The 57671-nt window shown below is 37.0% G+C and carries 45 protein-coding genes; 32 read left to right on the top strand and 13 right to left on the bottom strand.

The genetic code is table 11. The features are described from left to right. Positions 1-734 precede the first annotated feature (734 nt). From ACTBZY_RS18630 to ACTBZY_RS18545, 18 genes are all read left to right on the top strand, one after another. A complete protein-coding gene (locus ACTBZY_RS18630) occupies positions 735-1184 on the top strand; it encodes a GbsR/MarR family transcriptional regulator (RefSeq protein ID WP_463047871.1) in 450 nt (149 codons plus the stop codon). A 74-nt stretch (positions 1185-1258) separates the two neighbouring features. After that, positions 1259-2626, top strand: a complete 1368-nt coding sequence (locus tag ACTBZY_RS18625) for a TolC family protein (RefSeq protein ID WP_463047870.1) — start codon at positions 1259-1261, stop codon at positions 2624-2626. A 23-nt stretch (positions 2627-2649) separates the two neighbouring features. Further along, complete coding sequence (locus ACTBZY_RS18620; protein ID WP_463047869.1) at positions 2650-3723, top strand: efflux RND transporter periplasmic adaptor subunit; 1074 nt, start codon at positions 2650-2652, stop codon at positions 3721-3723. Positions 3724-3755: 32 nt separating this feature from the next. Continuing rightward, positions 3756-6869, top strand: coding sequence for an efflux RND transporter permease subunit (locus tag ACTBZY_RS18615; RefSeq protein WP_463047868.1), 3114 nt, complete (start codon positions 3756-3758; stop codon positions 6867-6869). A 136-nt stretch (positions 6870-7005) separates the two neighbouring features. Beyond that, positions 7006-7266, top strand: coding sequence for an acyl carrier protein (locus ACTBZY_RS18610; protein WP_463047867.1), 261 nt, complete (start codon positions 7006-7008; stop codon positions 7264-7266). Positions 7267-7403: 137 nt separating this feature from the next. Beyond that, on the top strand, positions 7404-8114 hold the full coding sequence (locus ACTBZY_RS18605; protein ID WP_463047866.1) for a hypothetical protein: 711 nt from the start codon (positions 7404-7406) through the stop codon (positions 8112-8114). Between the two features lie 210 nt (positions 8115-8324). Further along, positions 8325-8831: a cupin-like domain-containing protein gene (locus tag ACTBZY_RS18600; RefSeq protein WP_463047865.1), complete on the top strand. Its 507-nt coding sequence runs from the start codon at positions 8325-8327 to the stop codon at positions 8829-8831. Between the two features lie 35 nt (positions 8832-8866). Beyond that, entirely contained in the window at positions 8867-9169 is a 303-nt protein-coding gene (locus ACTBZY_RS18595; RefSeq protein WP_463047864.1) for a cupin-like domain-containing protein, read from the top strand. 28 nt (positions 9170-9197) lie between these two features. Beyond that, the gene (locus ACTBZY_RS18590) at positions 9198-11135 is read left to right on the top strand and encodes a patatin-like phospholipase family protein (RefSeq protein WP_463047863.1); all 1938 of its coding nucleotides are present in this window, start codon (positions 9198-9200) and stop codon (positions 11133-11135) included. Next, positions 11099-11497 carry a hypothetical protein gene (locus ACTBZY_RS18585; RefSeq protein ID WP_463047883.1) on the top strand — a complete coding sequence of 133 codons (399 nt, stop codon included), beginning with the start codon at positions 11099-11101 and terminating at the stop codon, positions 11495-11497. The genes ACTBZY_RS18590 and ACTBZY_RS18585 overlap by 37 nt, the downstream gene beginning before the upstream one ends. Positions 11498-11568: 71 nt before the next feature. Beyond that, on the top strand, positions 11569-12675 hold the full coding sequence (locus ACTBZY_RS18580; RefSeq protein ID WP_463047862.1) for a mechanosensitive ion channel family protein: 1107 nt from the start codon (positions 11569-11571) through the stop codon (positions 12673-12675). A 130-nt stretch (positions 12676-12805) separates the two neighbouring features. Beyond that, the gene (locus tag ACTBZY_RS18575; RefSeq protein WP_463047861.1) at positions 12806-13378 is read left to right on the top strand and encodes a TetR/AcrR family transcriptional regulator; all 573 of its coding nucleotides are present in this window, start codon (positions 12806-12808) and stop codon (positions 13376-13378) included. Next, complete coding sequence (locus tag ACTBZY_RS18570) at positions 13375-14508, top strand: porin (protein ID WP_463047860.1); 1134 nt, start codon at positions 13375-13377, stop codon at positions 14506-14508. The genes ACTBZY_RS18575 and ACTBZY_RS18570 overlap by 4 nt, the downstream gene beginning before the upstream one ends. An 11-nt stretch (positions 14509-14519) precedes the next feature. Continuing rightward, a complete protein-coding gene (locus tag ACTBZY_RS18565) occupies positions 14520-15233 on the top strand; it encodes an ABC transporter ATP-binding protein (RefSeq protein WP_463047859.1) in 714 nt (237 codons plus the stop codon). Further along, entirely contained in the window at positions 15230-16387 is a 1158-nt protein-coding gene (locus ACTBZY_RS18560) for an ABC transporter permease (protein ID WP_463047858.1), read from the top strand. The genes ACTBZY_RS18565 and ACTBZY_RS18560 overlap by 4 nt, the downstream gene beginning before the upstream one ends. A 49-nt stretch (positions 16388-16436) precedes the next feature. Then, positions 16437-17594, top strand: a complete 1158-nt coding sequence (locus tag ACTBZY_RS18555; protein WP_463047857.1) for an ABC transporter permease — start codon at positions 16437-16439, stop codon at positions 17592-17594. Continuing rightward, positions 17591-18865, top strand: a complete 1275-nt coding sequence (locus ACTBZY_RS18550) for an ABC transporter permease (protein ID WP_463047856.1) — start codon at positions 17591-17593, stop codon at positions 18863-18865. The genes ACTBZY_RS18555 and ACTBZY_RS18550 overlap by 4 nt, the downstream gene beginning before the upstream one ends. 4 nt (positions 18866-18869) lie before the next feature. Beyond that, positions 18870-19601, top strand: coding sequence for an outer membrane lipoprotein-sorting protein (locus ACTBZY_RS18545; RefSeq protein ID WP_463047855.1), 732 nt, complete (start codon positions 18870-18872; stop codon positions 19599-19601). 256 nt (positions 19602-19857) lie between these two features. On the opposite strand, the gene ACTBZY_RS18540 is transcribed toward ACTBZY_RS18545, so the two are convergent. Beyond that, on the bottom strand, positions 19858-21060 hold the full coding sequence (locus ACTBZY_RS18540; RefSeq protein ID WP_463047854.1) for a site-specific integrase: 1203 nt from the start codon (positions 21058-21060) through the stop codon (positions 19858-19860). A gap of 380 nt (positions 21061-21440) precedes the next feature. Next, on the bottom strand, positions 21441-22382 hold the full coding sequence (locus ACTBZY_RS18535; protein WP_463047853.1) for a nucleoside hydrolase: 942 nt from the start codon (positions 22380-22382) through the stop codon (positions 21441-21443). A 779-nt stretch (positions 22383-23161) separates the two neighbouring features. On the opposite strand from ACTBZY_RS18535, the gene ACTBZY_RS18530 reads away from it, so the two are divergent. From ACTBZY_RS18530 to ACTBZY_RS18475, 12 genes are all read left to right on the top strand, one after another. Further along, positions 23162-23629 carry a c-type cytochrome gene (locus tag ACTBZY_RS18530; protein ID WP_463047852.1) on the top strand — a complete coding sequence of 156 codons (468 nt, stop codon included), beginning with the start codon at positions 23162-23164 and terminating at the stop codon, positions 23627-23629. A gap of 11 nt (positions 23630-23640) precedes the next feature. Then, positions 23641-24201, top strand: a complete 561-nt coding sequence (locus ACTBZY_RS18525; RefSeq protein WP_463047851.1) for a fasciclin domain-containing protein — start codon at positions 23641-23643, stop codon at positions 24199-24201. Positions 24202-24236: 35 nt separating this feature from the next. Beyond that, positions 24237-26195 (top strand): Sec-dependent nitrous-oxide reductase, encoded by a 1959-nt coding sequence (gene nosZ / locus ACTBZY_RS18520; protein WP_463047850.1) that lies wholly within the window; start codon positions 24237-24239, stop codon positions 26193-26195. Between the two features lie 70 nt (positions 26196-26265). Continuing rightward, on the top strand, positions 26266-26847 hold the full coding sequence (locus tag ACTBZY_RS18515) for a hypothetical protein (protein WP_463047849.1): 582 nt from the start codon (positions 26266-26268) through the stop codon (positions 26845-26847). Beyond that, positions 26844-27266, top strand: a complete 423-nt coding sequence (locus tag ACTBZY_RS18510) for a nitrous oxide reductase accessory protein NosL (protein ID WP_463047848.1) — start codon at positions 26844-26846, stop codon at positions 27264-27266. Before ACTBZY_RS18515 ends, ACTBZY_RS18510 begins: the two co-directional genes overlap by 4 nt. A 10-nt stretch (positions 27267-27276) precedes the next feature. Further along, complete coding sequence (locus ACTBZY_RS18505; protein WP_463047847.1) at positions 27277-28641, top strand: nitrous oxide reductase accessory protein NosL; 1365 nt, start codon at positions 27277-27279, stop codon at positions 28639-28641. 3 nt (positions 28642-28644) lie between these two features. Then, positions 28645-29880: a nitrous oxide reductase family maturation protein NosD gene (locus ACTBZY_RS18500; protein ID WP_463047846.1), complete on the top strand. Its 1236-nt coding sequence runs from the start codon at positions 28645-28647 to the stop codon at positions 29878-29880. Then, positions 29877-30584 (top strand): ABC transporter ATP-binding protein, encoded by a 708-nt coding sequence (locus ACTBZY_RS18495; protein WP_463047845.1) that lies wholly within the window; start codon positions 29877-29879, stop codon positions 30582-30584. The genes ACTBZY_RS18500 and ACTBZY_RS18495 overlap by 4 nt, the downstream gene beginning before the upstream one ends. After that, positions 30577-31359: an ABC transporter permease gene (locus ACTBZY_RS18490; protein ID WP_463047844.1), complete on the top strand. Its 783-nt coding sequence runs from the start codon at positions 30577-30579 to the stop codon at positions 31357-31359. The genes ACTBZY_RS18495 and ACTBZY_RS18490 overlap by 8 nt, the downstream gene beginning before the upstream one ends. Positions 31360-31458: 99 nt before the next feature. Continuing rightward, positions 31459-32295 (top strand): LytR/AlgR family response regulator transcription factor, encoded by an 837-nt coding sequence (locus ACTBZY_RS18485; protein WP_463047843.1) that lies wholly within the window; start codon positions 31459-31461, stop codon positions 32293-32295. Between the two features lie 101 nt (positions 32296-32396). After that, on the top strand, positions 32397-33605 hold the full coding sequence (locus ACTBZY_RS18480; protein ID WP_463047842.1) for a cytochrome-c peroxidase: 1209 nt from the start codon (positions 32397-32399) through the stop codon (positions 33603-33605). Positions 33606-33621: 16 nt separating this feature from the next. After that, positions 33622-35148, top strand: coding sequence for a parallel beta-helix domain-containing protein (locus tag ACTBZY_RS18475; RefSeq protein ID WP_463047841.1), 1527 nt, complete (start codon positions 33622-33624; stop codon positions 35146-35148). Between the two features lie 185 nt (positions 35149-35333). Here ACTBZY_RS18475 and ACTBZY_RS18470 read toward each other — a convergent pair whose 3' ends face one another. From ACTBZY_RS18470 to ACTBZY_RS18425, 10 genes are all read right to left on the bottom strand, one after another. Further along, positions 35334-36317: a DUF4382 domain-containing protein gene (locus ACTBZY_RS18470; RefSeq protein ID WP_463047840.1), complete on the bottom strand. Its 984-nt coding sequence runs from the start codon at positions 36315-36317 to the stop codon at positions 35334-35336. A gap of 165 nt (positions 36318-36482) precedes the next feature. Next, positions 36483-38690, bottom strand: a complete 2208-nt coding sequence (locus ACTBZY_RS18465) for a TonB-dependent receptor (protein ID WP_463047839.1) — start codon at positions 38688-38690, stop codon at positions 36483-36485. Between the two features lie 11 nt (positions 38691-38701). Then, positions 38702-39979 (bottom strand): hypothetical protein, encoded by a 1278-nt coding sequence (locus ACTBZY_RS18460; protein WP_463047838.1) that lies wholly within the window; start codon positions 39977-39979, stop codon positions 38702-38704. A gap of 63 nt (positions 39980-40042) precedes the next feature. Beyond that, the gene (locus ACTBZY_RS18455) at positions 40043-40606 is read right to left on the bottom strand and encodes a DUF4331 family protein (RefSeq protein WP_463047837.1); all 564 of its coding nucleotides are present in this window, start codon (positions 40604-40606) and stop codon (positions 40043-40045) included. 29 nt (positions 40607-40635) lie between these two features. Beyond that, positions 40636-41283, bottom strand: coding sequence for a DUF4331 family protein (locus ACTBZY_RS18450; protein WP_463047836.1), 648 nt, complete (start codon positions 41281-41283; stop codon positions 40636-40638). A 686-nt stretch (positions 41284-41969) separates the two neighbouring features. Further along, entirely contained in the window at positions 41970-42755 is a 786-nt protein-coding gene (locus ACTBZY_RS18445; RefSeq protein ID WP_463047835.1) for an anti-sigma factor, read from the bottom strand. After that, positions 42752-43294: an RNA polymerase sigma factor gene (locus ACTBZY_RS18440; protein ID WP_463047834.1), complete on the bottom strand. Its 543-nt coding sequence runs from the start codon at positions 43292-43294 to the stop codon at positions 42752-42754. The genes ACTBZY_RS18445 and ACTBZY_RS18440 overlap by 4 nt, the downstream gene beginning before the upstream one ends. Positions 43295-43383: 89 nt before the next feature. Then, on the bottom strand, positions 43384-43938 hold the full coding sequence (locus ACTBZY_RS18435; protein WP_463047833.1) for a fasciclin domain-containing protein: 555 nt from the start codon (positions 43936-43938) through the stop codon (positions 43384-43386). A 655-nt stretch (positions 43939-44593) separates the two neighbouring features. Beyond that, a complete protein-coding gene (locus ACTBZY_RS18430) occupies positions 44594-45526 on the bottom strand; it encodes an alpha-E domain-containing protein (RefSeq protein WP_463047832.1) in 933 nt (310 codons plus the stop codon). Positions 45527-45532: 6 nt separating this feature from the next. Further along, positions 45533-46978 (bottom strand): circularly permuted type 2 ATP-grasp protein, encoded by a 1446-nt coding sequence (locus ACTBZY_RS18425; protein WP_463047831.1) that lies wholly within the window; start codon positions 46976-46978, stop codon positions 45533-45535. A gap of 393 nt (positions 46979-47371) precedes the next feature. Between ACTBZY_RS18425 and ACTBZY_RS18420 the strand changes: the two genes are divergently transcribed. Beyond that, on the top strand, positions 47372-50686 hold the full coding sequence (locus ACTBZY_RS18420; protein ID WP_463047830.1) for a transglutaminase family protein: 3315 nt from the start codon (positions 47372-47374) through the stop codon (positions 50684-50686). 804 nt (positions 50687-51490) lie between these two features. On the opposite strand, the gene ACTBZY_RS18415 is transcribed toward ACTBZY_RS18420, so the two are convergent. Continuing rightward, positions 51491-55888 (bottom strand): 3-coathanger stack domain-containing protein, encoded by a 4398-nt coding sequence (locus ACTBZY_RS18415; protein ID WP_463047829.1) that lies wholly within the window; start codon positions 55886-55888, stop codon positions 51491-51493. Between the two features lie 369 nt (positions 55889-56257). On the opposite strand from ACTBZY_RS18415, the gene ACTBZY_RS18410 reads away from it, so the two are divergent. Next, the coding region (locus tag ACTBZY_RS18410; protein WP_463047828.1) for a sensor histidine kinase at positions 56258-57671 on the top strand (1414 nt) is incomplete at its 3' end.

Below are 57671 nucleotides of genomic sequence, written 5' to 3'. Positions count from 1 at the left end.
AGGTCAAAACTAAATACTTCTGGCGTAAGCGTCTGCCATTTAAATTAGATACTGAAAAGCAATAATCTTAAAGCCCGATAAGTTTTCAGTATTCCTAAGTTAGGTTTCCAATAAATAAAGGACTTAGAACTGGTTCGAAGTAAAGCGTCCTTGAACTAGGTTTGCACTTGAAATCCTGATAAAAAAAGTTTTCTAAATCTTGTAGTCAAAGCATTCCAATCTAACTACAAACGTGGTCATCAAATGATAAATACCTGTTGCCTACTGTAGCCTTCCCTTACGTCCTAAGCTAGGGTTCTCTACTGTTTCTTTGTCTTGCTTTTGGGAAAGGGTTACGTTTTATTTAAAATTTAGATGGTTTTGTCTGATGGATGGTATTTATCTGTCCATCAAAATGTCGTACGTTTTTGATTTACACTATATATAACTTTTGTATAACCTAAAATCTCCGAATCATTAGTTTTTTATGATAAGGGTAAAGCTGGATTTTTAATTAATGTTTAGGGCATAAAGTTGGGATTGACTGTTCAAATAAATACTTAAAAACAATCTTATGATATTCATTACATATATAAGCCGAAATTAAGACAGGTTAACCTTAGTTAAGGTGAAGGTTACATTTGTTCATTTTTTTAAATTGGTGTATTTGGATAAGAAACTATAAATATTTTTAGTTCTTTACTTGCAGAACCAAAGAAACTGTCTTACATTTGTATCGTCAAACAGAAATAGATATGGTAGACAAGAAGAGAAAAGTAGAGGATTTAGGGGTTAGCTTTGAAGAATTTGGGAGAACACCAATGGAGAGCAGAGTTTTTGCTTATTTACTATTGGCGGAGCCTGAATATAAGACATTTGATGAAATTAGAGAGTTTTTGGGAGCAAGTAAAAGTGCAATTAGTAATGCTCTAAATAGACTTCAAACTGAGGGGAATGTTAATTATTTAACTTTTAGCGGTGACAGGAAAAGATATTTTAAGATAAATACAAGAAACTGGCTTACTACGGCTATGAATTCCGCAAATACTGTAAATAAAATTAATGATATCCTTACAGATGTACTTGAACATAGAAAAGAAAGCGGTACTAAAGAATTTAACGATGGTTTAAAAGACATCCTGTCCTTTCAAACATTTTTAGGTGGAAAGATAGAACAGGCTTTGGAAGAGTGGAAGGCTCGTTAGTGTTTTTTTACCCAATTGGTTCTTTTAATCAAGAACAAGCAAAACAAACAGAACAAACAAAACAAACTATATTAATGAAATTCAAAGTAATACTAATTTTCACACTCAGCATGATGTTCCTTGAAGGCACTGCTCAGAGCGATGATGTGAAGATTTCAATGAGTGACACGCTTAAATTAACAGTTAGAAAAGCAATAAGCATAGCTTCTAAGAGAAACCCGGAACTAGCAAAAGTTAGACTAAACGAAGACATCCTTAACCAACAAGTACTTACAGCTAAAGCTTCTGCCTTACCTCAGTTATCTGGAAAAGCAGGATATACCGACAATTTTGCCTTACCAACTCAATTACTTCCTGGAGAGGTTTTCGGCCAAGAAGGCTCTATACCAGTAAAGTTTGGTGTAAGATATGGTCTAAATGCGGGAATAGAGGCTAATCAAATTCTATACAACAAAGAGTTTTTTGAGAATATTAAAAAACTAGATGCAACTAAGTCTACCTATCAATTACAAACCCTTTCTTCTACAGAAGATTTGGTTTATAACGTGGTTCAGGCCTATCTACAATATCAAATTATTGATATTCAAAATGACTTATTACAAGATAACTTAGAAAGAACAAATCAATTGGTCAAAATGGCTCAGGCACAGCTTGACAATGGAATTATAAAGAAAATTGAGGTTGACCAATTACGGGTAAACAGAACTAATCTAGAATCGGAGTTATCTAATGTGGAGCTTAACATGGACCAGCAGCTAAATGTAATTCGGTTTTATTTAGGTTTAGACATGGGGCAACCAATACTATTAGTAGAAGAACTGGCAGAAGATAATCGTTATCCGCTGTCGCAGCAATTACTGTTAGACGAAAACATCAATTTCCAACTTATTCAGAAGCAAAGAGAACTAGCTCTTCTAGACAACAATGTAATTAAAGCTTCTTATTTGCCTACTTTAACTGCATTTGCCCAATATAACTACACAGGGCAAGCCAATAAATTCAATTTCAAGAAAGACAACTATTCTGGATTTGGTGCCGGACTGTGGGGGCTAAACGTATCGGTGCTAATTTTTGACGGTGGACAAAAGGCAAAAAAACTTCAAGAGAATAAAATCAAATTAATGCAAATAGAATGGGACGAGAAAATTGTAAGAGCTTCCACCGAAATGGCCTTTGACAATGCCAATAAGAAAATTCGTCAAAGCCAAGTCCAATTAAATGTACAAACAGAAAACATGGCTTTGGCAAATGAAGTATACGAGGTAACGCAGCTGTCTTACAGAGAAGGTGTAGCACCGCTATCAGAATTACTTAATACAGAAAGCAGCCTCAAAGAGGCTCAATCTCAATACTTGAATTCAATCCTAAACTTTAGACTGGCGGAATTAGAACATGTCAAAACAAGTGGGCAATTAGCTCAAATGATTAAATCAGAATTATAAGAAATTTCAATAAAATTAATAAAATGAAAAACCTAAAAATCATAATCCCAATCCTTTTGGTAGCCATTCTAGCCATTTGGGGTTACACTAAGCTTAAATCTAACAAAGCTATAATTGACGAAAACGCCAATGAGGTAGAATTAGTCATTTCTGAAATTCCGGTGAAGGTAGTTTCGGTAGAAACACAAGATGTTGAAGATAAATTAGAGTTAGTAGGAACATTTGAAGCTAGAAAAGAATTAAGCATCATTTCTGAAGGTCAAGGAAGAATCACAAGACTATATGTAACAGAAGGTCAAAAAATAGGCAACGGCCAAACGATTGCCACTATTGATGACGCCACTATTCAATCTCAATTATCAACAGCTAAGGCTTCTTTGGCAAAAGCCGAAAAGGATGTAGAGCGTTACAAAAATCTTTTAGAAGTTGGAGCCATAAGTCAAACACAGTTTGAAGAGGTGAGTTTAGCGATGCAAAACCAAAGAACAAACGTGACTTCTGTGGAGCAACAATTAAAATACTCAACAGTAAAGTCTCCAATGGGAGGAGTTATTAACGAAGTATTATTGGAGCAAGGAAGTTTTGCGAGCCCAGGTACTAAAATCGCTACCGTTATTGATGTAAATAACCTTAAAATGGTGGTAAATGTAGACGAGAAAGATATTGTAAAAGTTAGAAGAGGCCAACGCGTTCAAATCATGACTGAAGTATACCCTGACGTACCTTTTACAGGTGTAATAAACTTAATAGGAGTTCAGGCAGATGCCTCCAGAAAGTATGAAATAGGTATAGATTTGACTAATAACTCAAGAACTCCTTTAAAAGCTGGTATGTACGGCACTGTGAGCATTCCTTCTGTAAACCAAAACCAAACCACCGTATTAACCATTCCTCGAAAATGCGTAGTAGGTAGCTTAAAGCAACCTCAAGTTTACGTAGTAGTTGGTTCCAAAGCTAAGCTTGTCAATATTGAAGTTGGAAGAACTATAGAAGCTAACGTAATAGTATTGAGTGGTTTAAATACAGGAGTCCAAGTTATCACTACAGGTCAAATAAACTTAGAAGACGGAAGAGCTATCAAAGTTATAGCAGATTAATCTAAGTAGCTCACCATTAAAAAATTATAATCATGTCAATAACAGAATTAGCAGTAAAAAGACCAACCCTCGTGGTGGTATTGTTCAGCATTCTAGTATTCTTTGGCCTCTATGGCTACTCTAGTCTTACTTACGAATTACTACCAGATATATCGTCTCCAGTAATTTCAATTTCTACAGCATACCCAGGAGCTACGCCTTCTGAAGTGGAATCGTCGGTGAGTAAACCGATTGAAAATGCTTTATCCTCTTTAGAAAACTTAGAAGGCACGCAGGTGATTTCCATGGAAAGTTTTTCTAGTGTGATAGTTACCTTAAAATATGGTGCAGACTTGGACCAAGCTGTTCAAGACGCTCAGCGAAAGTTGGACGGAATTATGGCAAACCTGCCTGATGATATGTTAGAGCCTGCTATTGGTAAATTCTCTTTAGATGAAATGCCGATTATGAGACTTGGAGCTACTTCTACTTTAGAAGATGTAGCCTTTACCAAGCTTTTTGAAGATAAGATTCAACCAGAGATTTCAAGAATTGAAGGCGTGGCTCAGGTAAATATAATTGGCGGAGCAGATCGGGAAATTAATATTAACGTAAACGGTGATAAGCTTAAATACTATAATTTATCTATCCTTCAAATTTCTCAGGCAATCTCAAAGGCAAACTTAAATTTCCCAACGGGTAGTGTAAAGGACGAGAATAAAGACATATTGGTTCGTCTTTCAGGAAAGATTCAGGGTTTAGAGGAGTTAAGAAATTTGATACTTGCCACCTCAGAAGATGGCTCTCAAATTCAGCTTAAAGATGTAGCTGAAGTATATGACACCAAGAAAGAAACATCTACCATTTCCAGAATTAACGGAAGCCCATCTTTAGGAATTACCATTTCTAAACAGAGCGACGGAAATACAGTGGAAGTAAGTAAAAAGGTGCAAGAGAAAATAGTAGAGTTGCAGGAAACGTATGCTGCTGACAACCTTAAATTTGAAATAAGTAATGATAGCTCCGTTTTTACTTTAGAAGCTGCCAACCACGTAATTAATGACCTTTTCTTAGCGGTAATATTGGTAGCCTTTATTATGCTTTTCTTTATGCATAATATTAGAAACGCCATTATTGTAATGGTTGCCATTCCGGTTTCGGTCATTTCCACCTTTGCGGTTATGAGTGTAGCTGGTTTTACGCTTAATCTAATGACCCTTTTGGCTCTGTCTTTGGTAATCGGAATTCTGGTGGATGACAGTATTGTGGTTTTAGAAAACATTCATGCTAGAATGGAAAAAGGAGCCACAGCTATGGATGCCGCTATGGGTACCTGGAAAGAAATAGGTGTATCTGTGTTCTCTATTACTTTGGTAATTGTGGTGGTATTCTTGCCTATTGGTTTAGTTTCAGGAATCGTAGCCGATTTATTAAGGCAGTTCTCCCTGGTGGTGGTAGCCGCTACATTAATTAGTTTATTGGTGTCATTTACTTTGACTCCTTGGTTGGCTTCTCGTTTCACTAAATTGACACACTTAGATGCTAATAAGCCTTTACACCTCCCTCTAATATGGTTTGAAAGGCTTATCAAAAGCATTGAAGACTTCTTCCGTTCTGTTTTAGGCTTCGCTATGAAACATAAAATAGCGACTATTCTGGTCATATTTGGCTTAGTAGGTGCGTCGTTTACATTAATGACAAATGGCTATATCGGTTCTGAGTTTGTGTCAAATGGCGATAATGGAGAGTTCGTAGTTAAAATAGAAATGCCTAAAGAAACACCCATTGAACAAAACAATAGTGTTACACAGCAGGTCGAAGAGTATTTGCTAAACCAAGAAGAGGTAACCAATATTTTTACAACCGTTGGTCAAAGCTCTGGTGCTATGAGCATAACCTCTACGGCCTATCTTTCCGAAATTAACGTGAAACTAGTAGGATCTGAAGACCGTGATTTCACATCGGATGAATACGCCATAGAGACCAAAGAATACCTTAATAAAAATATCCCGGGTGTTAAATTTACAGCAGCAGCCGTAAGTATGGTAGGTGGCGGAACAGCCGCCCCTGTGCAGCTGGTAGTTCAAGGTTCTAATGTTGACGAGTTAATTGAGTTTGGTGCTGAGCTTGTGCAAGTCGTTAAAACCGTTCCTGGCACTGCAGAAGTAAAGTCTACTGTGGAAGGTGGTAGCCCAGAGATTAATGTAAATATTGACAGAGAAAAACTGGCCAACCTAGGTTTAACCCTAGATATGGTGGGTGCTACTATGCAAAATGCTTTTACAGGAAACACAGATTCTCGTTTCCAAGAAGGAGACTACGAATATGACATTCGTGTACAACTAGATGCTTTTGACAGAAAAGACAAATCAGATATAAATAACCTTACATTCTTAAACTCCACAGGCAATTTGATAAAACTAGAGCAATTCGCCGATGTAACAGAAGGTAGTGGCCCAGCGAGACTTGACAGAAAAGATAAAGTTTCTTCTTTGACCATAGAAAGTCAGGTAATTGGTAGAGATATAGTTTCTATCGGAGATGATATTCAGGCTAAAATAGACGCCATGGATTTACCAACTGGAATCTCGGTCTCTCAAGGTGGTGATCTAGAAAATCAAGCGGAAGCATTCGGAAGTTTAGCTTTTGCCTTGATGACTTCAATCTTACTGGTATACCTTATTATGGTGGCTCTTTATGATAGCTACGTATATCCATTTGTGGTAATGTTTTCTATTCCAGTTGCTTTGATTGGTGCTTTGTTGGCATTGGCTTTGGCCATGCAAAACATGAGTATCTTCGGAATGCTTGGATTAATCATGCTAGTTGGTCTAGTGGTTAAAAACGCTATTCTGATTGTTGACTTTGTCAATCAATTAAAAGCGGAAGGGATGGAAAGGAAGAAGGCTGTAGTAGAAGGTACACTACAGCGTTTCAGACCAATTTTAATGACAACTATTGCCATGGTTATCGCCATGATTCCTATTGCGGTAGCTACTGGAGCAGGTTCTGAGTGGAAAAACGGTTTGGCTTGGGTGTTGATAGGTGGTTTGACCAGTTCTATGATTTTAACCATGATTATAGTACCAGTGGCATACAGACTAGCCGATGATACGAAAGAGTGGTTTGGAAAGAAGTTTCCAAAGAAAGAACCGGCATTGGCATAAGAATACTGGATAAATGTCCACTATGCATTGTCTGTCATCAAAATGAGAAACTAAGTCCTGTCCTGAATGAGTAAATGGTTCATTTGGGGCAGGCAAAATTATTAAAAACCAAGAATTGATATCAAAAACAATAAATATGAACACGAATACAATTACCCCAACAGGCACGATAGAAGAGATTTTAATAGACATGGGCATGGAAAAAACCATGTTACAGCCTGACGCCAATCTCTCTCTAGATCTTGGTTTCGATTCTTTAGATTTTGCGGATTTTATCATGCAAATCGAAATAGCTTTTGACATTACAATTTCAATAGATGAGGTAGAGAATCATTGTAAAACGATAGCAGATAGTATTAGAATAGTAGAAAACCAACTACAAAAAGTGTCGTCTTAAAAGAAATTTAAATGGAGCTTAGAAACATTGGACAATCTTTCTCAATGCTTGAGAAGTAGAATTGAGAGGCTTTTAAGGTTCCTATCAGTTTGCTTATACAAGGGCTAATATTTGGTTCAAATTCTAAAACAAAAAACATGAATAAGGATATGATTACTGAAGAGAATCGAGGTAAGCCAAAAATAAAGGGAGTAAAAAGTAAAATTAATAAGCTCAAAAAGAAAGAACTTGAAGCAAAGCTCTTGAAGTATCAAATGGAGAATAGCGAAAATGTTCTAAACTCTACGGGATTATTTGGTACAGCCAAAGAACCGAGGAAGTCCATGAGTAGCTTCCTAAGAAATCAAAATAAATTTGAAGTGGCCAACATAGCAATACTCGACAGAAAAGCCGCAGTATTGATTCGGATATGTACCACAGTCATTTCTGTTTTGATTGGATTTAGCGAATACATTAACCAAAACGTAAATCAAGGTCGGTTGATATCCATATTGTTAATTACCGGTCTTCTGGTCACACTCGTTTTGTCTATCCTTGCCACAAAACCGTTTGGCTTTATGATTGGGAGATTTTTCAAAAAACACATCCTAAATCTCCATCCAAAGCTTGAAGAAAACACGTTTTTAATGGGTGATGTAAATCTTGGTATTTCAGAATATGAAAAAGCCATGCAGCATGTTGTTAAAAGCCAAGATTTGCAAATCGGAAATCAAGTAAGAGCAAACTATCTAATTTCTCAAAGTAACACTCGCAAAAGTGTTCTAGTGGATTACGCCTACGATGCTCTTTTGCTTACGTTTGTGCTTACAGGTATTGTTTTTCTTCTTAACGAACTCGTTGTCGTTTAAGGCTGAGGTATAATGGGTTTCCCAAAAGAGTATTGTAGAAAATCAATTGCAAAGAGTGTGGTCTTAGAAATTAACTTAACTGATACTTATAAGGATCGAGTAAACTCTAGAATATATTCAAAGAGTCAATTTTATGAAAGTTATTACCTTTTTTAATTGGCAGCAAATAGGAGAAGTTCAAGCTTCCTTTTTTTAATAAACCCAAACATTATGCGATTAAAAACTATAGACCGTAGAGCTGGATTAAGTCGTGAAGAGCTCATAGAAGAATATTTGAAACCTAAACGGCCTGTAATATTCACAGACTTAGCTAAAGACTGGCCAGTTACTGAAAAGTGGACTTTTGAATGGTTACAAAATAACCATGGAGATTTGGAAGTACCGCTCATTGATAAGAACTTTCACGATCCAGATAAATATTTCAAAATAGCTAAGACGATGAAGCTTAGAGATTATCTTGATTTAGTGAAATCTAATGAGCCAATAGACTTACGTATATTCCTATTCGATATATTCAAGAAAATCCCAGAATTAGCAAAAGACATTCGCTACCCTAACATCATGGACGGTTTTATAAAGACGTATCGTTTTGTTTTCTTTGGGGGGAAAGATGCTGTAACCACTTTGCATTATGACATGGACTGTTCTAATGTTTTTTTGACCCAGTTTCAAACACGTAAAAAAAAATATCCTTTTTGCTCCCAATCAGAGTACTAATTTAAATCAACATTCATTTACGGCAATGAGTCATTTTGACCCAGAAAATCCGATATGAAAAATTTCCTGCAGCCAAGGATTTAGTAGGATTTGAAGGAACTTTTAGTCATGGCGAAACAATCTTTATTCCCAGCCTTTGGTGGCATCACATTAGATATATTGACGGCGGCTTTAGCCTGGCTTTAAGAGCAAATGACTCTGTATTTACTTTTTTTAAGGGTGGTTTTAATCTCGTTAGACACCAGCTAGTTGACAAAAGTATGACCAAGGTTTTTGGTAAGAAATGGAAACATTGGAAAGAGGGAAAGGCTTATAATAGGGCAAAAGCAAGTTTGTGATAAAAAATAAAAATGACGGCTTAATTTAATGAAAAAACGTGCCTTTCTTATTGCTTTATTCTTCTTTCAATTCAGTTTACTTTTTGGACAGGCCGAAAGGCCAAAAATTGGATTAACACTTAGCGGTGGAGGAGCAAAAGGTCTTGCACATATTGGCATTTTAAAAGCACTGGATTCTGCTGGTGTAAAAATAGATTACATAACTGGCACCAGTATGGGAGCCGTGGTGGGTTCTCTATATGCGATTGGTTATTCGGGGAATGAGATAGAGGAAATGGCTTTATCTATTGACTGGGATTTACTACTTAGCAATGATATTTCCATACAATCTTTGGCTATGGAAGAGAAGGAAGAATATGGCAAATATGCGATTGAATTGCCTATTGAAAACAAAAAGATATCTCTTCCTACAGGTGTGCTTGAGGCACAAGAACTATGGTTTAAGTTTGCCGATCTCTATAAACCCGTGCAGGGTGTATCTGATTTCTGTAATTTTTCCATTCCTTTTAAATGTATCGCTACCGATATAATAAGCGGAAAAGTTAAAATATTTGATTCAGGAGATCTTTCTACTGCGGTGAGGGCAAGCATGGCTATTCCATCCGTTTTTACGGCTGTAAAATTAGATGATTTGCGACTGGTAGATGGTGGTCTTTTGAGGAATTTTCCGGTGAAAGATGTAAAAGAAATGGGAGCCGATATAATAATTGGAAGTAGTTTAAGCTCGGGATTATACCCAAAAGAAAAGCTAAACAATGCCATTGACATTATACTTCAATTAGCCTTTTTAAAGGAAAATGACGATTTCTTACAGGAAGTACCCCTATGCGATTATTATATTGAACAAACCCTGGACAGCTATTCTATGGGTAGTTTTAATAGTTCCAATGAAATCATTGAACTTGGTCGGCAAAAAGGAGAATTAGTATATCCAGCATTTAAGCATTTAGCAGATTCATTAAATGACATTTATGGAATGCCGACTGCAAGCCAACAAAGACTTCCAAAACAGGACTCTATCTTTATCAATGATTACACAGTTTCGGGTTTAATAAATACCACAGAAAACTTTTTTATTCACGCCTTGGGTTTTGAAAGTGGGAGGTTTTATTCTGATTCAGATATTTCCAATCTTATTCGACGAGTTTATGGGACTAGGTATTATAGTTCCATTAATTATAGAATCATTAAACATCTGGATGAGTCCAACGAACTCATATTTACCGTGAAAGAAAACCCCTTAACTTTCGCCAAAATCGGCATCCATTATAATGATTTTTCCGGCATAAGTGCAATATTTAACTTTACCACTCGCGATTTATTAAGCAAATATTCACGCTCCTTAGCCACCTATAACCTTGGCGAAAATCTAAGATTAAAAGGTGAACATATGCAGTATTTTGGCCTTAGAAAGAATGTTGCCATGATTGCAAAACTACAGATAGAGAGCTTTAAATTAAATACTTATACCAATATCAAGAGAACTGGCCAGTACCGACAAAATTATAGTACCGGAGAACTAAAAATGCAATATTCTGGTCACCTGAAATTGACCTCCGGTATTGGAATTAGAAAAGAACATATTAGTTTCAAGCCTTTGGTGGAATCAAGACTGCAAGCACAAGGGAAAAACTCATTTTTCACATCATTTGCCTTCCTGGCTGTCAATACCTTTAATAAACCCCAATTTCCAACCAAAGGAGTTAAGTTGGACTTAGAGCTAAGTAGTATATTTAATCAAAAACCTGATATAAATTTCTTTCAAGATGGTGTAGCTGTTAATGATGCTGGGCAATTGGATATCAATTACGGAAATTACCAAAGAATTACACTCAAGATTGAAGGTATTTATCCTTTGAAGCCCAAATGGACTATAAATACGGTTTTCCAATCGGGCATAAATTTTAATTATAGTCAGAATTTAGTCAAATCTTTCAAACCGGAAGAGCCTTCTTTTCAGGCATAAATTTTAATTATAGTCAGAATTTAGTTAATAATTTTCAAATAGGAGGACTAACAAAAACTTTTAGAAATCAAATCACTTTTGTTGGATACAACGAAGGGAGTATTGCTACTTCAAGTGTTGCAAGCTTAGGTTTGGGTGTAAATTATAATATAATTAAAAACGCTTTTATAGGTATCAAAACTAACGGGCTGGTTAGTAATTTCATTAGTAAAGAAAACCATATACCTAGTAATCGGTGGCTTACAGGCCATGCTTTAACATTCGGCTATCAAACGCCCATTGGTTCTTTGGAATTTAGTTTAATGTATGGCGATCAATCGAAGGAAATAGGAACCTATGTAAATTTTGGAATTCCATTCTAACATCGAAAAAAGCTAAACCAAATCTGAAAACATATCCAATATGTCATTAAAGCACATATAATCAAGATAATATGCAAAATTTCATCATAGAAAATCAAAAACTAATCTGGTTCGTAACAGTTATACTATTGACCTTACTCATTATTCTAATATCTGTTAGGTCTTTAGACCTAATTGAAAGAAAATGGGAAAAAGCCAAATACTATAGCTTTGTTTTTAGAACCTTTAGAAGGTTAGCCAAAATCTTTTTTACTGTAATTGGACTTGGCCTAATCAGTTACATATTTGTTGATAAAACAACTTATCAGAACATCACAGACAACCTTGGACGAGTTATTTGGTTTGGTTCTATAGTAATATTGACCGTAGTTTCATCCGCCCTTGCTCAGGGGTATTTCAGAAATAAACAAGCTCAGCTTTCTCCAAGAGACCAAGGAGATGTCACTATGTATCGATACTTAAATTATCTTGTTACCGCTGTTATATATTTATTTGGTATATTACTTTTCGCTTTAGCCATACCAGGAATGGCAAATATTGCTACCGCCGCAGGGGCAAGTGCAGGAGTGTTAGCATTAGTGGCTGGAGTAGCCTCGCAGGAAGCCATTTCAAATATCGTAGGAGGTTTATTTATCGCTTTTTTCAAACCTTTTAGAATTGGTGACATCGTAAAAATTGGAAGCGACACAATGGGTAAAGTTGAAGACATCAATTTAAGGCATACCATTATCACAGATTTCCAAAATACAAGGATTGTAATCCCCAATGGTATAATTAACAAAGAGAATATTTCAAATTATTCTATGATCGAATCCAAAAACTGTGCTTGGATTGAGGTAGGTATTAGCTATTCCGCTGATATAGATTTGGCCATGAAGGTCATGAGAGAAATTTGCGAAGATAATCCACTTTCAATAGATAATAGAACAGTGTTTGAAAAACAAAATGCTATACCTAAAGTGGATGTTCAGGTGGTGGGTCTCGGCGACTTTTCTGTAAATTTAAAAGCTTGGGTTTGGTCTTCCAGTTATCCTATTGCGTTTAAAATGAAAAATGAAATTTACAAAGCTGTAAAAGAAGGGTTTGATAAACATGCCATAGAAATTCCATTCCCACAGCGTACCATTACCATTAAGGAAAGAAAAGATATAGAAGTATCAAATGCCTTAAATATTTAAAAAAGATAATAAAGGTCTTTTTGAGGCATATTTTATAGTTCGACGGAATAATAGATCCTATTAATGTTACATATTTGTTATTTATTTGCTATATTTGTAACATTGTAAACAAATCGTAACATTTTAGGTGATGAAAAAGTCGAAATCATATTTATCTATAGTCGCTAATGCGAAAAAGCTTTTCTGGAAACATGGCATAAAAAAAGTGAGTGTCGAAGAGATTTCTATCGCTGCCGGAATTAGTAAAATGACCTTTTATCGTCAATTTTCAAACAAGGAGGAAGTGGCGGGTATTATTCTTAAAGAAATAATGGACAAGGGGTTTCAAGATTATGAGAAAATCATGAATCAGAAAGTGCCCTTTGAAACTAAACTTAAAGAGATAATATCACTGAAGAAGACTAACGCTAAAGAAATTAGTATGGAATTCATGAAAGATATTTTTTCTAATCAAGATTCAGAACTGGCTGAACTAATTCAACAACAAAGAGTAAAATCAAACAAAAGATTTGAAACGGATTTAAGATTAGCCCAAAAGAAAGGAGAACTACGAGAAGGCCTTAAAGTTGAGTTTATCATGTATATGTTGGACAGTGTATTTCACTTAATGGAAGACCCGAAACTTATTAACATTTTTGACGACAGTGAAGACCTGTCTGATGAAATAACAAATTTCTTTTTCTTCGGAATGTTACAATCATGAAAAGAGCAATATCCATTTTGTTCTTTAGTTTGCTAATTTCTTACACTAGTTATGCTCAGACAAAAATGTCGTTTGACGGACAGGCTTCTTTTATCGGAAGTTATAGCCCAGATAATGAGAAAGACGTTTTAATTGGTGCCAGATACATTCCACAACTTGATTTAGAAATTGGATTGGATACCAATCAGAAAATTGACTTTGAAGTAGCTTTAAATATTTCGGGCAACACGCTTTTTCACCCTTTTAATAAAGCTAGCAATACCGGCGATATTTCGCCCTACCGAGCTTGGGCCAGATATACTGGCAAACAGTTCGAATTAAGAGTGGGCTTGCAGAAAATTGATTTTGGTGCGGCCACAAACCTTAGGCCTATTCAATGGTTTAATCAGATTGACCCTAGAGATCCATTGAGCTTAACCAATGGTGTTTATGCCGCATTAGGTAGATACTATTTTCTTAACAATGCCAATATTTGGGTTTGGGGATTGTATGGAAATGAAAAGACCAGAGGCTTTGATGCCATAAAAACCAGTAAAAAGCAACCTGAATTTGGAGGACGGTTTCAGTTTCCTACCAATAAAGGGGAGATAGGTCTTTCATATCATCATAGAAATGTAAATGCTTCTGACTTATTTGAAACATCCGATTTTGACAAAATTCCAGAAGATAGATTTGCGATAGATGGGAAGTGGGATGTAACTATTGGTCTTTGGTTTGAACTTTCTCACACCCATAAATATGAAAGCCTTGGTGCACTGACCGACCAAACGTATATCAATTTAGGTGCAGATTACACTTTCGGTTTAGGGAATGGTCTCAATGTTTTGGCGGAGCACTTAATACTTTCTTATGACCCAAAACCATTTGCTTTTGATGCCACATCACATATTACGGCCACTACGCTTTCTTATCCAATCGGCATGTTCGATAATCTAAGTTCGGTGGTTTATTACAATCACAGTTCAGATGATTTTACTTTTTTCTTAAATTATCAACATCAGTTTAAAGCTTTAACGGGATATCTGATGGGCTATTTTAACCCGGATACACAGCTAGGAATTCAACAAAACGAATTAGTAAATAACTTTAAAGGGCCTGGCGTCAGGCTTATGTTAGTCTATAATCATTAATAAAAAATACTATGACAACAGAAAATATTATAAAACTAGACCATGTGGTTAAACGATACCCCGTAGGCGATGGTGAGTTTACGGCTTTAAACGACATCAATCTGGAGTTTGCCAAAGGCGAATTTGCGGGTTTAGTTGGCCCAAGTGGCTCGGGTAAAACAACATTACTAAATATCATAGGGTCATTAGACAGCCCAACCGAAGGTATAGCCAATATTATGGGGAGAAATATTTCAGAGCTCTCGCATAAGGAATCTGCATTGCTTCGCAATATTCACATTGGTTTCATTTTTCAAGTGTTTAATTTATTGCCCGTTTATACGGTTTATGAAAACGTAGAGTTTGCTTTATTGCTTCAAAAGAAAACTGCCACCGAGCGTAAAAAAGCTGTAATGGAAGCTTTGGAATGGGTTGGTTTAGAAAACATGGCAGATAAAAAGCCATCAAAACTTTCAGGAGGAGAAGGTCAAAGAGTAGCCATTGCACGTGCCATGGTGAAGAGGCCAGACATTCTTTTGGCTGATGAGCCTACGGCAAACTTGGACGCCAAAAATGCCCATGCAGTTTTGCAAACGATGAAAGACCTTAATAAGGAATTGAATACAACTTTCTTATTTTCTACCCATGATGAAAAAGTTATGGGTTATTTGGACAGAATCGTACACTTAGAAGATGGCCGTGTTGAAAATGATGAAATTGTAACTCATCTTAATACACCCGCATGAAGTTAGCATTTCAAATAGCTTATAAAAACTTAATGGGAGCGGGGTTAAGAACCTGGCTTAACGTAGCCGTGCTTTCTTTTGCTTTTGTAATGATTATCTTTTTTAATGGACTTATGGATGGCTGGAATGAAGAAGCTACCAGAGATGGTATTTCTTGGGAATTTGGCAAAGGGCATTTACTACATAAAGATTTTGATGGGTTGGACCATTTTACTTTTGAAGATGCCCATGGTGTTTTGCCAAAATATATTGCCGAGGATTTTGAGTCAATTCTCATTCAGCAAGGTTCTGTTTATCCTGATGGAAGGATGATGTCGGTTCAATTGAAAGGAATTAACACAGACCAAAAGACATTAGAAATTCCAACACAATTATTAGCGAAGAGTACGGCAGACATTCCTATTGTGATTGGAAAACGAATGGCTGAGTCAACCAAGTTACAAATAGGCGGCGAAGTACTTATGCGGTGGCGGGATGCCAATGGCACTTTTGACGCATCCACCTTAACGGTCGTGGGTATTTTTGATTCAAACGTTGCCACTATTGATAATGGTCAGGTATGGATGCCCTTAAAAAGACTTCAAGATATGACAGGACTGGAGGGTCATGTAAGTATGGGGATTGCCAAGAAAAGCGGAGATTATACCGCAATAAATGGCTGGAAATTTGAAAACCAAGAATATTTATTAAGAGACTTAGCAGAAGCTGTGGCTACCGAAAGAATAAGCTCTTCACTCTTTTATTTAATGCTGTTAGCTATTTCGTTTTTAGCACTGTTTGACACGCAAGTTCTTTCAATATTTAGAAGACAGCGGGAAATAGGCACATTCATAGCTTTAGGAATGACACGCCAAGAGGTGGTGAAGCTTTTTACTGTGGAAGGTAGCATGTATAGCCTTTTTGCTATAGTTCTAGGTAGCCTTTATGGTATTCCATTGCTCTATTGGTTATCTACAAACGGTATTCCCGTACCTGCAGGTTCACAAGATGCAGGGGTAGTCATTAGTGATATTATTTATCCAATTTATGGCTTTGGATTGATAGGATTCACCATTTTATTGATAGTGATTGCGGCAACAATTGTGAGCTATTTACCCGCCACTAAAATTGCAAAACTTAATACAGTAAACGCTCTAAAAGGAAAACTACAATAATGAAAGTTTTAAACGAAGACGAAATTATTTTTCATCAAAATTTACAATTATGAAATTAGCATTTCAAATAGCCTATAAAAACCTCATGGGGGCCGGTCTAAGAACCTGGCTAAACGTCATTGTGCTTTCTTTCGCTTTTGTGATGATTATATTCTTCAATGGCTTAATGGATGGCTGGAATCAAGAAGCTACGCGTGATGGCATAGCCTGGGAATATGGCAAAGGGCAGTTGCACCATAAAGATTATGACGTATTTGACCCTTTCACTTTAGATGATAGCCATGGCGTTTTACCTTCAAATGTTGCCGCTGATTTTGAATCCATTCTAATTCAACAAGGTTCTATTTATCCTGAAGGAAGAATGATTTCAGTTCAATTAAAAGGAATCAATACTGACCAGACCACATTAGAGCTTCCAACTAATTTATTGTCAGAAAGTACAGCAGAGGTTCCTGTATTGATAGGTAAACGTATGGCAGAAGCTGCCAACCTGAAAGAAGGCAGTGAAGTGCTCATGAGATGGCGAGACGCCAATAGCACTTTTGATGCTACAAACATAACCGTTGTAGGGATTTTTAATTCAAACGTAGGAACCATTGACAATGGTCAACTCTGGATGCCAATCAAAAAACTTCAAGCCATGACGGGTTTAGAAGGGCATGTTACCATGGGAATAGCTAAAAAAGAAGGAACATATGCTGATATTAATGGCTGGAAATTTCAAAGTCAAGAGGCTTTATTAAAAACACTTTCAGACATTATTGCTACCAAAAAAATCAGTTCTTCCATCTTTTATGTCATGCTTTTGGCCATTTCACTTTTGGCACTTTTTGATACACAAGTTCTCTCCATTTTTAGAAGACAAAAAGAAATAGGGACTTTCATTGCATTGGGTATGACCCGCCAAGAAGTTGTTGCACTTTTTACTGTAGAAGGCAGCATGTATAGTCTTTTTGCTATAGTTCTTGGAAGTCTTTATGGTATTCCATTGCTTGGTTTGTTGGCTAAATATGGAATTCCAATACCGGCCGCCTCTCAAGATGCAGGAGTGGCCATAAGTGATACGCTTTATCCTGTCTATGGTTTTGGGTTAATCGCAATCACAATTTTACTCATCATAATTGCCGCTACTATTGTTAGCTTTTTGCCAGCAACTAAAATTGCAAAGCTTAACCCAGTAAACGCTTTAAAAGGAAAACTACAATGATAAAATTTTTATTTAAAGGAATATTAAGAGATAGGAGCAGAAGCACTCTGCCTATCATAATAATCTCCTTGGGTGTGTTTTTAACCATACTATTGAGTGGTTATATCAGAGGAATGTTAGGAGACATGGTGGTTCAAAATGCCAACATGGACACAGGTCATGTCAAAGTAATGACCAGAGCTTATGCCGAGAATAAAGACCAACTTCCTAATGATTTGGGCTTATTGGATGTCACGGAATTAAAGCAAAACTTAAGTGCAGAATTTCCAGAATTAACTTGGACAAGTCGCATCAAATTTGGTGGCCTAATGGATGCTCCTGATGCCAATGGACTTACGAAAGGGCAAGGGCCAGTTTCTGGAATAGCTCTTGATTTGTTTAATACGGAAAGTGGTGAAGCGGAGCGGATGAATATTAAAAGTTCATTAGTAACAGGAACCATTCCAGACAGTCCTGGCGAGGTTATTTTAGGTAATGACTTTTCGGAAAAACTTGGATTAAAAATAGGGGATGAAATTACTTTTGTGGGCTCTACTGTCAATGGCAGCATGACTTTTCAAAACTTTGTTATTTCAGGGACCATTAAATTTGGCTCTGCAATGATGGATAGAGGTGCCATGTTAATAGACATTTCCGATGCACAACTCATGTTAGACATGACGGATGGTGCTGGTGAAATTCTAGGGTTTTTAAAATCAAACAGTTATTTCGATGAAGAGGCCACTCAAATTGCCAATGATTTTAACGCGAAATATAGTTCTGAAGATGATGAGTTTTCATCCATCATGTTCACGTTAAAACAACAAAACAATTTGGCTTCTTTGCTTGATGTCATGGATGCATTTTCAAGCATATTTATCTTTATATTCATTTTGGCCATGTCTATAGTTCTTTGGAATACAGGCTTGTTAGGTGGTTTGCGGAGGTATAATGAGTTTGGGATAAGATTAGCTCTAGGCGAATCTAAAGGGGCTATCTATAGATCACTTATGTATGAAGCCATATTAATTGGTCTTATTGGTTCCATAGTCGGAACAGTTTTGGGCGTAGCGGCCACTTATTATTGGCAAATAACAGGATTGGATATTAGCAGTATGACGAAGAACTCAGGAATGCTCATGCCAAGTATTATTAGAGCTAAAGTAACACCAGACCTTTTCTACATAGGTTTTATTCCAGGATTATTGGCTATGCTTTTTGGGAATATGTTATCGGGTATCGGAATTTATAAAAGAGAAACAGCAACATTATTTAAAGAATTAGAAGTATAAAAATATGAAAACAATTATTGCATTTTTATTGACCTTGGTTTGGGCTATTCCCACACCACCAGATGCGGCCGCCATCCTAAGAAAAGTGGACCAGAATATGTCCTCAGATTCTCAAATTACAGAATCTACCATGGTGATTTATGGTAGAAGAGGCTCCCGAGAAGTGACTTCCAAAGGCTATTCCGAAGGTAAATTCAAATCCTTCACTGAGTATTTAGCTCCTGAAAGAGAAAAAGGGACTAAGATGCTCAAGCTTGAAGACAAGCTTTGGATTTACTCTCCATCGTCTGATAGAACCATTCAGCTTTCTGGTCACATGCTTCGTCAGTCGGTGATGGGGTCAGACCTTTCTTATGAAGATATGATGGAAGACAGAAAGCTTTTGGAAATGTATAATGCCAAAGTCATGGGCGAAGAAACCATAGCTGGAAGAAAAACATGGGTACTAGAATTAAACGCCAAAGTGGATGATGTAGCATATGTAAAAAGGAAGGCTTGGATAGACCAAGAAAGATATGTGCCTTTAAAGGAGGAGTTGTATGCCAAGAGCGGTCAATTATTAAAGAAAACGACGATGAGCAAAGTTGAAAATATAAGCGGCAGATGGTATCCTAAAAGTATTAATTACAAAGACATGTTGAAAAACGGGAAAGGGACAGATTTTAATGTCATTTCTATTCAGTTTAATCCTAAAATTCCTGCTTATATTTTTAGTAAGGCATCACTGAAAAAGTAACTTTCATGTATTATTAAATGGTTAATTTTCACTAAGGCTAGCTCAATTTTGAGTTAGCTTTTTTGAGTATAAAAGCTTTGAAGTGTCTATCGAATATTTTTGGTATTTTGGCTCAACATTTTATTAATTCATATTCCGGCGAAAGTGAGCCGCCCATTAGATATTTATTTAAAGTATTAAACAAGATATATTTGTGTTGGTTATTTCGTTTCAAATAGTGTCTCATGTTAATCCTTTTTAAAAATTTGAAACAAACTCACCACCTTGCCATAGCCGCTCTTTTATCGCTCGCTCCAATTTTTATATACTTTTGAAAAGAGGCAAGGTCTTTATGACCAGTCATAGATTGGATAACGGGAATGGGAACTCCCTTGAGTATATTTATAGTAACAAAACTCCTTCGCCCGACATGTGAAACTAATAATTCATATCGCGGCATGGTAATCTCTGTTCTCTTTCCACCTTGAAAGGAAACAACTACCTCTTCATCATCTAGTCCTGCCAGTTTACCTACTTCTTTAAGATAATCATTTAGCTTTTGTTGAGAGATTTTAGGTAATTTATATTCATACTTCTCGAGTATGCATTGAGAGAATTTATTCAAAGGAATTTCTAGTTCTGTACTCGTTTTAATGGAGTTAATATAAATATTTCCATTTCTCACGTTCGCTTTCTTCAAATTCTGTACGTCAGATTCCCTTAAGCCTGTAGCACAAGCAAAGACAAATAAATCTCTGACCCTTTCCAATCTAATTTTATCTGAGAAATCATACTCCCATAACTTTATCAATTCACTCTCTCTTAAGGCAATTCGAGTGGTTGGTTTACTTTCAAGCATTTTGAATTTTGATAACATTGAAATATCAAAAAGGTCATAGTTACCACAGTATCTCAAAAAGGTTTTTAACGTTTTCAACCTTTTGTTAACGGTATCATTTTTATGCCCTTTTTCTTTCAGTAACCACTTTTTAAAGCCTTCATAAAAACTGAAATCCAAATCTTTTACAAGAATGTCTTTCCCTTTCCTGAATTCCATTACTTGGTTAAATAGCACTTTATAACCTTTTGTTGTTCCAACGCCATATTCCTGAGACTTTGAATCTAAGAAATGATGAAATAAACCAATAAAAGTAGTGGGCACTTGTTCCGATGGAATAAGTTCACAAGATATAGTCTCGAAATTAACTCGCTCCCCGTTTACCGTTTTCTGAAAAATAACATCTTTAATCTCTTGATGTCTTTTTTCAAGAACCAAATTATATTGAGTATGATCGTTACTTCCGGGGATACGCTTGATTTTCTGATTTCTCACATCCCAGTAAGCCGACTCAATGCTCAGCCCAGTTGGGTAAAGTTTAACTTTACTATTAATACAGACTTGAATATAAAGACCAAGCTTCCCTCCTCTATTCTTCCGATCTGGCCTTAGCCTTATTTTCGTCGTTGCCTTATTACTCATACTTTAATTTTTCATAAGTAAATATACAAATGGTAACAGTAGGTGTAACAGTAAAATGGATAAAAATAGAAGTTATAGCAAATAGACTAAATTTACAACTACTTGATAACTAGTGTTTTTAAGTAAAATATATACAAATAAATACCAATAAGTTCGATTCCTAGCGGGGCCACAACCTTAGACGTTAAATTCGTTTAATTCAGTTATTTATATAATTCAATTCAGCCATATCCCCACCAGGGCTATATATTGAATTTGCAACCGACTACTGCATATCGCATAAATCGAATCACAGAAATTCCTATGATTCTCTGTTTTAAACAAACTCATTACCAAGACCCGCTTATATAAATCTTTTATCGGTTATGATACTCTTAGTTTCAGGGTTCATAGATCATTAATTCATCTATAACCTCTTCAATTTTTTCATACGGATATTTATGAGCCAAGAAGAAGTGTTGCTTCCCCCCTTCTGGGATCCACTCATTGGTGCCATCTTTGAATACCTTAAACGTCCCTGGACCAAGAACATAAAAATAATCTTCAGGGGCTCTTATCGCAACAAGGACTGCCGTCTGATCAAAGGACACTTTTGGGAAACCTTTCTGACCCTTATAGGTTCTTGAATTATATTCATACGCCCAAGCGACTGGATTTTTTTTAGGATCAAGCTCTTTCAATGGCCCGCCAGTCAGTATTGGGAGTCCTATTTCAAAACCACTAAAAAGAATGGGGGTTGGCCAATCCCGATAAACAGAATACGAGGCGTCCGGAACTCTTCTTACATTAAACTCATTTCCTTCAGGAAACCTCCCAGCCATAGTCACCCAACGAAGTACCTTTTTACGAACAAGTTCTAACCCGGATAACTCTGAATATTCATCAGGATTTGTTTCTAAAAGTGCCGCCAGATTTGATGCAAATCCTACAGTAATAATGACCACACTTGCATCTGGCTGATTCGCCAGTATTTTCCTATAAAGACCAACTGCAGGTTCGTAAGCATTTTTGGATAATTCAAAATGATTAAACAACGAATCATTCCAGTTATTGGGAGAAAGAATACCCGGAGCATCGGTTACCGCTAAGCCAATCGGGATATCTGGCCGCTTAAAGTACTGATTATAAAGGTCAATTGTGGGAGCAACCAATTCATGTGAATCACTAGCCATGCAAGCTAAAATTTCACATTCTCCCCTTGCATCAAGAGCATGTAGCATGGCAATGGCTCCTACATCATCGTAATCTGGTCCCATGTCGGTGTCAAAAATCACCTTTACTGGTTGAGGCTTCTGCCCAAACACCATTAACACTTGAAACATACATAAGCAAACCAAAATACCTTTTTTCATACTATAAAATTCTAGCTCAATATTATTAATATATAGCAGGTCTAAACTAAGGGTATTTACTGTAAAAGGCTATTTAGAGGTCATTGATTTTCAAAAACCCATATTCTTCTCGAATGAGATTGCATTAAGCCATCTAAAGAATAACATCAGTACCTGCAAAAACCACTGACCTTGCTTTAGCATTTTTCATTGCTTTTGCTGATAAGAATCCACCCTCTGATAAGCTTCTTATTAGTTGAACAAAACGTAAAACGTCCAAAAAAACGAGTATTTATCAAGTAAGTAGTCGACCTTAAAAAAGAGTGCTACCCCTCTTTTTTTGTACAAAATAAAAGTAGCACCTGAACTATTACTCTAATTGGGAAAAGGCTCTAACAAAAGAAACAGCATTTCGCCAGAATATCTTAGGCTATTCTTTTCCTTGAAATTATGACGACAATCAGATGAAAACATGACACTTAAGTACTGGACAATATTGTCCAGATTCTGCTTCTAAGTAACTTTGTAGTGTTCATTTAAAATAAGTTTTGTGATGGGTAACAAATATATCGATGCGATACTTCCAGCTAGTTGGCTACAGGAACTAGACCTTTCCGAAATCTATAGCATTAGACATGAAATTTTAGCTCTGTCCGCCTCTAGCACCTTTAATCATATTGGAGGTCGCTTACCAAATGCCAACCATTTTAAGAAACTTATATCTCGAATTTACAAAACAGTAATAGTGTATTAATAAAATAATTAAACCAATGAAAAACACCTCTATTTTAACCTTTATGTTATTCTTAAGCCTGTTAATTGCAAGCTGCGGAAGTAGCGAATCTAAAACAGAAAATGAAAACGAAGTAGCGGTCGCTACCGCTGAAGTGGATGCTGCTCCCACTGCGAAAAACAAAGGTGTTGGCCCTATTACCTCGGTGACACTTGCGGCAGAAATAGACACAGAACTAGCCAAAAAAGGGGAAGAAATATTCAAAGCAAAGTGTACCGCATGCCACAGGTTAGATAAAAAGTTTATAGGACCTTCTCCTATGGGTGTCTTGGAAAGAAGAACTCCAGAGTGGATTATGAATATGATATTAAATCCAGAAGTCATGGTGGTAGAAGACCCAGATGCCAAAGCCCTCATGATTGAATTTAACGGTGCTCCAATGGCCAATCAAAACCTGACTAAAGATGAGGCGAGAGCGGTCCTAGAATATTTCAGAACCATATAAATAAGATGAAAATGAAACACTTAAACCTAGTTATTATACTTGCTTTTTCATACACCATAATGTCGTGTACAAGTAGCTCTACAGAGTCCAGTTTATCTGACGATTCACAAAACTTGGAACGAACAGGTCAGGCGTTTATCGAAGATGAAAATTCAACCCCAAATTGCTTACAGATTGCCATTGGCTCTCCTGATCACACCACTCTGGTTGCTGCTGTTCAAGCAGCTCAGGTAGAAAACGCTCTTGTTAATGTGGGGCCATTGACTGTTTTCGCCCCTACAAATGCGGCATTTGACGCTTTACCTGAAGGCACCGTTGAAAGCTTATTAAAACCAGAAAATAAAGCCGCTTTAGCTAACATCCTGAAATATCACGTAACCCCAGGAAACTTAAAAGCAGACTTCTTGACGAAGTTCAAAAAGCTTGGTCAAGCCAATAATCAAAACGTGGAAATAACAGTAGTAGATGGCAAAGCCAAAATTGGCGGTGCAAATATCATTGCAAGCGTACCTGCTGGTAACGGGATAGTTCATGTTATAGATGCGGTACTTCTTCCACCTACCATAGAATAGTTTTAAATCTTAATAAACAGATGATGTATAAAATCATGAAAAATATTTTCAAAAAATCACTTTTGCTTCTGTTGCCTCTAGGCATCTTAACGGCCTGTAGCTCGAAGAACAGCAAGTCAAACTCTGCCTTAGCAGAAGGAGCAGCAGAAAAAGTTTACGTAAAACCAGGTGACCACGATGAGTTTTATGCGTTCGTTTCTGGTGGCTTCAGTGGACAGTTGGCTGTTTATGGTCTGCCATCTGGAAGGTTATTTAAAGTAATCCCTGTTTTTTCTCAAGATCCAGAAAAAGCTTATGGTTATAACGAAGAAACCAAACCAATGCTTAACACGTCACATGGTTTTATACCTTGGGATGATGCTCACCACCCAGACATTTCACAAACAGCGGGTGAATTAGACGGCAGGTTTCTCTTTATTAATGGTAATAATACACCAAGAATTGCAAAAATTGACCTTACTACTTTTGAGACTACCGAAATAATTGAAATCCCAAATAGTGCTGGTAATCACTCTTCTTCTTTTGTGACAGAAAACACGGAGTATGTAGTGGCAGGAACGCGTTTCTCGGTACCTGTTCCACAAAGAGATATGCCAATCAAAGACTATAAAGGAAACTTTAAAGGTGCGTTATCTTTCATTTCTGTAGACCCTAAAGATGGTACTATGGATATTAAATTCCAGATTATAATGCCTGGTTTTAACTATGATTTATCTCACCCTGGTCGTGGAGATTCGCATGGTTGGTTTTTCTTTACTACCTATAATACAGAAGAAGCAAACTCACTTTTAGAAGTAAACGCTTCCCAAAACGACAAAGACTTTATTGCAGCCATTAACTGGAAGAAAGTAGAAGCGTATGTTAATGGTGGTGGAGGTAAAAAAATGCCTACAAACTATGCTCATAATGTATATAGCGATGAAACTCACTCGGCTACTTCTACTATGAAAAAAGAGGTATTGGTGGTAGATCCTAGAGAAATTCCTGGTGCTATTTATTTGTTGCCTACACCTAAATCTCCACATGGCTGCGATGTTGACCCTAGCGGAGAGTTTATCGTTGGTAGTGGTAAATTATCATCCAACCTTACCATTCATTCATTTAGTAAAATGATAAAAGCGATTAACGCCAAAAACTTTGATGGTGATGCGTATGGTATTCCAATTTTGAATTTTGAAGCCATAAATGCTGGTACTGTACAACAAGCCGGTCTAGGTCCATTGCATACAGAATTTGATGGCAAAGGAAATGCTTATACTACTTTCTTTATCTCTTCTGAAGTGGTAAAATGGAAACTAGGTACTTGGGAGGTCATTGACAGAAAACCAACTTATTACTCTGTGGGTCACTTAATGATACCAGGTGGTAACTCTAGAAAACCATTCGGTAAATATGTATTGGCCATGAACAAAATCACTAAAGACAGATACTTACCAACAGGTCCTGAGGTAACTCAATCAGCCCAGTTGTATGATATAAGTGGTGATAAAATGGAGCTATTATTAGACTTCCCCACTATTGGTGAACCGCACTATGCTGCAGGTATTCCTGCAAGCTTAATTGCTCCGAAATCTAAGAAATTTTACGCCTTAGCAGATAATAAGCACCCATATGCGGTCAAAAGCGAAGCCGATACTAAAGTAGTAAGAAAAGGCAGAGAAGTGCATGTCTATATGACCATGATTAGAAGTCACTTTGCTCCTGATAATATTGAAGGCGTTAAAGTAGGTGATAAGGTATACTTCCATGTAACCAACCTAGAGCAAGATTACGATGTACCTCATGGTGTAGCTATGATTGGTGCTAATACTTCTGAACTCCTAATTATGCCTGGTCAAACAGAGACCTTTACTTGGGAACCAAAACAAGTGGGTGTATGGCCATTCTACTGTACAGACTTCTGTTCTGCACTTCATCAAGAAATGCAGGGCTATGTTAGAGTGTCTCAAAACAACTCTATTTTACCATTGTCTTGGTCACTCGGTGAAGACTAGAAATATGTAACTCTATTGGAGGGGAGTATTTATTTATTTCCCTCCATATTTTGAATAAAAGAACAAATAAATGAAAAAGTCAAAGATTTTGATGTTAGTAGGTGTACTACTACTTGGTGGTCTTTTTGTGCTACCACTTTGGAATATTTCCTTAGAAGCTCCACAATATCCAGAGGCCATCGGTATGAATATTCATATCAACAAAATAGCCGACATGAATCCAAGTGACATCAAGAATATCAATATCATGAACCATTATGTGGGTATGAAAGATATTCCAGAGGTATTGCCCGAATTTAAAATTTTCCCTTACGTAATCATAGCAATGATGGTGCTAGGGCTAATTATTGCCTTCAAACTTAATTACAAATGGTATTTGGCTTGGTTTATCATAATGTGTTTGCTAGGTACAGCCGGCATGTACGATTTCTACCTTTGGGAATACGACTACGGCCATACACTTAGAGAAAACGCGGCCATTAAATTTCAGAATCCAGATGGGACTCCGCTAGCCTACCAACCTCCATTACTAGGAACCAAAACTATTCTAAATTTTGTGGCATATTCCTACCCCCGATCTGGAGCATATATGTTATTCACAGGAATGCTTCTTTCGTTCATCGCATTTTTTGTAGGTAAAAAAGAGTCATGAGAAATCTAGTAACCATTATGATTGCAATTTTTCTTTGGTCTTGTGCCATAGAACCTAAAGAGATCTACTACGGCAAGGATGCTTGTCACTCCTGCAAGATGAACATAATAGATCAGCGGCATGCGGCTGAAGTAGTGAGCAAAAAAGGAAAAGTATATAAATACGATTCTATAGAATGCATGATTCGTGACAACAAAGAAAAAAAACCAGAAGATATAGCGATGTATTTGGTCATGGACTTTAATGAACCCAACACTTTCCTAACAGCAACAAAAGCCACATTTATAATAAGTAAAAACTTACCCAGCCCGATGGGTGGCTTTCTGTCTGCTTTGAGTTCTGATGCAGAAGCAGAAAAGCTCCAGAATCAACATGAAGGTTCGCTCTATAATTGGGAAGATGTACAAAAACAGTTTTAATCTAATTCTCATGAAAGCGATCAAACTACTCTTCTTCTTCCTTCTATCAATTAGTGTTTTCGGCCAAAAACAGTCGGCTTGTTCTTTGTGTAAAATGGACATTTCTAACGTCAAGTTTATAGCATACGCTGAAGTAAAAAATACTAAAATATCTTTTGACGCAGCAGAATGCCTAGTCAATTATATCAAACTCAACCCAGAAGCAAAAAAACTGCAAGTAACAGACTACCAAAGCGGTAAACTGCTCGATGCTACTTATGCCTTTTATTTAAAAAGTGCTACGATTCCAAGTCCAATGGGTGCCAACATCTCAGCATACAGCACCGAAAAAGCAGCACAGTCTGTTCAAGATGGCGAAGTGATGAATTGGACTACGCTTCTTAAGCGTTTTGAGAGTTCAAAATTTGGAAGTAAATCAGCGTCTCATCACCATCATTCATCTAGACCTGACATGTACGGGCCAACTGGAATAACGGGAGACCACCTTCACCCAAAAGGCGGAAAAATGCTATCCGTTAAATACATGACCATGCCTATGGACGGTAACAGGTCTGCTAGCAAATTAATCGATAATGAAATGGTTTTTGCCAACTATATGGTAAGTCCTCGGAAAATGAATATGCAAATGTTTATGATTAGTGCTATGTATGCCGTTTCAGACAAATTGACACTAATGGCCATGCAAAACTACAGGCTTAACACCATGAACCTTACCCATAAAATGGAGATGGAAGGCATGCCTATGCTCCATACTTTTGACACTAAAGCTTCCGGTTTTGGCGACCTTAATCTGAGTGCATTAATTGGCCTTATTGCAAAAGAAAATCACTCATTTCATTTGAACACTGGAATTAGCATACCTATTGGAAGTATCTCCAAAAGAGATAAAACACCCTTAAACGAAAGTGCCAAACTCCCTTATGCTATGCAGCTAGGTTCTGGTACTTATGATGCTACTTTGGGTGGTACTTTACGAGGCTCAAGAAAGAAATCCTCATGGGGTGTTCAGCACCTGAGCACTTTCAGAATGGGTAAGAATGAGTACGACTACAACTTAGGAGCCTTACACCAAACCAACCTTTGGACAAGCTTTGCACTAACTCGTAGGCTTAGCACCTCGCTAAGAATAAATGCTACCATAAACGACCCCATAGATGGCAAAGATGGAGAACTTATGCCTATGATGGTACCTACAGCAAATGGTTCAAACTATAATCGACAAACCATAAGAGCTTTTGCTGGTGTTAACTCACTTACACTTACCAAAGGTATCTTAGCCACGGGCGAAATTGGCTTACCCATATTTCAACATAACTCGGGCATCTTTATGAACGAGACTTTCACATTAAATACCGGACTAAGATTTATTTTATAAGTTATGTCTAGAATCCTTTTCCTAATTTCATTAGCTCTATTTACTCAGAAAAGCCTGCATGCAGAAACTATCAAAATCTGCCATGAATGTTCTGTAAAGTCGATCCAAAAAGGGATTAATATGGCTAGAGATGGAGATATACTTGAAATTCAAGATGGCAAATATTTTGAGCACGATATCCTGATTGACAAAGCCATTTCGCTTATAGGAATAGGAAATCCTCAGATTGACGTAGAATCCAAAGGTTATGGCATTTTGATAAAATCAAATAAGGTAAAAATCAAAAACTTAAGGCTTACTCATATTGGAAAGAGCTTCACAAAGGATTTTGCGGCCATCTATATCTCAAAGTCTAAGAATTTTTTGATTGAGAACGTTACGCTTGAGAACGTCTTCTTTGGAATATTGATAGAAAAATCTAACAACGGAATCATTAGAAACAATCACATTTCTAGCAGTGCCATCTTAGAGGCGGCTTCTGGCAATGGCATTCACGCATGGTATTGCGACAGCCTCACCATTGACAAAAACGAACTTCATAATTTAAGAGATGGAATTTACTTTGAATTTGTAACTCATAGTAAAGTAACTCATAATAAGTCCTATGATAACCTGCGTTACGGGCTACATTTCATGTTTTCAAACAATGATGAATACCATTACAATACATTCTCTAAAAACGGTGCTGGTGTAGCCGTTATGTTTTCAAAGTTCATCAAAATGACCCATAATCGGTTTCACGAAAACTGGGGTTCGGCTTCGTATGGTTTACTGTTGAAAGAAATTTACGATGCAGAAATTGAAGACAATATTATTGAGAAAAACACAGTGGGTATAAATGCTGAAGGTTGTACCAGAATCAATTACAAAAACAACAGTTTTATAAGCAACGGCTGGGCCATCAAAATATCTGGAGCATGCTACGCCAATGTTTTCCAAAGAAACAATTTTCTTAATAATTCATTTGATGTGTCTTATAACAGTAAAATGAACGACAACACTTTTGATGGCAACTATTGGAGCTCTTACACCGGTTACGATTTAGCTAAAGATGGCGTAGGCGACGTGCCTTTCAGGCCTGTTAAACTCTTTTCATACATCGTAAATAGAACCCCAGAAACCATCTTATTACTGAGAAGCCTTTTCATGGAGATTCTAAATTTCTCAGAAAAAGTGTCGCCAGTTTTCACTCCAGACAACTTGATGGATTTTAAACCCTTAATGAAGAAAATAGGATGATAAAAATAGCAGGGTTAAGCAAAAACTTTGGGAAAGTCCAAGTGCTAGATGATCTAGATTTAGAGATAAAAACGGGAGGGATATTTGCCGTACTTGGACCAAATGGATCGGGCAAAACCACACTTATAAAAAGTATGCTGGGAATGGTTATTCCTGATAAAGGAATTATTGAAATAGACGGAACTAACGTGCTGAAGCAATATGCCTACCGTAAAAATATTAACTATCTTCCTCAAATCGCTAATTTCCCAACAAATCTTACTGTTGCGGAGTTAATCAAGATGATTAGTGACCTTAGGGGAAAGGCGGTCTCGCATGAAGGTCTTATCTCAAAATTTGCATTAGAAAGCCACCTTGACAAAAAACTTGGTCACCTCTCTGGGGGTACCCGGCAAAAAGTCAATATTCTGCTAACTTTTATGTTTGACAGCGACTTGATAATTCTGGACGAACCCACATCTGGCCTTGACCCCTATTCGCTCATTCAGCTGAAAGACAGTATCAAAAAAGAGAAGGATAAAGGGAAAACCATCCTTATCACTTCCCATATTATCAGTTTTGTGGAAGAAGTGGCTGACAAAATTGTCTTCATTTTAGATGGTAAAATCTACTTCAAAGGCACTATTGAAGAACTTAGAAAAAAGACAGGGCAAACCAATCTGGAACATGCCATTGCAAAAATCTTAACTCCAAAAAATGTTTAAAATCTTCAAATATATCTTTTCCGATTTGATACGTAGCAGGTGGAGTTATGTGTATTTTCTGTTCTATTTGGCATTGGGATTCGTGATGCTTTTCCTGAACAATGATGTCTCAAAGGCCATTATTACACTGATGAATATTATTGTAGTACTTACGCCCTTGGTCGGTACTGTTTTTGGTGTGATGCACTATTACGATTCCAAAGAATTTACAGAACTTCTGCTAGCTCAACCCATCAAACGCTCTACACTTTTTTTAGGGCAATACATAGGTTTATCACTCTCCCTTACACTGAGTTTAGTGTTGGGTCTAGGTATACCTTTCTTAGCATACGGCGTATTAGAATCTACTGCCATCTGGAATTTTAGCTCGCTACTCCTCATAGGAGCATTTCTAACTTTCATTTTTGTGGCCCTGGCTTATCTTATTGCACTTTCTAACGAAAACAAGATTAAAGGCTTTGGTTATGCCATCCTTCTTTGGTTGTTTTTGGCTGTAATTTATGATGGCATTTTTCTTATTACGCTTTTGGTTTTTGACGACTACCCTATTGACAAGTTTGCCTTAGTGGCTACGGTCTTTAACCCCATCGACCTTTCCAGAATTCTTATCTTACTAAAACTGGATATTTCCGCCTTATTTGGATACACGGGAGCAACTTTCAAAATGTTTTTAGGAACAAATTTAGGAATGCTGGCTTCCACTTTTATTCTAAGTTTATGGGTGGTTATTCCAGCTTGGTTTATTGTCCTAAAAGCAAAAAAGAAGGATTTTTAGTTAAAACATTCTGAGTCCATATTCTTCTATTTTTTAATCACAAGCGATTGAATAATTAAAATATTGACATTTATATTACCTTTAGTTTAGTAATACTAAATGAAGGCAATCATCAACATACTCTTTCAAAAAGCCCCTTATCTGGATTCTACCAGAAACAAGCTTTTCCATATTGGTTTTCTAACCGTATTTACTTCCATTTTTTTAAGCGTCTACTCCCCTTTTAACATGAGTGAATGGGGCGGTAATATATTTGAATATGTAATAATTGGCACTTTCGTATCATTCACCTCCCAATTCCTGTTAAGATACCTTCTTGGATTAAAACACTTAAGGCTGCACCAAATGATACTTTTGGCAGGTTTAGAATTTATTTCAATAACCATTTTACTCTACTTCATATATGGTGTAGAATACACAACTCTCGACCAAAAAATAGGAGAATTCTTAGTAACGCTAAAGTTCGTTTTTCTAATTTTGGCGGGACCTTATCTTTTGTCTGTCTGGTTCTTGGCCGGAAGGCAAAATACATTTTTATCCTATGAGCCTTCACTAAACAATTATATAGATAAGAGCCCTGCTTTGTTGAGTATAAAGTCAGACACAAACAAAGTACTTTTGGCCATACGATATGACCAAATAATCCTCCTCAAATCGTCTGGAAACTATGTGGACATTTATTATTTAAAAGGTGAAAAAGCCACGAAAGAATTAGTAAGAATTAGCTTAAAAGAATTGGAATCCATTATCAAAAACTCCAATATTCTCAGAATTCACAGATCCTATCTAGTGAACATACACATGATTTCTTCCTTCAAAAAAACAAGGAAAGGATATGAGCTCATCGTAAAACATATTTCCGATGAAACTGTACCTGTTTCCCTAGGCTATAAGGAAAGTTTTGAAGAAGCATTGGCATTAAAGCTGTCCCATTAGTCACAGTATAGCACCGTTTTGTAACAAAATCCTCAAAAAATTTAATCTTCGCTAATGTTACCGTTTAATTAGTGTTTCGAAAAGAAACGATGATTATTCAAATGAACAAGCGAAACATCCTATTAAAAGCAGGTATCGTGGGGCAATTATTGGCCTTTACCTTGTATTTTTTATGGCCGAATAATTCAACTGTTTTAGGTGAAATCCTTACCGAAAATCCTGAGGCTGGTTTTAAATTAAATGAGAATTGTCCTCCAGGATTTAAGCTCAACGAGCAAAACCAATGTATTTCACAAAATTTATACCTTCAATATGATTCTCCCAACAATAAAGGAGTGGGAGGGCTTCAAACCGGATTACCAGAATTAAGAGAAGGTTTTTCTCCGCAGGAAATAGATTTAGGTCGATTATTGTTTTTTGACCCCGTTCTTTCTGGTAATGGTACCATGTCCTGTGCCACTTGTCATCAGCCTAGCAAAGGCTTTAGTGATGGAATGGCTACGGGTATCGGTAATGAAAATCAAAAGCTACAAAGGGCTACGCCATCTCTTTGGAATGTAGGCTATTTAAGAACCCTATTTTGGGATGGTCGTTCAAGTTCCTTAGAGGATCAAATAGAGGATCCGCTATTTGCAAAAGATGAAATGAATAATACACCTGAAAATCTTTTGAAAACCATCAATGAGATCGAAAGCTACAAGATATTATTTGCTGATACTTTCCCACAAAAGGAAGGTGCGAAAATTGGGTTAAAAGAGATTTATACCGCGATAACGGCTTTTCAAAGTTCGTTGATTTCTTTAAATAGCAAATATGACCGATATGCACACGGCTATCACGATGCCCTAAGTAGTAATGAAAAAGAAGGCATGAACATTTTTAGGTCTTTTGTGGCTAGATGTGCAGAGTGCCATACGCCTCCTCTTTTCACCAATCAGGAGTTTGCCGTAATCGGCAGCCCAGAACCTAATGGTTTGGCACTAGATCCTGGTGCCCAAATACCTAAAAATGACAGTACATTAAGAGGTGCTTTTAAAGTCCCTAGCTTAAGGAATATTGAAAAAACAGCTCCATATATGCATTCGGGCAACTTTTCCACTTTGAGAGAAACCGTATCGTTTTATACACAAGGTCGTGGCCATGCCGTTCCCGAAGGCGAAAACCTCCTCATTCATTGGCATATTTGGGAACCTAATTTAAGCGATTACGAACTAGACCGACTTGTAGATTTTCTAAAAACTTTAACCGACGAATCTTTTTTACCAAAAATTCCAGTAAAGGTACCTTCTGGCCTAAAACCTTCTATTTAACATAAACTAATACAAAATGAAATCAACCTTATTCAAAATTATGGGCGGATTGGCCCTTTTAACACTTGGTGTATTTTTAGGTAAATCCTTCTTTTCTTATAGCGGCGAATCTGTTCCTGTGCCTATGGGCATGCAATACAGAAATGTCGGTCTTTCTGGAGAAGGGATAGAATTAACTCAAAACAAAACTTTTACCGGCAATATTATAGAAGTAAAAAAAGGAGGTTCTATTCAAAAAGCAGTGGAAAGAGCCATACCAGGAGATTTGATTAGAGTTTTTCCAGGAACTTATTCCGAGAATGTTTTTATTGACAAAGATGATATCAGCATGCAAGGCGTGGTAATTAATGGAGAATGGCCAACTTTGGATGGTAAGAAGAAAATAAATGATGCGTTTCTGTATTCCAGAAACGGTATTTTGATAGAAAATTTCAAAATCATCAATTACAAGGGAAATGGCATTATGGGGCAGGCAGGAAATAATTTTGTTATTAGAAATAACTGGATTATTGACACTGGGGTCTATGGCATTTTCCCTCAATATGGCAAGAATGGTCTTATTGAGCACAACGTCGTTAGCAAGATAGCGGATGCCGCCATTTACGTAGGTATGTGCGATAATGTAGACGTCCTGCATAATGAGGTTTTTGACAATGTCGCTGGCATTGAAATTGAAAATTCTAGGCATTGTTTGGTAGAAAACAATTATGCCCATAATAATACCGGTGGTATATTGGCTTTTGTAACACCAGGATTACCTATCAAGACCACTTTTGACGTGATCCTGAGAAACAATTTTGTGGTCAATAATAATCATGAGAATTTTGGAGCTCCAGGCTCTACGGTATCTGGAATTCCTAAGGGAACAGGTATTTTAATTATGGCCGCGGATGATGTTATCGTAGAAAACAACATTATTACTGGCAATAATAACACGGGAATTACGATTGTGGATTTAGCCACTGGTGCCCCTAAAGCAAATGACCCGAACTCAGAAGGCAACCCAGACCGTGTGGTAATTTTGGACAATATAATGTATGACAACGGTAACGACCCAATTGGAGAAATAAAAGCCGTTATGCTGACTAAAATGGACAGTAAAGGACCGGATATTTTCGCTTTTGGTGGTGGGGTTGGCAGTACTATAAGAGACAAAAACAAGTTCCGAACTTTCGGTATCACTAGCTACGGCATAGCCCAAATAACAGACACAAAGAACATACCGACCATGAGAACACCTGCTCCAGTGGCACCTCGTTCTGTATCAAAAGAAGAGTTAGGTGAGTTAACTTATTATGGCGTATGTGCTGGCTGCCATGCAGTGGGAACTAGATTGATTGGAGTACCAACGGAGTACATTCAAATGATACATAAAGGAAACCCTCAAGGTATAGTAGACTACATTAATAAACCTTTAAACCTTAGAGAAGATTATCCTGAAATGCCTCCACAAGATTACCTTTCTGAGGAAGCCAAAATGGCCGTTGCAGAATTTATCTTGGCCATTAAAATTGATGAAGGCTTTAAGAAAGAAGTTAAATAGTTGCACCTTATAAGGTTCAAGTGCTAGGCTCTTTTTGAGCTAGTTTATAAAATCCAGTTGACAAGCGTTGACTGGATTTTCTTTATAAATTCACCTAACACCATTTCAGAGCGGGACAATTTGCTGCATAAAAAAAACGACCGTCAAAATTGACAGTCGTTTTAAACCCTCTAGCTATACACTTTTTACAAACCTAAGTTTCCTCCAAGTACGCCAGTTAATTTAAGTGATAGAGAAAGGCTAGTTTCTGCACCAGCATTTACACCTACATTACTTAAATCCATGCTGCTATTAATATCCAAAAGCGTGCTTAAACCTAAGCCAGAATCACTTTGTTCAGGCTTATCACATTGAATCTCATAGTTACCTTCTGGCAAAAAAGATAATTTAAAAGTGCCATCGGCCTTTACAATTGCACTGGTTACGGCATTGGCGTATTTAATATTGCTGCTTCCTTGACCTTTAGTTTCGGTACTGGCATTAAACGATCCTTTCTTATAAACATACACTACCACATCAACCTTAGCTGCAGCTGCATTTTCAATCTTACCTTTGATTGCACCCGTCATCGCTTTGTTTTCTGCTCGTACTGCAGCGTTCAATTCATTATTAGACACAAATGAATAATCTCCTCCAGAAGATTTAACAGACTTTCTTAAATCAAAATCCATTATTATTTCTGTGTTGGCCTTTTCCGAAATTTTGAAATTGCTCGGTTTCATAGTAATTGAAGTCGCACTTTTGGATGCCAACTCCAACTTCTCTTTAGTACCATCTGTTTTTAAAACATAACAGCCAGGGCCAGTACCTGCTGCATCTTTTTCTGCATCAATAACCATTTCCAAGGTTGTATAAGAACCCGCTGCCACGTTACCTTCCCCTAAAGCTAAAGAGTTACCGTTTTGAAGCTCTAAAACGTTTACCGTCTTAGGCCCTTTAAAACCGCTAAAGGTTTTTCCATCCACCTTAATCTCCGTTACCGTTACAAAAGCAGCAGATACATCAGCCTGATCAATAGGTGCATCCGTAATACTAAAACTTAAGCTGCCTTGTGGTTCGTTTGGATCGTTGATGTCTCCTTTTGGTGATGACCCGTTGTCTTCACATGAAAACGCCAAAACAGACAACGCCAGAACACTTACTGCTACAATTTTACTTTGCTTTTTCATTTAATTTACTTTTAGTTTAACAATTTTTAGCGGAGTATCGTACATACTCTTCCGTTACATAGAAGAGACAGAAATAACTATTCCTTCATGAAAATCTTTAAACAACAGTATCAAATGGGAAAACCTTCCCCGTCTTGGGGAAAACTTATGCAGAATAAAGGGGTATTAAATCCTTACCGAAAGACTTGTTCTTATTGAAATAGGTGCACCTGGCGTGAAATGTATTTCGTCAACGGTGTTAGACTCACTCCTCAATCTTGATGTAGTAGCAAATTGAGTTTCATTCCAGGATTTATTAAAGAGATTTTGAATATTGAAACCCAACTTCCATTTTCTAAAACTATAATTCACGTTTGCATCTGTAATCCAATATCCATCTGCCGTAATGGAGTAATCCTCGTTTGCTGGCCTCTTACCTAAAATTCTCGTTTTTATTCCACCAGAGAAAACTTTCCAAGCTGTGAAAGCAAACCCTCCAGTATAGGTAAGGGCTGGTGCCAAAGGAATATAGTTTTCTCCCGATGGTTCATCCTTACTTCTGGCGTAAGAATATGTAATATCTGAATCAAAAAACACACTAGGCGTAAGTTGAGCCCTGAAACCAAAATCGGCTCCTAATCTATTCGTTTTGCCACTGGGCTCCACTATTCCCTCATCTCCTACATAAACAAACTCCTGTTCTAAATTAAGAGCCCATAATGTGACATTCAGAATGATTTTGCTATTGGGTTTTAAAACAGTTCCCAAATCTGCACCGTAAGACCTTGGTAAAACTTGATGATTATCCTTAAAAATGACAGCCCTACTATCATTGGAGTGGTAACCCGTTCCGGTTTTTAAGAAAAATTGGATGCTTTCATTCGGCTGAATTATAAAACTCAATTTTGGGCTTAATAAAAAGCTTTGTTGGGAATTCCCCATGCCATCGTCTGTAAGTTTATCATTATAGTTAAAATAGAAGTGATCCACTCTCAAACCTGGAATAACGCTTAACTTACCATAATTAAACACCGTATTCAGATTTAAATAAGAATTGGTTTCGTCTATATTTCCATAGTACACATAATCTAAAATAGTGGTTTTATTCTCGGTTCTTGTAAGCTGATTATCTCTAATGAAATCTGATCTTATACCTCCATTGGCGTTTAATATAAATCCTTTAAATTCTTTATTATAGGACGTCTCAAAACCGAATAAATTTCTATTCTCCGCCTGCTTTATTTGGTCTCCGTTAACTGGATTGTTGGCAAAAAATGTAAAATTAGAGAAGAGCATAAAGTCATAATTGGTATAAAAAACTCGCGACATCAAAGACGCTTTATTTCTCAAAGACTGATGATAGGTCACGGAGGCGTTTGCCCTGGATGTGTTTCCTCCCTCTGTATCGTCAATAGCACCAAATCTGGTTATAAGACCCGAATCTGCCGCTCTTTGAGGAATCTGTCCAGATGCATCCCATTTGCTGGTAAAATAAGACCCAGTCACTTCTAATTTTGCAGAGTTTGATATTTGATTATTCCATTTTCCCATCACATTAAACCTGTTAAAGTTTTGTGGAGACACAAATGGCCCGTCGCTATAAATATATTCAGACGCAATGTAGGCTTGACTTTTAGACGACTTATCTGCCACTAAATTAAACAATCCTAAAGCTCTCTTATGGTTAAAACTTCCATATTCCAAACTGACAGAGCTGTTATCAATCCTTTCTTTGGTTTTATAAGCTACGCTACCAGCAGTTGCAAAGTTACCTTGGTCTGCCTTATAGCTTCCTTTTGAAAACGCTATGCCCTCGATAGTCTCTGGAATAACAAAATGTAAGTCTGAATAACCTTGTCCGTGAGCATGGGAGACCATATTTACGGGCATGCCATCTACAGAAATATTAAGGTCAGTACCATGGTCAATATCAAAACCCCTTAGAAAAATTTGTTCTGCCTTACCTCCTCCAGCATGCTGACCAGTAAATAAACCAGGTACCATTCTCAATAAATCTTGAGAAGAATTGACTGGGTTAACTTGAAGGTTTACATCTGCAAAAATTTGCATCGCATCCATTTCTGGCTTTACCTCTACTCCAGCTAACGAAATGGCAGACGTTTTAAGCGTAATGTTTCTGACTGACGCCCCATTATAAGCTATAATATTGGGGGTGAACCCTATTATACTGAATGATATGCTATCTCCTAAAGCAATCTTATCAATACTGTATTTTCCATTAAAGTCTGTTTTGGAATACCTGTTTTGTCCCAATATACGAATAGAAACCTCTGGAATGGCGAAACCATCTTCGTCTAATACTTTACCTTCAAATTGCTGAGAAAAAATGGATGTACTGATAAAAAATAATACTAATGTTAATGTTTTTTTCATGGCTTTTTTTCTTACAACTTTCTAATAAGCTCGGCCATGTTTGGCCCTACTTCAAAATAACTTCCTTCCAATTCTGTTTTTAAAGCGGCCACATTTCCTTTGTCTCCCATGGCCTTATACACCTGTGCCAAATGGAATAAGCTTTTTGGCTCAAAGGTTTTATCCTTAACTTTTGAATTGGCAATAAGTAGTGCTTCAGACTTATTACCGTTTTGATAATTTGCGGAAGAAAGCAACTGGTAAGATTGAGGTGTTGGTCTATTTTTCACCTCTTTAATGGCTAACGCTAAGGCCCTTTCTGGCTTCTTTTCTAACATTGTCACTAAATATGCATTATACATGTCTCCATATTCTGGAGCAGAAACCTGGGCTACAAAATTAGCATTTAAGGCGGCTTCTCTTTCCGAATCTCCCCTGTATTTTGCGATTTCAGACATTAACAAATTGTAATCAGGTGCAACATGTTTCTTCTGAATGAAAGTTATAATTCGTTCTGCTTCTTCTAGATTTTTTTCATGAGAAAACGCAATCCAGGCAATACCTTTAAGTGCATAAACATAATGATTATCAATCTCTAAAGCCTTTAAATAATTATTGTAAGATTTTTCAATGGCTCCCACATGACCGTAAAAGTCTGCCATATTAGAATAAATCCAAAGTTTTAATTCTCTACTGTTTATTTCCTCTGCTTTAATACTGGCGAGCATTAACTGGTCAATAGCTCCTTTGGTGTCTCCCTTATGATCATACCATTTTGCCAACCTTATGAGGTAATCAAAATCCTCTTTCTCGCTCATCATTTTTAGAGCCTGCTCTGCTTTTTCATATTGACCTAATTCCATAGCCACATCAAAAAACATTTTTTGGGTAGCGTCCTTATTTTCACCTAAAGAATCTGCCAAGATTAGGCATTGATTTGCCTCTTGAAATCTATGTTGTGTTATTCTGGTTTTAGCCAGCGACCTTAAAACAGAGGCACTTGAAGTGGATCTCATTTCATTTACCTGGGCTAGCTGATCTGCTGCGGTGTTTAAGTAGTTTATCTCACCCGTTAAAGCGAATAATTGATTGTTCGCACCTGCCATTTTACTTAAAAAAGTGTTTTGGTTAGGAGCTTGGTCAAACTTATCTGACCAAAACTTTAATTCTCCTTTCTGAAAATCTAGTTCTTCGTTCTCTAAATTTTCGATAAGGTATCGATTGTAGTCTTCTGAGTTCGTGACGGTGTTTTTAGGAGCGTTACAAGCCAACGCAATAACACCAAGTAAGATTATATATAGCCGGTTCATAATCGTATGTGTTTGAGAGTTAAAAAATAGGGCAAGCACTTATGCTTGCCCATTAAAATTATCTTACCAAGGAGTGGCTAGATAAGGAAAAGAAGCACTAAAAGCTTTATCGTTAGCATCCACGTTGTCATTTGATAATGATGTATTCTCAGAGAAGTCTTCTCCTCCAAATATCAAAAGCAATTCAACTGTAATAACGTCGTCAGAAAGGTTTCTTCCTGTAAGTACGTTAGTACCATCATAAAAAGTAGTAGGTTTTGTAGTAGATACACTTAAAACATCCGTAGCTAAAACACTACCAAAAGTCGTTGCATCTAAACCCAATGCATTTTTATCTCCCGCGTTTGCATAAGCTGGGCTTAATCCTTTAAGACCTGCTGCAAAAGCTGAAGCATATTTGGCTCCCTGCTGAGAAGGTGGCGTTACGTTGAAATCATCTTTCATACTCGCCGGTACAAATACCGTGTTAATTGCTGGTCGTCCCATTTGGTCAGAAGTCTTATATGTACCGCTGAATTCTGGTCCTGTTGGATTCACCGTTCCCATGTCGTCGTCTTTATCGCAACTCGTTAGAGCGAAAGCTCCTACCAGAGCCATTCCCAATATATTTCTCACTAATTTTTTCATCTTAATCTAATGTTATTGTAATTGAATAATTATTTTCTTTTTGCTTCAACCCATGTGTTGATCGTACCAGTACCTCCTAAAACAGATTTTGGAAGTTCTACCACAAGAGAAAGCACGTTTGTACCTGCAAAAGTGTCGGTACCTTTAGCACTAAACCCTGTAGCAGTTCCGCCAATGATTTCAGTATACTTTCCGAAATCAAAGAAGAAAGGGTCGTCACGAGGACCGGCAAAAACAGTCATACCACTGGCTGTAGCAGTTTTAGCTGCAGTTCCATAAGGCGTAATGTCTACAGAAGCCATTGGTGCCGCTGTCATCACTGTACTCGTGGCTCCTGGAGCACTTGGTGCCACTGGACCGAAGAAATACATTTTTCCATCTCTTGGAATTGCCTGAATAACTAAGTCTTCCACATTGTCTCCGTTGTTGTCAATGTTAATCTCTACCAGCACATTCTCGTCGAAGGCGGCTGCAGAGGTAGCTGATGGACTTAATAAACCTTGAAGGTTAGCTACGAATACCATGTTAGCAGTGTTTTGCCCTTGGAATGCGTAGAAATCTGTAATGTCTGCAGTAGTTCCTTTTACTCCTGGAGCATCAATGTGGTCAGCAGCTACGATGCCGATTCCTACGGCAAGAAGAGCAACTACACCCCATATTTTTTTTGACTTTTTCATAATTCGTTTTTGTTTAAATTTTAAATTCCCCTTACGTACGTGTCGAGTTGAAAGTTTAGATCGATTATTTATTACATATTTTTAATCTATTTATATACAGCTAGTTACATAATACAATCATTTACAAAACGCGATGATACTATTCCAATGGAGAAGAAAGATCAATGCAAATCCATTAAGATAGCACGGAGTATTCGAAAAAATACAGGTAAAAATTCATGTGATAGAAGGAATATTTTAGCAGCTCCAGAGGAGCAAAACGTATGTGGCGAGGATGGAATAATTTTATCTGCAAATGCAGATTTATCTTTTTTCCTTATATCTAAAGTTAATTCGTTGAGTTGATTCGTATACCCTTTCAAAATCTCAATAATATCCCGTCTTTGATTGACTCTTCGTTTTACAGAAACAAGCGAAAATCTTTTTGAATGCGTTGAAAAAAAAATAGCCTTAAGAATTTCTCCTTAGGGCTATCTCCAATGACTTTTCCTGATCTCGTACAAATACTTCGGAATCATTAAGGCCTATTTATAGGGAAGTTATTTAGGATAACGTCGGAAAAAATATTCTCGCTTGTTCTCTCTGCGACCTCATAGAAATTTAAACCGAACATTTTTTGGACTAGAAACACCAAAAGCCCCGAAGGGCTATTTTGATGTTGGATAAACGATATCCGGCTACATTCTTTACACGTTTCCTATGACGTAAAGTTCTTCTAATGTTGGGCTTGGCACTCCACCCTCTTTTTCCAATGTAATGGCAAAGGCAGATGGTTTTCCACTGACAGACTTCATCGATAATAATTTACCCTGGAAATCTTTGTCAAGCATTCCCATATCTTCTGGACCATTTTCTCCTATTATCCAAAGCTGATATTGCTTACCGGCTTCTGGCACAGGGAGATTATTGACCATGAGTTCTACAGAGTTATCTTTCTGATTCCACATCACAGTTACTGCTGCGTCTGGTTTCCCTTCCGTACCGGCTAATTTAACAATCTTATTTTCTGGATTATTAAACTCTGCGAGAAGTAAGCTGCTGTTATTAAAAGACCCTTCAAGGGCTTCCACTCTTTGGCTCATTTCTGAAGATTCAAGTTTTAGCTGGTTATTTTGAGATAGCACCCACGCCGTGGTAGCTGCTAACAATACAGACGCTGCTAAAGCCATTTTACTCCATAATGGAATTATTTTTACTGTAGCTTCTTGCTCTTCTTGTACCGGAAGTAATTCTTCATCCTCTTCCGCAAAAGTCATCTGAGCGAAAATCTGATCCTTGAGAAAGGCAGGGGGCTGCTTCTCGTAGACCGCCATGTATTTTCCTAGTGAATGATTTAACACTTCTATTTCTTGTTTAATTTCGGGATAGGTCTGGGCTAGGCATTCTATACCTGCAGCCTCCTTTTCTGGAAGGTGTCCTAAAACGTACTCCTCCAGCATCCCTGATGATTCTATAAATTCTTTAATGTTCATGCTGCATAGTAGAGTTTAAGGTCCTGTAAAGCTGTCCTAATTCTAGATTTAGCTGTACCCAATGGTATGTCTAGTTTCTCGGCGGCCTCTTGCTGAGTATAACCCTGCAAGTAAACCAAATCTAACAAAATCTTACGCTCTGGTTTAAGTTTGTCAACGATGCTACGCAAATCCAGTGTATTCACTGAAATTTCCTCTTGATTACTTTTATCAATTACGCCCACTTCTCCGTCAATATCCACATGATATTTGTTCTTCTCTTTTCTATAAAGATCTATTGACGCATTACGTGCGATGTTCATCATCCAGGTGTATAACTTGGCCTTTGACGGCTCGTAGTCACCTATTTTTTTCCATATTTTCAGAAAAACGTCTTGTAATAAATCTGCCGCTTTGTCTTCGTCCGGAATTATCCTTGAGATCACCCCAAACAGGGCAGAGGAATAATTGTCGTACAGGTAGTCAAATGCCTGTCGCTGATTCTTTTTAAGTGAAATTACAAGCTCATCCTCTGAATATCTGATTGTTTTTGTAGCCAAAATATATTCAGTTAAGAGTTTTAAGTATTATATAAATGTAATTAATTAACTCCCAGCTTATCGTATCACAGGGAGTTTTCCTGTCAAATTTAGCTAGGCATTAATACCTTATCTATAGAGTGTATCACGCCATTGCTCTGATAAACATCATAAACATTGATATTGGCCGCCCCACCTTTTTCGTCCAGAATCATGATATTATGCATACCATTCATTTTAAACGTTAGCATGCCACCAGAAAGCGTTTTGAGTGTCGCTACTCCTTTCCCCTTCTTAATCATTTTCATAAGTTCGTCGGCATCAATTTTACCTGACACTACATGATAGGTTAAAACAGAAGTCAGCATATCCTTACTTTCTGGTTTAAGAAGGGTGGCAACCGTACCTTTTGGTAAAGCATCAAATGCCGAGTTAACAGGAGCAAAAACCGTCAAAGGACCGTCGCCCATTAAGGCGTCTACCAGACCAGCAGCCTTAACTGCCGCCACTAGTGTAGTATGGTCATTAGAATTTACAGCGTTCTCTACAATGTTCTTTTTCGGATACATAGCCTCTCCTCCAACCATCACAGCCTGAGCATTGACCATTGTACTTGCGGCCATTCCAGCTAAAATAAACGCTAAAGTTTTAATTTGCTTTTTCATAATTTGTGTTATTTCATAATTTGTATGCTGCATGTACGCCATTAGATTTCTTTTGGATGGATTAGTTCAAAAAAATCTTTTTCTGATGCGTATACCCCCGATGAACATATTAAACCCGGTTTATACATTGGAGAATCGTAATGAGCAGTTAAAGTGGAATTAATCAGACATTTAAGCGAGATTAGCATAGCGTTTACCCTGAGCTTTTTGTCGAAGGGTTCTGGTGAATGAGTTTAAATGGGTTTACGAACTGATTTGAAGCAATTTAGCTACAGTCCCGATAAAATCGGGAGATTTTCTAATGCATAAAGCGGGTTAAAAAACCCATATTGCTAAGGCTAGACGCCCATTTAGCGAAAGCGTCTTTTGTTTGTGATTTTAAATCAATTCTTGATGTAATTGAAATACTGAAGTATCGGTAGGAATTAAAAAGCAAACCTTAGGCAGATCAGATAAAGCCAATATATGAAGTGGGCAGCCTAATTGGGAGGATTAGACAGAACGGTCAAATAAATGAAAGAATCCAGCAACAATCAAATGGAATTTAATTATAACGGGATTCGATTCATGACGTGGCTTTCAAACTTGACATTCAAATAGCGTTAAGTCAATGGTTTTTGAACAAGCACTTATTGAATAATACGCAAATCAGTATTTACGAATACGCAAAATATTTAGTTACTAGTATTTCATTTATTTCTATAATTCTAGACTGTACATCATCTAGGTATTCTGATTCCTTGCCTTCGATATCGTCCATATGATAGTAGAAGAGCTCATTTCTAAGGTTTCTTGCGATTAGCTTAACTGAATTTGCTTTTCCTTTTTGATCTAAAGACAAATCGCTGATGCGTTCTTTAAATTCAAATAGACAAAACGCCAACGAACGAGGAAACTTCTCATTAAAAATCAGGAATTCTAAGGCTCTTCTTTTCTTTACGGGCTTTTTATAATACTTCCTGTTCATGTCAAAAGCTTCTAAGCTTTTAAGAAGATTACCAAACTCATTGTCAATCATCCTAGGGTCTTGACCTTCTAAGGCCTTTTCATCCGCTAATTTAAGTTGGCTAATTCTAGTTATTTGAAAGCTCCTTTCTAAAAGAATTCCGATTTTCAAAATAGACCAACCTTGGTCATGAATAAGCGTACTGTCTACTCTTGCTTTACACAATTGCACCAAATCAAGAACCTTGAGCATAAAATCACTCATGCTGGTTTTAAGGTAGGTTTCCTGGTCAAATGTCCTGACAAAATGATATAGGTTATTCACCGCCTCCCAAAGCTCAGAGCTTATAAAATCTTGTGTTCCTCTACAGTTTTCTCTGAGCAGATTAGCACATGAAATGATAGACGATGGATTTTCTAAATCAAAGGCCACGTTTGACAGCACTGCGTCAACATCCAGATCTTCTTCTGTTATCAGGTTTCCTGCCATAGAATTTATATTTCTAAGCACAAACTGTGAACCCGTTTCTAAAGGTCCGTCCAGACTGGCAAAATAATTTACCGGTACAAAACGAGCAATATGCTCCATTCTTTCTAGGTTTCTTCCAGCCCAGTATAAATTGTTCGCTATTCTTGAAAGCATATAAGTTTAATTAACTACCCAGGTATCTTTAGCACCACCACCCTGAGAAGAGTTTACAATAAGGTTTCCTTTTTTTAAAGCTACTCGCGTTAGCCCACCAGGTAAAACGTAAGTTTGGCTAGCTCCCTGCAAGCAAAAAGTCCGCAGATCCAAATACCTAGGTTCAAAGGTTTTGGTGTCTTCCATAAAAGTAGGAGCCATAGAAAGACTCATAATGGGCTGGGCAATATACTTTCTTCTATTTCCTGTAATGGTTTTCCTTACCTCCTCTATTTCCGCTTCGGTCAAAGTGTTTCCTATGGAAATTCCATATCCACCAGACTCATCTACAGGCTTTATAACAAGGTTATGAATATTTTCACATACAAATTTAAAGTCTTCTTCTATTTCACACCTGTAGGTGGGTACATTATTAAGTTTTGCTTCTTCTCCTAAATAAAACTTGATAATTTCAGGCATGTAAATATAAACAGCCTTATCGTCGGCGACTCCCGTCCCCGGTGCATTCACAAGATTTACATTACCCGCTTTATAGGCACGCATTATACCTGGAATACCCAAAGCAGAATCTTTCCTAAAAACTTCTGGATCCAAAAAGGCATCATCTATTCTTCTATAGATCACATGTACCTTAGCCGCTCCATTAATGGTTCTAGTATAAACACAGTCATTTTCTACATACAAGTCTCTTCCTTCTACCAACTCTATACCCATAGACTGTGCCAGCCATGCGTGTTCGTAATATGCAGAATTATAAACACCGGGTGTTAAAACTACGCAACGGGGCTCACAATCTATATTTTCCGGAGCAACAGACTGAAGCATATCCAAAAGATTAGAAGGATAGTCGTTTATCTGTCTCGTTTTATTTGCAATAAATAACTGTGGGAAAGTTTCTTTTAATGTGGTTCTGTTGGCATAAACATAACTTACCCCAGATGGACACCGAACATTATCTTCAAGAACATAATACTCCCCATCTTTATGTCTAATAACATCACTGCCACTGATATGGTTATAGATTCCTCCAGGTGGCACAAAACCTTTCATCACATCAAGAAAATTCTCAGAACTCTCAATCAGATCCCTAGGCACAATATTCTCTTTAAAAATCTCTTGCCCGTTATATATATCCTTTAAAAATAAGTTTATTGCCTTATTTCTCTGAACAATTCCCGCTTCCAGCTTGTCCCACTTAGACGCCGTAATTAATCTAGGAATCAGATCAAAAGGGAAAATCCTTTCGGTGGACTGCATTGTTTCAGAGTAAACGGCAAAAGTAATTCCCTTATTAAAGAAGATGTCTCTTGCTTCCTTGGCCAATTTCTCAAAACTGGCAGTGTCATAATTATCAAAATGTTTTGATAATATTTCATAATGTTTTCTAACCGTCCCATCGGCATCAAACATCTCATCGTACACGTCTCCGTTAGGTATGTAAGAGTTAATCATATCTTTAAGCTTCAATTTATTCCGTTATCTTGTACTCCAACGGGCATTTATATATAATATATGTACATAAATGAATTATAGATTTTGTAATTTAGCAAAAACGCCAACGATTATTTCGAATCTTAGGAAATAAAAACAAACAAAGTGCAAGAAATTCAGAAAGTAGTCCATTTTCTTACAATTACATTAAAAAAACAAAGCTAAATGACGCAGCAAGCTCTCTGATTCTCCAATTTACAATCTAAGAATATCACCAAAGCTATTGTGATGCCGAATTTTAAACAATCTTTGTATAGTTCTATCATTTTCTTGTGTTTATAGCACTTTTTATTTTAAACAATGCTCGTTAAAGCAAATAAAATATCATATTCATAAATCAATAAAGTACAATATATGTCCATAAGAGTCGCAATTCGCCATCAGATGCATTATGATTATGATAAATTCATCAATGTTTCACCTCAGGTCATAAGATTGAAACCTGCGGTACATTCTAGAACACCCATTCACTCCTATTCCTTAAAGATATCTCCAGAAAATCATTTTATCAATTGGCAACAAGATCCTTTTGGAAATTTTCAAGCTAGGGTTGTCTTTCCAGAAAAAATCAAAAATCTATATGTCGATGTAGAAGTTATTGCGGATTTAATAGTTCTGAATCCTTTCGATTTCTTTGTAGACGAATATGCGGAGAAATTCCCTTTTAAATACGACGATCAAATAAAAAAAGAGTTAAGTCCTTACTTTGAAATTAGTGAAGAAGGTGAACTTTTAAAAGATTTCTTACAAACTCAAGTCCCTAAAGAGGACATGCAGATTGTAGACTTCTTAGTTGCCATAAATCAAGCCCTATTTAGAAAGGTAAACTATACCATTAGATTAGAGCCAGGTATTCAATCCTGCGAACAGACCCTCGGTATGGCTTTAGGCTCTTGCCGAGACAGTGCATGGGTCTTAGTTCAAATTTTCCGCCATTTAGGCTTGGCTGCAAGATTTGTTTCGGGCTATCTCGTTCAGCTAACCGCTGACGAAAAGTCGCTAGATGGCCCTTCTGGGCCTGAGGCCGACTTTACAGATCTTCATGCTTGGGCAGAAGTTTTTATTCCTGGAGCGGGCTGGATTGGCCTAGATGCCACTTCTGGACTATTTGCAGGAGAAGGACATATTCCGCTATCCTGTACGCCATCTCCTGGAAGTGCGGCACCTATCACTGGTTTATTAGATGCTTGTGAAACAACCTTTAATTTCAAGAATGAGGTCATAAGAATTCATGAAGAACCTAGGGTAACTAAGCCTTATACCGATAATCAATGGCAAGACATCCTAAATCTGGGGGATAAAGTAGACCAAGATTTAGAAGCCATGGACGTGAGACTCACCATGGGTGGAGAACCCACTTTTGTATCTATTGATGATATGGAAGCGGCCGAATGGAATATTTCAGCAGATGGTTCTCATAAAAGAAAATTAGCACAAGAACTCACAAAACGTATCAGAGGAAGTTTTGCTCCAAATGGAATGCTTCATTATGGTCAGGGGAAACTATACCCAGGAGAATCTTTGCCAAGATGGCAATATGGATGTTTTTGGAGAAAAGACGGCTTACCTATCTGGGGCAATTCAGAATTAATAGCATCACCCAATAAAGAAGGAAAAAATACCACCGCGGATGCCTTAAGTTTTTTTCAAAAATTGAGCACTTTATTAAAGCTAGAAGAAAATGCCATTCTACCATCTTATGAAGACGCCTTTTACTTTGCTTGGGAGGAAGATAAACTTCCGCTCGATAAAGACCCTTTGAAGTTAAACTTAAAAGATAGCGTTGAAAGAAGAACCTTAACCGAGAACCTTAATAAAGGCTTAGGAAATACCACTGGATACGTATTACCTCTTAGATTTAACAGAAAAGAATCTTCTTGGGAAAGTTGCAAATGGCCTTTCAGAAAGAAAAACCTCTTTTTAGTTCCTGGAAATTCTGCTCTCGGTTTCAGATTACCGCTAAACTCTCTTCCTGAAGCCATTATGGAAGATGAAACTTTTCCTCGCGACCCATTTGCTCCGCTACCGCATTTAGAAGATTACGAAGCCAAGCTAAAGTCTAATACTGCCAGTACCAAAAAGACCCGTGAAGATATTTGTTTTAAAACGGCCTTATGTATTGAGGTAAGAGAAGGGCGTATTCATATCTTCTTACCACCTCAGGATCTTCTTGAGCATTATTTGGAATTGGTAGCGGCCATACACTTAGTGGCTAATGAACTTAATACTCCCGTTATTTTAGAAGGCTACGAGCCCTCCAGCGAAGGCAAACTCCATAAATTAATGGTTACGCCAGACCCAGGAGTTATTGAAGTGAATACACACCCATCTTCTTCTTGGAGAGAGCTAGTAAACACTACGCTTAACCTTTATGAGCAAGCTAAGCTTTCGCGATTAGGTACAGAGAAGTTCATGATTGATGGAAGACACACCGGAACAGGTGGCGGAAACCATATTACAATAGGTGGCATTACGCCAAAAGATAGCCCATTACTTAGAAGACCTAAATTGCTTCAAAGTTTAATTACCTACTGGCAGCATCATCCCTCTTTATCTTATCTTTTTAGCGGACCCTTTATTGGACCTACTTCTCAAGCTCCAAGAGTAGATGAAGGGAGAGACGATGTACTCTACGAACTAGAAATTGCTTTTAGTCAGGTACCTAAAGAAGAGAACCCTCCTCTTTGGATTGCAGACAGGCTATTTAGAAATTTATTGATAGATGTAACAGGAAACACCCACAGGGCAGAATTCTGTATTGACAAGCTTTACTCTCCATATGGCACTGCCGGCAGACAAGGTATTTTAGAGTTTAGAGGGTTTGATATGCCTCCTCACGCACAAATGAGTTTGGCACAAAATCTACTTATAAGAACACTCATAGCACGTTTTTGGAAGAAACCTTACGAAAAAAGATTAGTAAGATGGGGGACAGAACTGCATGATAAATTTATGCTAGAGCATTATGTAAGGCAAGACCTTTATGATGTGGTTTCCGAAATCCAAGAAGCTGGTTATAATTTTGACCGATCTTGGTTTGACGCCTTCATCGAATTCAGGTTTCCGGTATTAGGAAAGGCTCAATACGGTGATATTTCTCTAGAACTAAGATGGGCCATAGAGCCATGGAATGTTCTTGGTGAAGAAGTAACCTCTCAGGGAACAGCAAGATACGTGGATTCATCGGTGGAGCGTGTACAAATAAAAGTAAACGGCTGGAACTCTGACAGATACATACTGGCGTGCAATGACACCAAAATACCACTAAGAGCCACTAATCTTAAAGGGCAGTTTGTAGCTGGTGTTCGCTATAAAGCTTGGGCTCCCCCATCTGCTTTACATCCAACCATTGGCGTAGACACGCCTCTAACATTTGATATTGTGGATACTTGGAATAATAAATCTATTGGTGGCTTTACGTACCATGTGGCTCATCCTGGTGGACGAAACTATGATACCTTACCGGTAAACAGTATGGAAGCGGAGGCTAGAAGACATACCAGGTTCTACAGCGAAGGCCATACGCAGGGTTCTGTAAAAACCGTTCAGGAATATACCGCTGTAGGTAGATTCTTTGAAGAGAAACACGATACAAGAACCGTTAATATACCAATAGAAGAAAGTATTGGTAACCTTTCTACTACCTTGGATTTGAGGAAAAGGGGTTGATTAAATCAACCCTTATCGAATAAAGGAGATTTTAAAAATATGTAGGCTTACTAAATTCTGTAAGTCTACATAATAGATGGCCATTTTTATTCCGACTACCTTACATCTATTTTTTACAGTTGAATGCTATTTATAAAGGAGCGAGAAAAGCCTACAAATATTTGATAACACAACTAGGAAAACCTTCCTATTTTATATGAAAAATATTAGATATATCAAAACAGAATGTTTTAGCCCCATGACTTTATTATACTTCCGTCAACAGTCCCTAAGTCTTACTTCATAGCACTACTCTTATTCAATTTCACCTCAACTGTAAAATGTTCCGAAGTTGGATTTGGGAAAAGTTGTAAATCTATTTTATCTGAGTATAAAATAGGCTCAATGCCTATAGTTTAATTACTGTTAGAGTTTACCGTTTCATTCCCAGAAGTAATTACAACTGTATAATTTACTAACTCTTTCGCTTCATAATTTGTACCTGTAGCGGCCGAAATGTTATCTCCATCCTTTTGATAATGATTAGAATATGCTACCCAATATTTGTATTTAAAATTTCACTCATTAGGGAATTTACAGTAGTTGTAACGATTATATGCGATAGTGGTCGAAAGAAAGGTATCTAGAATTTCTTTTTAAAAATTCACATACATAAGGTTAATCTAAGCTTCATTTAAGAGCATCTCTTATCAAAAAAAATCCTAATGCCTGTAATTCTTTACGAATAACCCATTCTGTCACGAAGCAATTATTTGATTTAGAATGCATTACAAGTTTTCACAACCCCATTTTGAAATGCATTAGTTAATCACATCCCCCCATTTCTGCCTGAAATACTGTTCCATTTTCCGCTACAAAACCAGGGCTTAACTGAATGTTTTTGGCTTGATAAATAACTTTTGCAGAACCTGTTATGAAATTATTGGCCATAATTGTCCCTGTCGATTGGTTTGCTTGTTTTAATACATTACCAGTACTGAAATTATCAATAGTATTCAGATTTGATAAACTTAATGATGTAGCACAGCTATTCACTACAATACTAACTCGATTTGAACTGAGGCTACTGCACCCATTATTTGACTGACAATAAGCCCAATAATCAATGGTCTTTTTGGGGCTGACAATATTCGGACTACCTATTAAACCATAATTCCATTTTATATCATTAACTGTACTACATCCCGTTCCACTTATCGTTGCGGTTTGACCTAATTCAATCGAGTTTGGATTACCAAAAACAGCAGGTGGCACTGGTTTGGGATTAACAGTTATGCTAATAGTAGAAGTAGCTGGAATTGGAACGGAATTACAATTAGCATATAAGTCGGCGGTTATGGTATACTGACCCGCCATGCTAGCATTTGAATTGAACCGATAGACCGAGCTACTCGAACTGCCGGGGTCATTGAAAGAATAATAATATTTAAAACTATTTGGCCCTTCTATCTTATAATTTTTAATAGCCCCACCGTTATTTACTCCTATGTTAATACTCAAACTACTTTTTTCGCATGTTAACCCTGAATATAAAGATAAGCTTGGTTGTGGTGGATTTGAAATAACATTTACATACACTGTAGAAGTATATGTACCTATACAATTACCACTACTAATTATCGCCGTGGCTGTATATGTGCCTGAGCTTTGAATGTTCGGGATTGTAGTAGAAGTTTGACTAGTATTTGGATTTGAAGAGCTAGAAAAACCATTAGGGCCTGTCCAACTTAGATTCTGAATGTTACCTGTTGATTGGGTGTATAATTGTACATTTTGTCCTAGACAAATTGTACTTGACCCACTCACAAATGAACTAAATGAACAAGCATTGCCAACACAACTAGGGTTCAATACAAGACTAACTGTGGAAGTATATGCTTCTAAGCAATTGGGCGTAGTAATAGAAACCGAATATATTCCAGCAAGATTAGAAGAGGCCGAATTAGTTATTAAAGGATTATTTAAATTACTTATAAACGCATTCGGCCCTGTCCAATTATATGTCAAATTGCTGTTGGAAGAAATATTAGGTAAATACAAATTTTGACCTTCACAAAAACTACTCACAGTTGGAGTATAAAGACTTGGTTTTGAATTTGGCAAGACAGTGATGTAGCTTGTATAGGTACCTGTACATCCTCCAGAGAAGGTATTAACTAGTGTATAAACTCCTCCATCGGCATATTTAATCTTTGGGCTTTGTAATGAACTGTTAAAGGAATTTGGTCCAGTCCAGTTGTATGTGGCAATAGTATTTCCAAGTGTTGAGTGACTTGCATTTATTGTAGTAGAATCATCTGTACAACCATAACCATTATAGTATTGAGATGAAGAAGGATTTGGGTCTGTACTTACATTAACCGCAACTTTCGAGGTATAAGTACCTGTGCAGCCATTAGTTAATGTAACAGACAAAGTATAAAAACCAGAAGCTGCAGTGGTCAAATTTGATAATACAGGATTCCGGCTTGTGGAACTGAAAGCATTTGGTCCCGACCAACTGAAAGAAGCAATGGTTGGATAGGAGGGCAAAGTATTATCACTTTCATTAATTCTAGCTAACAATTGGTTACTGGCTGTTGGGCAGAGAAAACTTTGAGACGAATTTCCGGCTGAAATACTAGGTGGACCTACTAAAATACTTGTGGCAGCAGTACTAGTTCCACATGTTCCATAGTTGGCAGTTATAGTATATACTCCGCCTGAAGTTGAAGAAAGCGTTAAATTAGGATTTTGATTTGTTGATGTAAAACCTCCAGGCCCACTCCATTGGTAAGTAGCGACGATATTTCTATAAGGATTAAAACTTAAACTGCCTGTTGTTCCTGGGCAATTGTAATCATTTCTAAAACTTGAAGATATGTAACTTGACGGTGGCCCCAATATGATGCTGGTTGTTGCTGTACTTGTACCACAAGCACCAAAGTTTGCTGTCACAGTGTAAGTTCCTGCTGAATTTGCATTTAGAGTTAAATTTGGATTATACCCGCTCCCGCTATAGCCATTTGGGCCGCTCCAAGAATAGGTAGGAGATAAATTTCCATAATAACTTACATAAAGGTTTCCAGTTTCGCCAGGACAATTACCATAAATGATATTTGAATTAAAACTATTACTTGCACTTACACTAGGTGCCCCAACAGAAATTTCTACGGAGTCTTTTGCAATAAAACAATTATTTCCAAAAGTGGCTTGAACTTTATATTTACCCGCATGTATTTGTGTAATATTATTAATTACAGGATCTTCCAGAGTGCTGGTAAAATTATTTGGGCCAGTCCATTGGAATGCTGGAATTACGCCACCGCCATTGGAGGTCGTATTTATTGTTAGGTTAGTACCTTCACATACTTTTATTGCAGAACTATTAATAACAACATATGGATTATTAACACTAACACTTGCAGTGCCCGTAACGGTTGCACTGCACTGGGCAATTGCCGCAGATAATGTATATATGCCAGAGTTTGAACTAACCAAATTCGTAATTATTGGATCCTTCTGAGTACTTGTAAATCCATTTGGGCCTATCCATGAATAACTAATTGTTGGATTTGCCGATGTGTAGATTGTAGACGAGAGCGATGTGTTTCCGCATAAGTATCCCGAATTTCCATACACATATTTATCTACATTTTCATTTATGGCAACCGAAACAGTGGAGCTAGCCGTGGTACTACATCCAAAATTTATGACTAATGTATAAATACCGTTATTGTGAGTTGTAGTAAATGGAATGACGGGATTTGACAAGGCACTTGTAAACCCATTTGGGCCTGTCCAGCTGTATGTTTTATTTGTACTACTTGTAGAAGAAGAGCTAAAATATATGTTACCACATTTGTATGGAGTCCCAGTACTAATGGTATTTATAGACGGTGTAGGTACCAAGACATTCACTGTTTTCGATTTTGATTCACACCCAAAGTTCACGACTACACTGTAAACGCCATTTATCGAGCTGTTACTAGTACTGCTGATTGTAGGACTAGCTATATTGCTAGCAAACCCATTTGGACCCGACCACGAATATGAATTTGAATTGTTATATGAACTACTATTGTTGCTAATATAGGTTAAGCCACAGAATGTTGAATACGGTTGTAAAGAAATTACATTAGAATCAATATGTTGAGTTGGGGTACTAATTTCACAGCCGTTATAAGTGACTTTGGAAAAATAGGTACCAGTATCTGGTAATGTTATACTATTACTAGTTTGGTTTGCAATCTGAACATTGTTTTTAAACCACTTAAACGAATATCCATTACCTGAAGGGTAAGCGTACATGGTATTACATTTATAATTCCCACCTGACAAATAAGGGCTAAAACTATTTGAAATATTAAGTTGAGTGCTTGTTTTTGAACAAGAAGCCAATGCATCATTAATTTTCACTTTATATGCTCCTGCTTCTGCAGCAGCATAAGTAGCTTGATTGGCATTATTAATTAAATTATTATTTAAATACCATTCATAGCTCACGTTACTACTGGGACTGGCTGTAGCTGTAAGGAGTAAGTTAGTGCCTGGGCAAAGGGAATTAGCTGAGCTAGTTAAATTTAAAGTATTCGAACAAGTCGGTGTTGCCTGAAAACGTATCATCTCATTTGAGATCGATAAGTTACTATTTCCATTTAATGTACTTTCAGTCAGGTAATCTGTAAGATTATTAGCTTGGATTCCAATTGTTCTAGAATAGCCAGACGAAATATCAAGTATGTGCAATTCAATTTTACCGGTTGAACCTTCATACAATTGAATTTGGGCAGAGGTTAAATTGCCAGAATTAGAATAATGCTGGACATTTTTAAAATTTATTACCAATATACGATTTGGAGCTATTCCTGTAGTAAAGTAATTAATAGTCGGGGTTCCTCTACCACAATGTAAATCGGAATTAGCAAAACAAATTGAGTTGTAGAGTGAACTATTTGGAATTGAGGTTCTTCCCTTACTAGCAGGACCAAATGATAAAAGCCCGTTTGCACCTAAATAAAATTGCGTGTAGCTAATTCCATAAAAGTTAAAATCAAAACCAATGGGCAGAGCACTTGTAACATTATCATCTCCTAATGCAGTGATAGCCGTTCCTATACCAGCTATTTCAGCAATGGGAAGATTCCTTGTTAGCGTGTATGTTTGAGCAGATATATTTATACTAACAAGCATTACAATTAATAAAAGCAGTTCTTTTTTCATGGGTTAATTTCTAATTTAAACATCTCTTTTAAAGCCTTGCTATTCTTATAATGACCTTGAAATCAAAGGGGATATGTTTTAGTCTGAATCATGATGATGACATTTGATTTAATCATCTTGTTAAATTTTGTGTGGATATAGTGCTTTTTTAAATTCATTTAAAAAAAATTCCTTTTTCTTAATTCTGACTTTAACTAAATCACCTCAAAGAAAGAGTAATCTAAGCTCCATATATGAGCATATCTAATCAAAAAAAAAGCTCCAAATGTCTAAAATTCTTTACGAATAACCCATTCTGCGATACGAAGCAATTGTTTGATATAGAATAGATTAAATCCACTATTTTTGTTCTATAGCTATCAAAAACTATTGCTAAAACTTAGCCCTAAATATCACTTCCTATTCATTACCCTTTTTGTTTTCGTAAGGGTTAATCTCTATGCCCAATTTTCTCCTATTCAGCAAGAGAAAAAAACATATTACGATAGTGTTTATGCCGAAGCACAAAAAACGGGGGATACCAAACTTTTGGCGGAAGCGTATTACTTATATGGTAAATTCTGGGCATTTGAAAAGCAGCTGGCAAGAGCACAGCGGTTTTATCTTAAATCATTAGCCATTTTAGAGCCTCAAGGTCCTTCATACGATTTAGGTCGCATTTACCTAAGGCTATCTGAAATTCATATCGGATTGCTCAATAGAGCTGAGAGTATAAAATACACTAGAAAAGCTCTTGAAATTTTTGAAGAAATACATTCCGAAAAAGGCATAGACATTGCTCTTGGATCTTTAGCAGGAATTCTGGGTGCAGAATGGGGGATTTTTGATTCTCGAGGTACTGAAAAATCAAGTCAAATAGACAGCTCACTTTATGCCTTTTATCAACTTGAAAAAAAAGCGACAGCTAGAAATAACTTCAAACTCTTAGCCCCTATACATATTGCAATTGGCGAATTACTTGAAATACAAGGCAAAAAAGAAGCCATTAGATACTTAGAATCTGGAGTTAAGTTATTCAAAAGCGACTCTATTTCAATTGCCTCATCTGTTTCAATACTTAGCCTTGCAAACGGATACTCCACGTTCGGATATCCTAAAAAAGCTTTAGCCTTAATTAGCAAGGCTGATTCAGATTACCATGAGGTTTTCTTTCCCAACACTACTTTTGAAATATATCTAGCGAAGGCTAAGGTAGCCTACAACTTAGGTATTGGTGACACAAACACGGCATACGAAAACCATAAACTGCTGTTTAACATTGAGAAAAAACTAATATTACAAGATAGAGAAGCCGCTTTAACAAATTTAGAGTTGGCTTATGAAGACGAAAAGAAAACCGCTCAAATCTCTAAACAGGAGGGTTTAATTTACAGTCAAAGAAATATCATTGTTGCAAGTCTTTCATTTACTATAGTAGCCATACTTATTGGTACTATGCTTTATAAATTAAATAAAAAAAATAAAAAACTCTACATACAAAACCAACTCCTTTTGAAGGAACAAAACCACCGAGTTAAAAACAACCTTCAGGTCTTATCAAGCTTACTGAAACTACAAAGCCGTCGAGTGGTTGACGAAACAGCTAAATCACAATTAAAAGAAAGCCAATTAAGAATTCAAACTATAGCCTTACTACATGAACAGCTTCATAAATCCGATTCAATTAAAGACATCTCACTCACAGAATATTTACAGGATCTAATAAGTGGCATCTTATTCAATTTCAATTTAGAGTCTAAAGTAAAAGCAACACTAAAAATTGTAGACCTTAATTTAAGTTCGG

It is taken from the genome of Arcticibacterium sp. (genome assembly GCF_055134445.1).
This window is presented reverse-complemented; position numbering and strand designations above follow the sequence as displayed.

What these genes read in the sequence shown, in the direction of transcription:
- ACTBZY_RS18540 (WP_463047854.1), bottom strand. Translation starts at nt 21,060, where the DNA reads ATGAGTAATAAGGCAACGACGAAAATAAGGCTAAGGCCAGATCGGAAG.
- ACTBZY_RS18600 (WP_463047865.1), top strand. Translation starts at nt 8,325, where the DNA reads ATGCGATTAAAAACTATAGACCGTAGAGCTGGATTAAGTCGTGAAGAG.
- ACTBZY_RS18580 (WP_463047862.1), top strand. Translation starts at nt 11,569, where the DNA reads ATGCAAAATTTCATCATAGAAAATCAAAAACTAATCTGGTTCGTAACA.
- ACTBZY_RS18475 (WP_463047841.1), top strand. Translation starts at nt 33,622, where the DNA reads ATGAAATCAACCTTATTCAAAATTATGGGCGGATTGGCCCTTTTAACA.
- ACTBZY_RS18590 (WP_463047863.1), top strand. Translation starts at nt 9,198, where the DNA reads ATGAAAAAACGTGCCTTTCTTATTGCTTTATTCTTCTTTCAATTCAGT.
- ACTBZY_RS18535 (WP_463047853.1), bottom strand. Translation starts at nt 22,382, where the DNA reads ATGTTTCAAGTGTTAATGGTGTTTGGGCAGAAGCCTCAACCAGTAAAG.
- ACTBZY_RS18450 (WP_463047836.1), bottom strand. Translation starts at nt 41,283, where the DNA reads ATGAAAAAGTCAAAAAAAATATGGGGTGTAGTTGCTCTTCTTGCCGTA.
- ACTBZY_RS18550 (WP_463047856.1), top strand. Translation starts at nt 17,591, where the DNA reads ATGATAAAATTTTTATTTAAAGGAATATTAAGAGATAGGAGCAGAAGC.
- ACTBZY_RS18570 (WP_463047860.1), top strand. Translation starts at nt 13,375, where the DNA reads ATGAAAAGAGCAATATCCATTTTGTTCTTTAGTTTGCTAATTTCTTAC.
- ACTBZY_RS18505 (WP_463047847.1), top strand. Translation starts at nt 27,277, where the DNA reads ATGAAAGCGATCAAACTACTCTTCTTCTTCCTTCTATCAATTAGTGTT.
- ACTBZY_RS18470 (WP_463047840.1), bottom strand. Translation starts at nt 36,317, where the DNA reads ATGAAAAAGCAAAGTAAAATTGTAGCAGTAAGTGTTCTGGCGTTGTCT.
- ACTBZY_RS18490 (WP_463047844.1), top strand. Translation starts at nt 30,577, where the DNA reads ATGTTTAAAATCTTCAAATATATCTTTTCCGATTTGATACGTAGCAGG.
- ACTBZY_RS18500 (WP_463047846.1), top strand. Translation starts at nt 28,645, where the DNA reads ATGTCTAGAATCCTTTTCCTAATTTCATTAGCTCTATTTACTCAGAAA.
- ACTBZY_RS18625 (WP_463047870.1), top strand. Translation starts at nt 1,259, where the DNA reads ATGAAATTCAAAGTAATACTAATTTTCACACTCAGCATGATGTTCCTT.
- ACTBZY_RS18565 (WP_463047859.1), top strand. Translation starts at nt 14,520, where the DNA reads ATGACAACAGAAAATATTATAAAACTAGACCATGTGGTTAAACGATAC.
- ACTBZY_RS18560 (WP_463047858.1), top strand. Translation starts at nt 15,230, where the DNA reads ATGAAGTTAGCATTTCAAATAGCTTATAAAAACTTAATGGGAGCGGGG.
- ACTBZY_RS18545 (WP_463047855.1), top strand. Translation starts at nt 18,870, where the DNA reads ATGAAAACAATTATTGCATTTTTATTGACCTTGGTTTGGGCTATTCCC.
- ACTBZY_RS18555 (WP_463047857.1), top strand. Translation starts at nt 16,437, where the DNA reads ATGAAATTAGCATTTCAAATAGCCTATAAAAACCTCATGGGGGCCGGT.
- ACTBZY_RS18515 (WP_463047849.1), top strand. Translation starts at nt 26,266, where the DNA reads ATGAAAAAGTCAAAGATTTTGATGTTAGTAGGTGTACTACTACTTGGT.
- ACTBZY_RS18460 (WP_463047838.1), bottom strand. Translation starts at nt 39,979, where the DNA reads ATGAACCGGCTATATATAATCTTACTTGGTGTTATTGCGTTGGCTTGT.
- ACTBZY_RS18510 (WP_463047848.1), top strand. Translation starts at nt 26,844, where the DNA reads ATGAGAAATCTAGTAACCATTATGATTGCAATTTTTCTTTGGTCTTGT.
- ACTBZY_RS18465 (WP_463047839.1), bottom strand. Translation starts at nt 38,690, where the DNA reads ATGAAAAAAACATTAACATTAGTATTATTTTTTATCAGTACATCCATT.
- ACTBZY_RS18525 (WP_463047851.1), top strand. Translation starts at nt 23,641, where the DNA reads ATGAAACACTTAAACCTAGTTATTATACTTGCTTTTTCATACACCATA.
- ACTBZY_RS18615 (WP_463047868.1), top strand. Translation starts at nt 3,756, where the DNA reads ATGTCAATAACAGAATTAGCAGTAAAAAGACCAACCCTCGTGGTGGTA.
- ACTBZY_RS18605 (WP_463047866.1), top strand. Translation starts at nt 7,404, where the DNA reads ATGAATAAGGATATGATTACTGAAGAGAATCGAGGTAAGCCAAAAATA.
- ACTBZY_RS18445 (WP_463047835.1), bottom strand. Translation starts at nt 42,755, where the DNA reads ATGAACATTAAAGAATTTATAGAATCATCAGGGATGCTGGAGGAGTAC.
- ACTBZY_RS18420 (WP_463047830.1), top strand. Translation starts at nt 47,372, where the DNA reads ATGTCCATAAGAGTCGCAATTCGCCATCAGATGCATTATGATTATGAT.
- ACTBZY_RS18495 (WP_463047845.1), top strand. Translation starts at nt 29,877, where the DNA reads ATGATAAAAATAGCAGGGTTAAGCAAAAACTTTGGGAAAGTCCAAGTG.
- nosZ (WP_463047850.1), top strand. Translation starts at nt 24,237, where the DNA reads ATGAAAAATATTTTCAAAAAATCACTTTTGCTTCTGTTGCCTCTAGGC.
- ACTBZY_RS18455 (WP_463047837.1), bottom strand. Translation starts at nt 40,606, where the DNA reads ATGAAAAAATTAGTGAGAAATATATTGGGAATGGCTCTGGTAGGAGCT.
- ACTBZY_RS18575 (WP_463047861.1), top strand. Translation starts at nt 12,806, where the DNA reads ATGAAAAAGTCGAAATCATATTTATCTATAGTCGCTAATGCGAAAAAG.
- ACTBZY_RS18480 (WP_463047842.1), top strand. Translation starts at nt 32,397, where the DNA reads ATGAACAAGCGAAACATCCTATTAAAAGCAGGTATCGTGGGGCAATTA.
- ACTBZY_RS18530 (WP_463047852.1), top strand. Translation starts at nt 23,162, where the DNA reads ATGAAAAACACCTCTATTTTAACCTTTATGTTATTCTTAAGCCTGTTA.
- ACTBZY_RS18485 (WP_463047843.1), top strand. Translation starts at nt 31,459, where the DNA reads ATGAAGGCAATCATCAACATACTCTTTCAAAAAGCCCCTTATCTGGAT.
- ACTBZY_RS18430 (WP_463047832.1), bottom strand. Translation starts at nt 45,526, where the DNA reads ATGCTTTCAAGAATAGCGAACAATTTATACTGGGCTGGAAGAAACCTA.
- ACTBZY_RS18425 (WP_463047831.1), bottom strand. Translation starts at nt 46,978, where the DNA reads ATGATTAACTCTTACATACCTAACGGAGACGTGTACGATGAGATGTTT.
- ACTBZY_RS18610 (WP_463047867.1), top strand. Translation starts at nt 7,006, where the DNA reads ATGAACACGAATACAATTACCCCAACAGGCACGATAGAAGAGATTTTA.
- ACTBZY_RS18435 (WP_463047833.1), bottom strand. Translation starts at nt 43,938, where the DNA reads ATGAAAAAGCAAATTAAAACTTTAGCGTTTATTTTAGCTGGAATGGCC.
- ACTBZY_RS18630 (WP_463047871.1), top strand. Translation starts at nt 735, where the DNA reads ATGGTAGACAAGAAGAGAAAAGTAGAGGATTTAGGGGTTAGCTTTGAA.
- ACTBZY_RS18415 (WP_463047829.1), bottom strand. Translation starts at nt 55,888, where the DNA reads ATGAAAAAAGAACTGCTTTTATTAATTGTAATGCTTGTTAGTATAAAT.
- ACTBZY_RS18620 (WP_463047869.1), top strand. Translation starts at nt 2,650, where the DNA reads ATGAAAAACCTAAAAATCATAATCCCAATCCTTTTGGTAGCCATTCTA.